The sequence below is a fragment of the Saccharopolyspora oryzae genome (assembly GCF_027853915.1).
Lineage (GTDB): Bacteria > Actinomycetota > Actinomycetes > Mycobacteriales > Pseudonocardiaceae > Saccharopolyspora > Saccharopolyspora oryzae.
In genome coordinates this window covers 1-56,729 of the sequence record NZ_JAQGLA010000029.1, presented here as the reverse complement: position 1 = coordinate 56,729, position 56,729 = coordinate 1, and the positions used below count along the sequence as shown (strand labels likewise).

Below are 56,729 nucleotides of genomic sequence, written 5' to 3'. Positions count from 1 at the left end.
CAGCATCGCGGGAATGGTGGTCACCAGCAGCAGCTCGATGACCCGGGGCTTGATCAGCCCCAGGTAGGCCTTCAGCAGCTCAGCGGGTCGCCGAGCGTGCCTCTCGCGGGTGGCGTCGACGGCGGTGGTCACGACGCTGCGCTCGCCGACGGCATGGCACTCCTTGGGGCAACTTCGACTGATCAGCCGTCTACGAATAGTAGGCGCGCTACTGAAGCGGGACGCGCGCGGGTGGCAAAGAACCGCCCAGTGGCCCTGGTCACGCGGTGTCACCGCTATCCTGGTGGCGCCTCCCAACCGCAATTCAGACGGGTCGGCACGTGGCTGATCGGACACGACTAGGCTGCCCGTCGGACGAGGGATAACCGCGGTTCGAATCGGTCCAGCGACCGCATTCACCCGGCAACCGGGAATACCGCCGATGGAAAAACTTGGAGCTGCGTCCGTGTCCGTCACCGACGACCTTGCCCGCTTGACCACCAAGCGACTGCCCGAAGACTGGAGCGAGCTGGACCAGCGCGCGGTGGACACCGCTCGCGTGCTGGCCGCCGATGCGGTGGAGAACTGCGGCAGCGGCCACCCCGGCACCGCGATGAGCCTGGCCCCGGCGGCCTACGCGCTGTTCCAGCGCGTCATGCGGCACGACCCGACCGACCCGGAGTGGATCGGCCGCGACCGGTTCGTGCTCTCCGCAGGCCACTCGAGCCTGACGCTGTACGTGCAGCTCTTCCTGTCCGGCTACGGCCTGGAGCTGGAGGACCTCAAGCAGCTGCGCAAGTGGGGTTCGAAGACCCCCGGCCACCCGGAGTACGGGCACACCGCCGGGGTCGAGACCACCACCGGCCCGCTCGGGCAGGGCCTGTCCACCGCGGTCGGCATGGCGATGGCCGCCCGCCGCGAGCGCGGCCTGTTCGACCCGGAGACCGCTGCCGGTGAGAGCCCGTTCGACCACCACATCTACGTGATCGCCTCCGACGGCGACATCGAGGAGGGCGTGACCTCCGAGGCGTCGTCGCTGGCCGGCACCCAGCAGCTGGGCAACCTCACGGTGATCTACGACTCGAACGAGATCTCCATCGAGGACAACACCGGCATCGCGCTGACCGAGGACACCGCCAAGCGCTACGAGTCCTACGGCTGGCAGGTCCTCACCGTGCACGGCGGCGAGGACGTCAAGGGCCTGCTGGAGGCCATCGAGACCGCCAAGGCCGAGACCTCCCGCCCGACGCTGATCGTGCTGCGCACGGTGATCGGCTACCCGGCGCCGACCAAGATGAACACCGGCAAGTCCCACGGCGCCGCGCTCGGCGCCGAGGAGGTCGCCGGGGTCAAGACCGCGCTGGGCCTGGACCCGGAGCAGTCCTTCCAGGTCGACGCCGACGTGCTGGCGCACGCCCGCGAGGTCGCCGCCCGCGGCAAGGCCGCGCACGCCGAGTGGCAGGTCGCCTTCGACAAGTGGGCCTCGGCCAACCCGGAGCGCAAGGCGCTGCTGGACCGGCTGGCCACCCGCGAGCTGCCGGCCGGTTGGCAGGAGAAGCTGCCGACCTGGGAGGCCGACGGCAAGTCCATCGCCACCCGCAAGGCCTCCGGTGAGGTCCTCAACGCGCTGGCCGACGTGCTGCCCGAGCTGTGGGGCGGTTCGGCCGACCTGGCGGAGAGCAACAACACCACGATGAAGGGCGTCGAGTCGTTCGGCCCCGAGTCGATCTCCACCGACGCCTGGACGGCCAGCCCGTACGGCCGCACGCTGCACTTCGGCATCCGCGAGCACGCGATGGGCGCGATCCTCAACGGCATCGCGCTGCACGGCGGCACCCGCCCCTACGGCGGCACCTTCCTGGTGTTCAGCGACTACATGCGCCCGGCGGTGCGGCTCGCCGCGCTGATGAAGGTCCCGTCGATCTTCGTCTGGACGCACGACTCGATCGGCCTGGGCGAGGACGGCCCGACGCACCAGCCGATCGAGCACGTGGCGGCGCTGCGCGCCATCCCCGGCTTCTCGATGGTCCGCCCGGCGGACGCCAACGAGACCGCGGCGGCGTGGAAGACCATCCTGGAGAACCCGAGCGGCCCGGCCGGTCTGGCGCTGACCCGCCAGGGCGTGCCGACGCTGGAGGGCGTGACCGCCGAGGGCGTCGCCAAGGGCGGCTACGTGCTGGCCGACGCCGGCAACGGCGAGCCCCAGCTGGTGCTGATCGCCACCGGTTCCGAGGTGCAGCTGGCCGTCGAAGCCAGGAAGATCCTGGAGGCCGACGGCGTTGCCACCCGCGTGGTCTCGATGCCGTGCGTCGAGTGGTTCGACGCGCAGGACGAGGCCTACCGCGAGCAGGTCCTGCCGAAGGCGGTCAAGGCCCGCGTCTCGGTCGAGGCCGGCATCGCGATGCCGTGGTACCGGTTCGTCAAGGACTCCGGCGAGTCGGTGTCCATCGAGCACTTCGGCGCCTCGGCGGACTACAAGACCCTGTACAACGAGTTCGGCATCACCGTCGACGCCGTTGTCGCGGCGGCCCGGCGCAGCCTGAGCAACGCCCAGCAGGCGTGAGCGGAGGAATTCCTGTGACCACCAACCCGAACCTCAAGGCGCTGAGCGAGGCCGGGGTTTCGATCTGGCTGGACGACCTGTCCCGCCAGCGGATCACCTCGGGCAACCTGGCCGAGCTGATCACCGACCAGGCGGTCGTCGGCGTCACGAGCAACCCGACGATCTTCGCCAACGCGCTGTCCAACGCGGCCGACTACAACGAGAAGGTCCGCGAGCTGGCCGCCCGCGGTGCCAGCGTGGACGACACCGTCCGCGAGCTGACCACCGCTGACGTGCGCGACGCGGCGGACATCTTCCGCAACGTCTTCGAGTCGACCGGTGGCGTCGACGGCCGGGTCTCCCTGGAGGTCGACCCGCGGCTGGCGCACGACACCGAGCGCACCGTCGCCGAGGCCGTGGACCTGTGGAAGGCCGTGGACCGGCCGAACCTGATGGTCAAGATCCCGGCGACCGTCGAGGGCCTGCCCGCGATCACTCGCGTGCTGGCCGAGGGCATCAGCGTCAACGTCACGCTGATCTTCTCGGTGCAGCGCTACCGCGACGTGATGGACGCCTTCATCGCCGGCCTGGAGCAGGCGAAGGCCAACGGTCACGACGTCAGCCAGATCGCTTCGGTCGCGTCGTTCTTCGTGTCCCGCGTGGACACCGAGATCGACAAGCGGCTGGAGAAGATCTCCGGTGGTGAGGCGCTGCGCGGCAAGGCCGCGATCGCCAACGCCCGCCTGGCCTACGCGGCCTACGAGGACGTCTTCGCCGGCGAGCGCTGGAAGGCCCTGCAGGCCGCCGGCGCCAAGGCGCAGCGTCCGCTGTGGGCGTCGACCGGTGTGAAGGACCCGTCCTACTCCGACACGCGCTACGTGGACGAGCTGGTCGCGCCGAACACGGTGAACACCATGCCGGAGGCGACGCTGAAGGCCACCGCCGACCACGCCGACGTTCGCGGCGACACGGTCAGCGGCACCGCCGCCGCCTCGCAGCAGGTCTTCGACGACCTGGCGGAGGCGGGCATCGACCTCGACGACGTGTTCGCGGTGCTGGAGCGCGAGGGCGTGGAGAAGTTCGAGAAGTCCTGGAACGAACTGCTGGAGACGGTCAACCAGCAGCTCGAGCAGGCCAAGTAAGCAGTGGCGGCGGGGTCGGTCCCGGACCGGCCCCGCCCCCGCTCTTTCCGGGCTGTTCGGCCCCATCCAGATCGAGCGCTGTTAAGGAAATACATGGCAACCGAAATTTCCGTCGACATTCCCGATGTGGCGCTAGCGGCCGAGGCCCGACCGCTGGTCGAGCGGTTGGCCACCGATGCGGTTGCCGGCAAGCTCGCCGTCCAGAACGCCACGCTGTGGGGCCCGGACGCCGAGCCCGAGGCATCCATCCGGCTGTCCTGGACGACGCTGCACGAGAGCTCCCGCCCGCTGCTGGCCGAGATCGACGCGCTGCGCGCCGAACTGCACGCCGAGGGCTTGGACCGCGTGGTGCTGGCCGGCATGGGTGGCTCGTCGCTGGCCCCCGAGGTGATCACCGCGACCGCCGGGGTTCCGCTGGTCGTGCTGGACACCACCGATCCCGGTCAGGTCGCCGACGCGCTGTCCGGTGATCTGGAGCGCACCGTGCTGGTGGTCTCCTCCAAGTCCGGCACCACCGTCGAGACCGACTCGCACCGCCGCATCTTCGAGCGGGCTTTCCAGCAAAACGGAATCGATCCTGTGACCCGCATCATCGTGGTCACCGATCCGGGTTCCCCGATGGAGTCGGCCGCGCGCGAGGCGGGCTACCGCAAGGTGTTCACCGCCGATCCGCACGTGGGCGGCCGCTACTCGGCGCTGACCGCCTTCGGCCTGGTGCCGGCGGGTCTGGCCGGCGCCGACGTGTCCGCGCTGCTCGACGACGCTGCCGCCGCGTTCCCGCGGTTGAGCGCCGACGGCGACGGCAACCCGGCCGTGCAGCTGGCCGCCGCTCTCGGCGCTGCGCACGCCGGTGGCGCGGAGAAGGTCGTCTTCGCCGACACCGGTTCCGGCATCAAGGGCTTCGGCGACTGGGTCGAGCAGCTGATCGCCGAGTCCACCGGCAAGAACGGCACCGGCCTGCTGCCGGTCGTCGTGGAGGGCACCGACGCGCCAGGTTTCGCCGACGCGGGCCCCGACGCCACCACGGTGGCGGTCGGTCCGGCCGTCGCGGGCGCGCGGATCAGCACCCAGGGCCCGCTGGGCGGGCAGTTCCTGCTGTGGGAGTTCGCCACCGCGCTGGCCGGCCGGCTGCTGGAGATCAACCCGTTCGACCAGCCGGACGTGGAGGCCGCCAAGAAGGCCGCGCGGGCGCTGCTGGACGGCCCGGCCGGTGGTCCGGCCGCGACGCCGGCGCTGGTGGACGGTTCGATCGAGGTGCACGCCTCCGGCGACTGGCTCTCGGCCGGAGTGGGCACCGTGGTCGAAGCGCTGCGCGCTTTCCTGGCCACCGCCCCGAAGAACGGCTACCTGGCGGTGCAGGCCTACCTGGACCGCCTCGACGACGCCTCGGCCGCGGTGCTGCGCCCGGAGCTGGCGCGCCGCACCGGTCTGCAGACCACCTTCGGCTGGGGTCCGCGATTCCTGCACTCCACCGGCCAGTACCACAAGGGCGGCCACCAGAACGGCGTGTTCCTGCAGATCACCGGGGACGCCGAGCAGGACCTGGAGGTGCCGGAGCGGCCGTACACGCTGGCCGGTCTGCAGCGCGCGCAGGCGCTCGGCGACGGTCAGGTGCTGGCCGAGCACAACCGGCCGGTGCTGCGACTGCACCTCACCGACCGGGTGACCGGTCTGGTCGAGCTGGTCAAGGCCGTGCAGGACCTGGCGCAGGGAGGTGCGCGGTGACCCCGCCCAACCAGCAGTGGCAGAACCCGCTGCGGGATCCGCGGGACAAGCGGCTGCCCCGGATCGCCGGACCGTGCGGTCTGACGATCTTCGGCGTGACCGGTGACCTGTCCCGCAAGAAGCTGATGCCGGCGATCTACGACCTGGCCAACCGGGGCCTGCTGCCGCCGGGCTTCGCGCTGACCGGCTTCGCCCGCCGCGACTGGGCCGACCAGGACTTCGGCCAGGTCGTCTACGACGCGGTCAAGGAGCACGCGCGGACGCCGTTCCACCAGAGCGTCTGGGACCGGCTGGCCGAGGGCATCCGGTTCGTGCCGGGTTCCTTCGACGACGACGAGGCGTTCGACCGGCTCGCCGACACCGTCAAGCACCTCGACGCCGAGCGCGGCACGGGCGGCAACCACGCGTTCTACCTGTCGGTGCCGCCGTCGGCGTTCCCGACGGTGCTCAAGCAGCTGTCCCGCTCCGGGCTGACCGACCACACCGACGACGCCTGGCGGCGGGTGGTCATCGAGAAGCCGTTCGGCCACGACCTGGACAGCGCGCAGCACCTCAACCGCATCGTCAACGAGGTGTTCCCCGAGGACTCGGTGTTCCGCATCGACCACTACCTCGGCAAGGAGACGGTGCAGAACATCCTGGCGCTGCGCTTCGCCAACCAGCTGTTCGAGCCGATCTGGAACTCGCACTACGTCGACCACGTGCAGATCACCATGGCCGAGGACATCGGCCTGGGCGGTCGCGCGGGCTACTACGACGGCATCGGCGCGGCCCGCGACGTCATCCAGAACCACCTGCTGCAGCTGATGGCGCTGACCGCGATGGAGGAGCCGGTCTCCTTCTCGCCGCAGGACCTGCGCGCGGAGAAGGTCAAGGTGCTGTCGGCGACCAAGCCGGTCGGCCCGTTCGACCAGACCACCGCGCGCGGCCAGTACACCGGTGGCTGGCAGGGCGGTTCGCTGGTGCCGGGGCTGCACGAGGAGGGCGGGTTCGCCGCCGACTCGATCACCGAGACCTACGCGGCGATCACCCTCGAGGTGGAGAGCCGCCGCTGGGCCGGGGTGCCGTTCTACCTGCGCACCGGCAAGCGGCTGGGCCGCCGGGTCACCGAGATCGCGGTGGTGTTCAAGCGCGCCCCGCACCTGCCGTTCGACAGCACGATGACCGAGGAGCTGGGGCAGAACGCCCTGGTGATCCGGGTGCAGCCGGACGAGGGCGTGACGATGCGCTTCGGCGCGAAGGTGCCGGGCACTTCGATGGAGGTGCGCGACGTGACCATGGACTTCGGTTACGGGCACGCCTTCACCGAGTCCTCGCCGGAGGCCTACGAGCGGCTGATCCTGGACGTGCTGCTGGGCGAGCCGTCGCTGTTCCCGGTCAACGAAGAAGTCGAACTGTCCTGGAAGATCCTCGACCCGGTGCTCGACCACTGGGCCGCGCGCGGCAAGCCCGAGCCCTACAAGGCGGGCACCTGGGGTCCGCCGTCGGCGGACGAAGTGCTGGCCCGCACCGGACGCGTCTGGAGGCGACCGTGATCATCGATCTGCCGTCCACCACGACCTCTCAGGTCAACAAGAAGCTGGTGGAGCTGCGCGAGACCGGTGGCGCGGTCGCGTTGGGCCGGGTGCTGACGCTGGTGGTCGTCACCGGCGACGGCACCGAGGTGGAGAAGGCCATCCAGGCCGCCAACGACGCCAGCCGGGAGCACCCGTGCCGGGTGATCGTGGTGGCCAGCGGGGCGCGGCAGGCCGCGCCGCGGCTGGACGCCCAGATCCGCATCGGCGGTGACGCGGGCGCGTCCGAGGTGGTCGTGCTGCGCCTGTACGGGCCGCTGGCCGACGAGGGCGCTGGTTCGGTCGTCCCGCTGCTGCTGCCGGACGCGCCGGTGGTGGCGTGGTGGCCGACCGACGCCCCGGACAACCCGGCGAAGGACCCGATCGGCGCGCTGTCGCACCGGCGCATCACCGATGCGGCCAACGAGGCGGACCCGATCGCGTCGCTGCAGAAGCGCTTGCGCTCCTACGCGGACGGGGACACCGATCTGGCCTGGACCCGGTTGACCTCGTGGCGCGCGATGCTGGCGGCGGCGATGGACCTGCCGCCGCACGAGGCCGTCACGTCGGCCACGGTGACCGGTGCGGCGGATTCCCCGTCGACGGATCTGCTGGCCGCGTGGCTGGCCAGCTACCTGGACATCCCGGTGCGCCGGCTGGAGCACCCGCGCGGGCCGGGCATCGTCTCGGCGGTGCTCGAGCGCCCGTCGGGCAACGTGGAGATCGTCCGCCCGGACGGCAAGGTGGGCACGCTGACCCAGCCGGGTCAGCCGGACCGCCGGGTGTCGTTGCACCGCCGCGAGGTCCGCGACTGCCTCACCGAGGAGCTGCGCCGCCTCGACCCGGACGAGATCTACGAGGCCACCCTCGAAGGCCTGGACAAGATCGTCCGCGACGAGGAGGCACCGGCGCAGGCGGAGGACTCATGAGCCAGGTCGTGGTGCACGGGTCGGGCGAGCTGCTGGCCGCGGCGGCGGCCGCGCGGTTGATCACCGCGCTGGTCGACGCCCAGGCCGCGCACGGGGTGGCGTCGGTGGTGCTCACCGGCGGCCGCACCGGCATCGGCGTGCTCGAGCAGGTCCGCCGCTCCCCCGCCCGCGACGCGGTGGACTGGTCCAACGTGGACTTCTACTGGGGCGACGAGCGGTTCCTGCCGGACGGCGACCCGGAGCGCAACGAGACCCAGGCCCGGCAGGCGCTGCTGGACCACGTCGCGGTGGACCCGGAGCGGGTGCACCCGATGGCCGCCTCGGACGGCAAGTTCGGCGCGGACGCGGATGCCGCCGCGGCGCACTACGCGGAGGTCCTGGCGACCACGGCGGCCTCGGCCACCGACATCGCGGTGCCCCACTTCGACGTCCTGCTGCTGGGCGTCGGCGAGGAGGGCCACACGGCGTCGCTGTTCCCGGACACGCCGTACGTCGAGGAGACCGAGCGGACGGTGGTGGGCGTGCACGACTGCCCGAAGCCGCCGCCGACGCGGATCTCCCTGACGCTGCCGGCGATCCAGGCGGCCTCGCAGGTCTGGCTGATGACCACCGGCGCGGCCAAGGCCGAAGCGGTGGCAGCGGCCCTGGGCGGAGCGAAGCCGGTGGACATCCCGGCAGCAGGAGCCCGGGGCAGAAACCGAACCCTCTGGCTCCTGGACACAACGGCAGCAACCCAGCTCCTCACCGGAAGCTGACCCAAAACCCGAGTGGCGCCCCGACTTTCCCGGGGCGCCACTCGGCGTTTTCAGCCTCCTCCGCGTCACTGACGCTCGGGAGGAGCCATTACGCCAGTCGGGCCAGGATGGTTGCGACTTCTTCGGCTCGGTTGAAGTAGCAGATGTGGCTGCCGTCGATCGAGTGGACGTCGAAGCGGTTGTCCGGGGTCAGGGCGTCCGCTTCGGCGATCATCCGGTCTTGCATGGCGATCGGGATGCACTGGTCTTCGGTGAAGCGGATGTAGGAGTGCGGGATTCGGCCCCAGGTTTCGGCTCGGAGCTGGGAGTCGGCCATCGCGGGGGCCATCGTCTCGTCCGGGTCGAGGGTGTTGAGGAGGGCTCGGAACTCCTCGTCGGTTCCGTCCGCCAGCATCGCCGCTTTCAGCTGGGCGAACAGGTCGCCGTCCACGCCGCGCCAGTTGATCCGGGGTGCTCCCAGCGTCTCCGGGTCGCCGATCATCGCTGGCAGCACCGCTTCGTCGAGCAGGTTCGTGGCGTGTTCGGGCGACATGCTGAGCTCGGCCATGGTGCGGATGTTGGCGCTGCACCACGCGGACAGGTAGACGATCCGGTCCAGCAGGCCGGGAATCTCGTTGCCGACGGCGCTGATCGTCACGCCACCCATGCTGGAACCGACGAGGACGACCGGACCGTGCTCAGCGACCCGGCGCACCGCGCCCACGACGTGCTCAACGTTGTCGGTGAGGTCGATTCCGGCCATCGGCGACGGGGCGGTGGCCAGTTCGGCGAGGTCCTGCGGATTCCGGTAGTAGGCGGCGGGCTGCCGCGTCGCGCCGTGGCCCGGCAGGTCGACGGCCAGCGAGCGGTGTCCCAGCAGCGCGAGCTCCTGCTGCAGCGGCACCCAGCTCTGGGCGTTGCTGGACGCGCCGTGGACTAGGACGAAAGTGGTGTTCATGGGTTGTCGTACTCCCGGTCGGACGCCGAAGCGTCAGGTGCGCGGTGCCATCAGCGGGCACCGGGAACGGAATCGGGGGCGCGCGGAAACCGCGGCCTCAGGCCGAAATCCGGACGCGGGCGTAGACGACTGGAAAACCCATGTGCAGAACACTAGCACCTGCGGTGGTCAAGAGAGTTCTGCGCAGAGATCGCGCTCCTCGCCGTCGGCTCGGCGGACCAGGCGGTAGTCGTCGGAGATGTCGACCGTGTACTCGCCGGTGAGCAGGTAGAGGCCCGCTTCGTGGTTGCTCTGGCCGGGGCCGAAGCCCATCAGGACCGGCCCGCTCCAGTCCCAGGTGACCACGCCATCGGGCTGGTAGGTCAGGAACGCGTGGGCGCTGGCGTTCGCCTCGACGCTCGCACCGGTGTCGACGTTGGTGACCCGGTCGATGAGCGCCCCCTTGTACTCCTCGCGCTTCACCAAGCCGTCCGGGTAGGTCTCGACGACCCGTTTGACGACCTCGTCCACCACCTGTTCGATGTGCACGCCGAAAGTGCACCTGGCCCCGGCCGGCACGGTGGACGGCTTGGACGGCGCGGGCACCCACTCCCCCGGCTCCTCGGCAGCGGCGCTGCCCGCGAACGCCACCAACGCGGCCGCGGACAACCCAGCGATCCTGATGTTCCGCATCGAACACCTCCTGGTGAGAAGCGCCCACGCTAGTGCCGGATTCCGGCCACCCGACCGGAATCCGCCGAACAGCACCCGAACGGCGGGCCGTCACGCGCGGTCGAACGCGAAGTCGGCGAGCACGGCGCGGTGGTCGCTCCCCCGGGTCTCGACCACCTCAGCACCGGTGGGCGTGATGCCCCGGTGGAGCACGTGGTCCAGGCGGACCAGCGGAACGGCCGCCGGCCAGGTGAAGCCGAAGCCCGCGGGTTCGGCTTCGCCGAAAGTCCGCAGCAGCGGCCCCATCTCGCGGTCGGTGCTCGCCGTGTTCAGATCCGCGAGCACGAGCACCCGGTCCGACCGGTCCGCGACGAGCGCGGTGCGCAGCTCGGCCAAGCCCCGGTTGCGCTCGGCGACCGAGTCCGGGCGCAGCGACGGCAGGTGCGCCACGTACACCTCGATCGGGCCGCTCGGGGTGCGGATCCGCGCCCGCAGTGCACGGGTCCACCCCATCCCCAGGTCCACCGGCTCGGCCTCCTCGATCGGATACCTGCTCCACACCCCGACCGTGCCCAGCACCTCGTGGTGCCGGTAGTCCGCGCCGAGGGCTTCCCGCACGGCCGAGCGCGCCGGCCCGGTCAGCTCCTGCACCCCGATCACGTCCGCGCCGGTCGCCGCCAGGTCCGCGGCCGTCGCCGCCGGGTTCTCGTTGGCCGCGAACATGTTCTGGCTGGCCACCCGGAGGTCGCCGGACGCCGATGCCTGCGGGAGCAGGGCGGCGCCGAACGCCGCGCACCACACCGCTGCCGGGACCAGCACGGCTGCAGTGGCGCGCGTCCTGCCGACCAGCCCCAGCACCACGAGAACCGGGATGAGCAGGCCGAGCCACGGCGCCGCGCTGTCGAGCAGGGTGCCTGCGCCGCTGATGTCGGGCACCAGCTCGTGCGCACCGAGCAGCAGGGTGAGCACCCCGCAACCGATCAGAACCGTCACCCGCATCGCCGGCTCGCAGTCTGCCGGGCAGCCGGCGGAATCATCTTGGTCACGTTCACACCGGCAGGTTCGACGCCCGAGATGAGAGTTGGATGAGAACTTGCATGCTGGTGCGGTGCGGATTCTGGTTGTCGAGGACGAGTCGTCGGTGCGGGACGCGGTGGTGCTCGGTCTGCGGAGCGAGGGCTACGAGACCAGCACCGCCGGTGACGGCGCGCAGGCATTGACCGAGATCGCCCGCTGGCGACCGGACGCGATCCTGCTCGACCTGCTGATGCCGTTCATGGACGGGTTGACGCTGTGCCGCCAGCTGCGCGCGAGCGGCGACCGGACGCCGGTCCTGGTGCTCACCGCGCGCGATGCCGTGACCGACCGGATCGCGGGGCTGGACGCGGGCGCGGACGACTACCTGGTCAAACCGTTCGACCTGGACGAGCTGCTCGCCCGCGTGCGAGCGCTGCTGCGGCGCAGCTACCCCGAGGACGACGCGGTGCTCCGCGTCGCCGACCTCACCGTGGACACCGCAGCGCACCTCGTGCTGCGCGGGGGCCGGGTGGTCGAGCTCAGCCGGACGGAGTTCGCGCTGCTGGAAGTGCTGGTCCGCAACGCCGAGCAGGTGCTGCCGCGCGAGGTGATCACCGAGCGGGTGTGGGGCACCGACTTCGGCCCGGCCTCGAACTCCCTGGAGGTCTACGTCCGCTACCTGCGCCGGAAGCTGGAGGCGGGTGGCGAATCCCGGCTCGTGCACACCGTGCGGGGCATCGGCTACCGGCTCGGTGCGCGGTGAAGCGCCGGTGGCCGCTGCGGCTGCGGATCGCCGTCGCCACCGCGCTGGCGGTGACCGCGGCGGTGGCCGGCATGGCGGTGGCCGGGTACGCGATCGTGGCGCACGAACTGGACCGCTCGCTGAACCTCGGGTTGACCCGGGAGGTCGCGCGCCTGGTCCGGCTGGAGCAGTCCTCGCCCGGGGCGTGGTCGCCCGCCGGACCCTGCGTGTTCCTGGCCGCCCCGGCGTGCGTGCAGAAGGTGGACGCGGACGGCCGTGTCGAGGGCGACAGCGCGTTGCCGGTGGATGAGCGCACCCTGGCTGTCGCCGCTGGGCGCGGCGGGGCGTTCTTCAACGACACGTCGCTGGAGGGTTTTCCGGTGCGGATGTTGACCGCACCGCTCGCTCCCGGCAAGGCCGTCGAGGTCGCGGTCCGCTCCGACCGCGCGGACGAGAGCCTGCAGCGCATCAGCCTCGCGCTGCTCGCGGCGGGCGCGGTCGGAGTGGTGCTGGCGGCGGTCGCCGGGTTCGCCGTCGCCCGAGCGGGGCTCAAACCGGTCGCCGCGCTGACGTCCACCGCCGAGCGGGTGGCCCGGACCCGAGACCCCGAGCAGCACCTAGCGGTCCGGGGTGACGACGAGATCGCCCGGCTGGCAACGGCTTTCAACACGATGCTCGGCGAACTCCAGCAAGCGCTGGGCGCGTTGCGGGAGTCCCTGACCGCGCAGCGGCAGCTCGTCGCCGACGCCTCGCACGAGTTGCGCACCCCGCTGACCGGTCTGCGCACCAACATCGACCTGCTCACCCGGGCGGACCGGTTGAGCCCCGAGCAGCGGGCCGCGACGATCGAGGCGCTGCGCACGCAGGCCGTCGAGCTGACCGGGCTCGTCACGGACCTGATCGACCTGGCGCGCGGCGACGAGGCACCCGCCGAGGAGACCGAAGACGTCCGGCTGGACCGGATCGTCGAGCAGTGCGCGGCCAGCGCCCGCCACCGCTACCCGGGCATCACCTTCGAAACCGACCTCGAACCGACCGTGCTCGACGGGGTGCCGCGCACGCTGTCCCGCGCGGTGACGAACCTGCTGGACAACGCGGCGAAGTTCAGCCCGGCCGGCGGATCCGTCCAGGTCCGGTTGCACGGCGGGGAACTCGTCGTGCGAGACCGCGGGCCGGGCATCGCGGCAACCGATCTCGACCGCGTCTTCGACCGGTTCTACCGCTCCGCCGCCGCTCGCGGGCTGCCCGGCTCCGGTCTCGGCCTGGCCATCGTCCACCAGGTGGCCACCGCGCACGGCGCCACCATCACCGCGGAGTCACCGCCCGGTGGTGGGGCGTTGTTCCGGCTGCGGTTCCCGACGACCTGATCCGCCGCCGCGGGTTCAGGTGCCGAACTGCCAGGAGGTGAGGTAGTCGTGCTGGCGGGGTGTGAGCTCGTCGATGGTGATGTCGTAGGCCGCCAGCTTGGCCACCGCCACCTCGTTCTCGATCTCCGCCGGGATCGGGTGCACCGCCGGTTCCAGCTCGCCCGCGTTCTCCACCAGGTAGCGGACCGCCAGCGCCTGGGTCGCGAACGTCATGTCCATGACCTCGGCCGGGTGGGCTTCGGCGGCGGCTTGGCCGAGCAGGCGGCCTTCGGCCAGCAGCAGGATCCGGTGCCCTTCGGGGAGGGTGTACTCGACGCAGTTCGGGCGCACGTAGCGGCGGCTGGTCGCCGTGCTGGTGAGGTCGTCGACCGCGATCTCCAGGTCGAAGTGCCCGGAGTTGCCGATGACGGTGCCGTCCTTCATCGACCGCATGTGCTCGACGGTGACCACGTCCCGGTTGCCGGTGGTGGTGATGACCAGGTCGGCTTCGGCGGCGGCGCGGTGCATCGGCAGCACCCGGAGGCCGTCGAGCTTGGCTTCCAGCGCCCGCACCGGGTTCACCTCGGTGACCACGACCTCCGCGCCCATGCCGCGGGCCCGGGCCGCCACCCCGCGCCCGCACCAGCCGTAGCCGGCCACCACCACGGTCGCACCGGCCAGCAGGATGTTGGTGGCGCGCAGGATTCCGTCGATGGTGTTCTGGCCGGTGCCGTAGCGGTTGTCGAACAGGTGCTTGGTGAGCGCGTCGTTGGTGGGCAGCACCGGGTAGCGCAGCGCCGCGGCGGCGGCCATGTTGCGCATCCGGATCACGCCGGTGGAGGTGATCTCGGTGCCGCCGATGATGGCGGGCAGCAGTTCCGGGCGCTGCTCGTGCACGGTGGCGGTCAGGTCGGCGCCGTCGTCGACGATCAGCGTCGGTTCGACGCCGAGCGCGCCTTCGACCTGCTGGTAGTAGGTTTCGCGGTCGCAGCCGTGGAGCGCGAAGACCTCGGCGCCCAGGTCGCGCTGGATCGCCGCGGCGACGTCGTCCTTGGTGGACAGCGGGTTCGACGCGCACAGCGCCACTTCCGCACCGCCAGCGACCAGCGCCCGGCACAGGTTGGCCGTCTCGGTGGTGACGTGCAGGCAGGCGGCGATGCGCTGTCCGCGCAGCGGTTTCTCCGCTGCCCAGCGCTCGGTCAGCCCGGCCAGGACGGGCATGCGGCGGTGGGCGAACTCGACCTTGCGGGCGCCGTCGTCGGCCAGCGCGGGGTCTCGCAGCAGCGGCATCGGCTGCTTCCTTTCCTCGGCGGGAGCGGGACGGACCGAGTTCACCGCGACGGCGCGGCGCGAACCAGAGCACGAACCGGGCAACAACCCGGCACCTGCTGGAACGCGCTGGAGGCGGGCGGATTCGGCGCGTAACGTCGGCCGGGTGGCACGCCAGTCCGACCTCGCGCAGAAGCGCCGCAGCCGCGGCCACACCCAGGAGACGCTGGCGCACCGGCTCGAGGTGGACGTCTCCACCGTGGCGCGGTGGGAACGCGGTGCCTCCACCCCCACTCCGCGGATGCGGGAGGCGCTGGCCCGCGAGCTGGGGCTGTCGCTGGACCAGCTCGCCGCGCTGCTCCCCGGCGCGCCCAGCCCGGTCCCCGCACCCGCCCGGGAACTCCCCGCGGTCGATCCCGTGGAGCTGATCAAGGACGTGTGGACCTCGGCGGAGCGCGACGGTCTCGTCTCCCGCCTCGCGGAGAACTCCCCCGCTCCCGCGCTGACCGGCGATCGCGCGGTGCGGGTGGCCCACCAGTGGCTGATCACCCCACCTCCGCCGGCGGTGGCGTGGACGAGCGGGACCGGTCCGCGGGTCGGGCGCGGCACGCTCGACCGGATCCAGGCCCGGTTGCGGTACCTGCACCACGCCGACGACGTCGTCGCCGGTGGGGACCTGCACACCACCATCCGCGGCGAGGTCGCCCGCACGGCGTCCCTGCTGCGGACCGCTAGCTATCCGGAGGAGGTCGGTCGCGGTCTGCTGCGGGCCGTCGCTGAGCTGTGCCAGCTGGCGGGCTGGTCGACGGCCGACGGCGGGCACATCGCGACCGCCGAGCACTACTACCTCAGCGGCATCCAGGCCGCGCACGCCGCCGACGATCCGGTGCTGGCCGCGCAGGTGGTGTCGGCGCTGGCCGGTCACCTGACCGAGTTCGGCCGGGCGCGCGACGCGGTGCTGGTGGCCCGGTCGGCGCTGGCGCGCATCGACGGACTCGACCGCGGTGCCACCACCCCCACCGTGCGGGCGCTGCTGCACGCGCGGGCTTCGTGGGCGCACGTGGAGGCCGGCGAGTTCAGCCAGGCGGCGACCGCGATCCAGCGCGCGCAGGACGAGTACGGCGACCGCCGCGACGACGACCCGGACCCGGCCTGGACCTACTGGCTGACCCCCGAGGAGATGGACATCATCGTCGGCCGGGTCGACACCGCGCTGGGGCGGCACCAGCGGGCCCAGCAGCGGTTGACCTCCGCGATCGGCAGCTGCGACCACCGCCGCGTCCGCGAGACGGCGCTGTACACGACCTGGCTCGCGGATGCGCACCTGCGCGCGCAGGACGTCGACCGCGCCGCGGCACTGGCCGATCGGGCCCGGCAGCTCAGCGAGACGATCCCCTCCGCTTACAGCGAGCGCGCCGTGCAGCACCTGACCAGGCGGCTCGCGACCGCGCGGTGAGCCAGCGGATCAGGTGGTAATTCCTCGCCATCGCAGCGAAAAGCGCGCTGCGGCCCGTAACCTGTGCCGCGCGGTCGACGACGAGCCGGAGGCGAGCTGGATGACTCGTGCACAGGGGTTGCGCCGGATCCGGGCCAACGCGCTGGTCCTGGCGCTGGGGTTGGTGGCGGTCCTGCTGGGCCTGTTCAGCGCCACCGGCGCGGCGGCCCAGGGGCCGAGCACGGCGATGCGCGGGATGTGGATCGCGTCGGTGACCAACATCGACTGGCCGAGCAAGCCGGGCCTGTCCGCCGAGCAGCAGCGAGCCGAGTACCGGAAGCTGCTCGACCAGGCCGTGAGCAACAAGCTCAACGCGGTGTTCGTGCAGGTCCGGCCGACCGCGGACGCGTTCTGGCCGTCGCCGCACGAGCCGTGGTCGCAGTGGCTGACCGGTGTGCAGGGCAAGGACCCCGGTTACGACCCGATGCGGTTCATGGTCGACGAGGCGCACCAGCGCGGTCTGCAGTTCCACGCCTGGTTCAACCCCTACCGGGTCAGCATGCAGGACGACCCGCAGAAGCTGGTGCCCGAGCACCCCGCCCGCAAGCACCCGGACTGGACCTTCGCCTACGACGGCAAGCTGTACTACGACCCCGGCGTCCCCGCGGCCCGCGAGTTCGTCACCGAGGCGATCATGGACGCGGTGCGCGAGTACGACGTCGACGGCGTGCACCTGGACGACTACTTCTACCCCTATCCCGCCGGCGGCCAGCAGATCCCGGACCAGAAGACCTTCGCCGAGCACGGGAAGGACTTCGCGAACGTCGAGGACTGGCGGCGGCACAACGTCGACCAGCTGGTGTCCGAACTGGACGCCCGGGTGCACGAGGTCAAGCCGGGGGCGAAGTTCGGCATCAGCCCGTTCGGCATCTGGCGCAACGCGTCCAGCGACCCGGCCGGTTCGGACACCAGCGGCCTGGAGTCGTACTCGGCGATCTACGCCGACACCCGCAAGTGGGTGCAGGAGGGCTGGGTCGACTACATCGCCCCGCAGGTCTACTGGCCGATCGGCCACCCCGCCGCCGACTACGCGAAACTGGTGCCCTGGTGGTCCGGGACGGTGGCGGGCACCGGCGTGGACCTCTACATCGGACAGGCGGCCTACCGGGTCGGCCAAGACGGCTGGACCGACCCGGCCGAGCTGTCGAAGCACCTGGCGCTCAACGCCGAGCAGTCCGGCGTCGACGGTGACATCTTCTTCAGCGCCAAGTCCCTGACCACCAACGCCGCCGAAGCCATGGCCCGGCTGGTCGCCGACCACTACGCCGGCTGATCAGTCGGCCGGCTCGTCGCAGTAGATCTGCAGGCGGAGTTCGCGGGCCTTCGTCATGTGGTCCCGGGCCAGGTCGTGCGCCCGGTCGGCGTCGCGCTGCTCGATCGCGTCGATGAGGGCGTGGTGCTCGACCAGCGCCTCGGACCAGCGTCCCGGGACCTTGAGGGTGGTGGCCGGGTACCGGGTGAGGTGGTTGTTCAGGCGGGTCAGCAGGTCGACGATGGTGCCGTTGTGGCTGGCCGCCCAGATCGCCTCGTGCACCGCGCGGTTCGCCGCCGCCATCGCGGGCGGATCATCGGTCGCGGTGCCGTCCATCGCCGCTTGCGCGCGCCGGATGCGGATCAGGTCGAAGTCGCTGCGCCGTTGGGCGGCGGCCGCTGCCGCGGTCGCTTCCAGGGAGATCCGGACCTCGTAGATCTCCAGGATCTCCTCGGGGCTGCGGCTGCGCACGCGCATGCCGCGATCGCCGCGCTCCACCAGCCCGTCCTGCTCCAGCCTGCGCAGGGCTTCGCGCACCGGTGTCCGGCTGGTGCCGTACTTCTCGGCCAGCACCAGCTCGACCAGTTGAGCTCCCGCCTCGAACGTGCCGTCGACGATCTCGCCGCGCAGCCGTTCGTACAGTTCGGACAGCGCCGACGCCCCCTTCCGCTGAGCCGCTCGTGAGCGGTTCCCGACAGCATACCCAGGTATGCATCGGCCTCTCAGGCGATGCGGACGGCCAGGCCCTCCAGGCCCGGTACCGCCGGGAACCGTTGCAGCACCTGGGGATCGTGGCCGGGCACGATCCCCTCCGGGTGGTCCGCCAACGCGTGCAGTGCGTCGAACGCGTCGTACATCGTCGGCAGGTGGGTGACGATTCCGTAGGGCTTCGCGCGCTCCACGTTCTCGTAGAAGTGGGACGCGTCGGCCGCGAGCACGACGTTGCCTGCGGCGGTGCGGACCTGCACGACTTGCAGGCCCGGGGTGTGCCCGCCGACGTGGTGCGCGGTCACGCCCGGCACCACCTCGTGCGTCCCGTCGACCAGGCGGACCCGGCCAGCGAAGTTCTGCTCCACCAGGTACGCGACGTCCGGGGGTTCCACGAAGTGCGCCAGCTGTCCGCGGCCCGCGTGGCGGGAGGTCCAGAACGCCATCTCCGATTCCTGGAGCACGACCTCGGCCTGCGGGAAGTCCGCCACGTGACCGGAGTGGTCGTAGTGCAGGTGGCTGATCACCAGGTGTCCGATGCGGTCCGGGTCCACGCCCAGCGCGCGGATGGTGTCCATCGGCGACTGCAGGTAGTCGCGGTCACCCCGCCGTGCCGCGGTTTCCGGGGTGAAACCGGCGTCGACGAGCACGGCGCGGGATTCCGAGACGGCCAGCCACACGTAGTACGAGATCGGCCAGGCGTCCAGCGCGCACGGGTCGTGGCCGTAGAAGTGCTCGCCGCGCACCGACGCTTCGCGGTGCGCGAACCTGATCGCGTAGACCTGGAACTCCTCAGCCATCGCTGACCTCGCTCCCCGTTCCGGTCATGGGACGGCCGGTCCACCGCTCCCAGAGCGTGGCGATCGAGGCGTAGTCGAGCCGACCGAGCCCTTCGGCGACGCCGAGCTCGTAGACGGTGTGCGCGCCCTGGATCCCGAACAGCGGCACCCCGCTGTCCTGGGCCATGGCCAGCGCCAGGGTGGAGTCCTTGCGAGCGGCCTCGGTGGGCATGCCGCCGTCGTAGTCGCCGTGCAGGACGCGCTCGGCGAAGCGGTGCGTCAACGGGCGGGTGAGCCCTGCCTCCGGGCCGGACAGCAGTGCCGCCAGCGCGGAACCGGAGACCCCGGTGGCCGCGGCGAGCGCACCGGCCTCGGCAAGCACCACCATCACGGCGTGCGCCACCGCGTTGTTGATCACCTTCGCGGCCATGCCGCTGCCCACGGGCCCGAACCTGGTGACACCCGCGCTGATCGCCGCGAGCACGTCAGCCACCTTGTCCACATCGGACTCGGCGCCGCCCACCAGCAGAGTCGCGGTACCACCAGCCATCTGGGACACGCCGGAGAGGATCGCCGCGTCCACCACACCGATGCCGTGCTCCGCGCAGATCTCCTGCTCTTCAGCCATGTCCGCGGGGTTGACGGTGCTGGTCTCCACGATCACACCACCAGCGCGCATCCGCGGCGCGAGCTCGGCGATCACCTGCAGCGAGATCTTCGGTGCAGGCAGGGAAAGCAGCACGACGTCGGCCTCCGCCAGCTCCGCCACCGAAGCGGCGGCGGTGACCTGCGGGTGTTCGACGGCCTGCGCGACCCGATCCGGATCCAGGTCGAACACGCGCAGCGGGCCGTGCGCGGCGAGGCGGCCGGCGACGACGCCGCCCATGTTCCCCAGCCCGCACAACGAAACGGTGTCACTCACCGATGTTCCCCTTCCCAGTCTGGATTTCGGCGCTCAGAGGCGGATCGAGAACGGATCGGGGGTCCGGCCGGTGAGGTCGACCATCACGTTCTTCGTGGTCAAGTACTCATGGAGCGCTTCCTCGCCGCGCTCGCGGCCGTACCCGGACTTCCTGGTGCCGCCGAACGGTGCTTGCGCGGCGCTGGCGCGGTAGGTGTTCACCCAGACCGTCCCGGCCCGCAGCCGCTTGGCGACCCGGTGGGCGCGGGTCAGGTCATTGGTCCAGATCCCCGACGCCAGGCCGAAGTCGCTGTCGTTGGCGATCGAGACCGCTTCGTCGTCGTCGGCGAACGGGATCGCGGACAGCACCGGGCCGAAGATCTCCTCGCGGGCCAGCACCGAGTCGTTGTCGACGTCGGCGAACACCGTCGGTCGCACGAACAGGCCCTCCCCCAGTGCCGGGTCGTCGACCGGCTCGGCACCGACCAGCGCGCGGGCCCCGGACTCGACACCCGCGTCGATGGCGCGCTGGATGCGGTCGCGCTGCGGCTTGTTGGCGACCGGTCCCATCTGGGTACGCGAGTCCATCGGGTCGCCGAGGCGGATCTCCGCGGCCCGTGCCGCGACCGCCGCCACCACCTTCTCGTACACCGACTCGTGCACCAGCAGCCGACTGCCCGCGATGCAGGTCTGCCCGCCAGCGGCGAAGATCCCCGCGACCGCGCCGGTGACCGCGCGGTCCAGATCGGCGTCGGCGAAGACGATGTTCGGCGACTTCCCGCCTAGCTCCAGCGTGACCGGGACGAGGTTGCGCGCAGCTGCGGCCGCGATCGCGCTGCCGGTCGGCACGCTGCCGGTGAAGCTGATCCGGTCCAGTCCGGGGTGTTCGGTCAGCGCGATCCCGGCCTGCGGGCCGCCGGTCACGATGTTGATGACGCCCGGCGGGAACCCGGCTTCCTCGACCAGGTCCGCCATCCGCAGCGTGGTCGCCGAGGCGTGCTCGGAGGGTTTGACCACCACGCAGCACCCGGCGGCCAGCGCCGGGGCGAGCTTGTTGGCCAGCAGTTGCATCGGCGAGTTCCACGCGGTGATCAGCGCGGCGACGCCGATGGGCTCGGCCAGCGTGTAGTCCAACGTGTCCGGGTCGTCCAGCGGGATGGTGCGCCCGTAGAGCTTGTCGGCGTAGCCGGCGAAGAACCGGTAGTTGCGGGCGGCGAAGCGCGCCTGGCCGGTGGTCTCGCGGACCAGCTTGCCGTTGTCGGTGGACTCCAAGCGGCCCAGCTCGTCGGCGTGCTCCTCCACCAGCCCGGCGAGCCGGTTCATCAGCTCCGCGCGGCGGACTCCGGGAGTCGTCGACCAGCCCCCGTCGAACGCGGCGCGGGCCGCGGCCACGGCGGCGTCCACGTCCCGCGGTCCGGCGTCCGGGACGGTGGCGAACTCGGCAGACGTGAAGGGGTTGATCGCGGGCAGCTCCTGCCCGGTGGACGCCCCCACCCGCTGTCCCCCGATGAGCATCCGGTAGCTGACTCTGGTCATGCGGCGCACTCCACAGCACTGTTGGTCTTCGACGTCGGCGCGCGGGACCGAACACACCGTGCGGCCCGTTGGATCATTTTGTATACAGCAGGATACTAAGATCGAAGCTCCGCTTGTCAAGCGCGAACTCGCTGATTATCAGCTCCGAAAGCCCGTCCTCCGGACAAATACTTGACGATGGCATCAATGAACGTATTCTGCTGCATACGCTAGTGCACAGAGCTGTCCGCGCTCTTCTGCGGCGCGATGCCGATCTCCGGCCCGGGTCGTTCCCCCGCTCTTGCTGCACCCCCGCGAGGAGGTTCGATGCCGAACACGATCCGAGCAAGACCGGCGGAAGCGGGCTCGATGACGCGGAAGGTCGTCGCCGCCAGCTTCATCGGCACCACCGTGGAGTGGTACGACTTCTTCCTCTACGGGACCGCGTCCGCGCTGGTCTTCAACAAGCTGTTCTTCCCGCAGTTCTCCGCTCTCGCGGGCACGATCGCCGCCTTCGGCGCGTTCGCCGCGGGCTTCATCGCCCGCCCCCTCGGAGGTGTCCTCTTCGGACACTTCGGCGACCGGGTCGGCCGCAAGTCCATGCTCATCTACAGCCTCGTCGGCATGGGCGCCTCCACCATCGCCATCGGCCTGCTGCCGACCTACGCGCAGATCGGTGTGCTGGCCCCGATCCTGCTCGTGCTGTGCCGCGTCGTGCAGGGGTTCGCCGTCGGGGGCGAATGGGGTGGCGCAGTGCTCATGTCCGTCGAGCACTCCCCGGAGTACAAGCGCGGATTGGCCGGGAGCTGGACCCAAGCCGGCTCTCCCGCCGGTCTGATCCTCGCGACGGTGGCGTTCGGGGGCTTTTCGATGCTCCCGGACGAGGCGTTCATGAGCTGGGGCTGGCGAGTGCCGTTCCTGCTCAGCGCCGCGCTGGTCGTGGTGGGCACGTTCATCCGGCTCAACGTCGTCGAATCACCCGAGTTCCAGGACGTGAAGGAAGCGGGCTCGCGCTCCGAGCTGCCGATCCTCGACGCCGTGAAGAACCACCCGCTCAACATCGTGCTCGCGATCGGCAGCTGCCTGGCGCCGTTCGTCAACTTCTACCTCTTCGCGACGTTCGTCCTCACCTACGGCACGTCGTCGTTGGGCCTGGAGCGCTCGGCCGTGCTGATCATCGTCGCGATCGCCGCGGGCCTGGAAGTGCTCACCATCCCGCTGGCGGCAGCCCTGTCCGACCGCATCGGCCGGCGCAAGGTCTTCCTCACCGGGGCGGTGCTGTTCGCCGCGTTCGCCTACCCGTTCTTCGCCATCAACGAGTCCGCCACCTCCACCTGGGTCCTCGGCGTCACCTCCGTCATCGGGCTCTCGTTGATCCACCCGCTGATGTACGGGCCGATGGCCACCCTGTTCGCGGAGATGTTCTCGCCCGAAGTCCGGTACAGCGCGGCCTCGCTCGGGTACCAGATCGGCGCGATCTTCGGCGGCGGCTTCGCACCGCTGATCCTGACCGCGCTGCTGGCCACCGGCGTCGGCGCCGCAGCAGCCCTGCCCCCGTACCTGATCACCGTCAGCGTTCTGACCTTCATCTCGGTCTTCTTCGCCACGCAGCCGGGCCGCAGGTACTCGACCGAGCCGGAACGGACCACGAAGGGAACGCTGAAGTGAGCACGGCATGGAACGACGCCGACCTCGAACGGTGGATGGACGCCTGCCGGGAAGACCGGGAGTTGTCCGCCCTCGCGACCGCCACCACGGTCACCTTCGGGATCCGCGCCGGGGAGCAGAACGCGCTGTTCGGCTTCAGCAGCGGACAGCTCGTCGAGCCGACCAGCGCCGCCGACTTCGAGCTGGTCGCGGCACCTGCCGACTGGAGCCGGTTCTTCCAGGCAGTGCCACCGCCCGCGTACCAGAACTTCTTCGGCATGCTCATGCGCGTTCCCGGCGCGCACGTCGAGGGCAGCGAACTGGCGATGGTGCAGCACGCACACCTCGTGCGCCGGGTGCTGGAGCTGGGCAGGGCGGCGATCTCAGGTCGACCGGCCACTCCTGCCGCCGCACATCCGGTCCGGAGCAAGGCCGACCTCGAACCGGGCTACGTGCGCATCAGCGTTCGCGGTGAACCTGTGGAGATCTTCTACGAGGCGGCCGGCGAGGGCCAGGACGTCCTGCTCCTCCACACCGCGGGCGCCGACAGCCGCCAGTACCACGACCTCATGGCGGATACCTCGTTGACGTCCCGCTGCCGGCTGATCGCTTTCGACCTGCCCGGCCATGGTCGTTCCGACCTGCTGCCCGGAGTCCCGCCCGGCGGCTACGCCCTGACGACCGACCAGTACGCCACGACCGTCCTCGCCGTCATCGACGCGCTCGGACTGACCGCGCCCATCGTCAGCGGATCCTCGATGGGCGGCGAGATCTGCCTGGAACTGGCGCACCGAGCCCCGGACGTCGTCGGCGGGGTGATCGCGTGCGAGGCCAGCGACCGGGTTCCCGGCCGGAAGGTGTCGTGGGCGAAGCACCCCTTGGTCAACGAGTCGGTCTTCGTCCCCGAGTGGGTCTACGGGCTCATGGCACCGCAGAGCCCCGAGCACTACCGCCGCAAGGTGTGGTGGGGCTACTCCCAGGGCGGGTTCGGCACCTTCGCCGGTGACATCGACTTCTACAGCGGCGACTGGGACGGCCGCGACCGGGTCGGCGAGATCGACACCGCGCGGTGCCCGGTGGTCATGATGACCGGCGAGTACGACTACTCGTGCACGCCCGAGATGTCGGAGGCAACGGCGCGGAAGATCTCCGGGGCCGTCTTCTGGACGATGCCGGACCTCGGGCACTTCCCCATGGCGGAGAACCCACCGCTGTTCGCCGACCACTTCGCCAAGGCGCTGGACCACCTCGGACGTGCAGCGCCGGGCCCCGGGGAGTGAGTCAGGTCAGCTCGGCGAAGCGCTCCAGCTGTTCGCTGGTGCCCGCGACGACGAGGATGTCGCCGTCCCGCACCACCGTTTCCGCTGTCGCGTAGGTGAAGGGCTCCCCCGGACGCTTGATGGCCACGACGGTCACGCCGTACTTCGAGCGGAGGCGCGCGTCGCCGAGCGGCCGGCCCACCGCCTCGGCCGGGGCTCGGGTCTTCGCCAGCGCGTAGTGGTCCTCCTCCAGCTCGATGTAGTCGAGCATCCGGCCGATCACCAGGTGCGCCGTCTCCTTGCCCATCTCGTGCTCCGGCAGCACGACGTGGTGCGCGCCCACCCGTTCCAGGATCCGGCCGTGCTGGCGGCTGGTGGCCTTGGCCCAGATGTTGGGGATGCCGAAGTCCGCCAGCAACGAGGTGGTCAGGATGCTGGCCTCCAGCTCGGTGCCGATGGCCACCACGGCCCGGTTGAACTGGTGCACGCCGAGCTGCCGCAGGCTCTCCGGGTCGGTGGTGTCGGCGACCGCGGTGTGCGTCAGCTCGTCGGCGAACCGCTGCACCACGGTCGGCCGCGAGTCGATGGCCAGCACCTCCGAACCGTGGCGCACCAGTTCGCTGGCCAGCGAGCTGCCGAACCGGCCCAGGCCGATCACCACGATCTGGTTCGCTGCGTCGTTCCTAGCCAACGATGGGTCGCTCCTCGGGTAGTTCGTAACGACGGGCCCGCTCGCGCAGGGCCAGTGCCGAGGCGAGCGTGACCGGGCCGAGCCGGCCGATGAACATCAGGGCCACCAGCAGCAGTTGCCCCGATTCTGGCAGGTCTGCGGTGATGCCGGTCGAGAGGCCGACGGTAGCGAAGGCCGAAACCGCCTCGAACAGCACCTGGTCCAAGCTGAACTGCGTGATCGCCAGCAGCGCCAGCACGACCGCCATGACCACTCCGACGGCGATCAGCACGATGGTCAGCGCCTGCCGCTGCACGCCTTCGGACAGTCGGCGCCCCATCACGTGCACGCTCGGCTCGCCGCGGACCTCGGCCAGGATCACGAACGCCAGCAGCGCGAAGGTGGTGACCTTGATGCCGCCGGCGGTCCCCGCGCTGCCACCGCCGATGAACATCATGATGTCCTGCACCAGCAGCGTGCCCGAGTGCATCTCACCGATGTCGAGGCTGTTGAAGCCCGCGGTGCGGGTCATCACGGCGGCGAAGAACCCGGCCAGCAGCTTGCCCGGCCAGGACAGCGGTCCCAGCGTGCCGGGGTTGGTCCACTCGGCGATGGTGATCACCGCGGTTCCACCGACCAGCAGCACCGCCGTCGCCAGCAGGGTGATCTTCACGTGCAGCTTCCAGCGCCGCGGCTGGCGGAACCGGCGGAACAGCTCGATCCACACCGGGAACCCGAGCCCGCCGGCGATCACCGCGGCCGCGATCGGCAGGCAGATCCAGGGGTCGGTGACGAAACCCATCAGGTTGTCGGGGTAGAGCGCGAACCCGGCGTTGTTGAACGCCGAGATCGCGTGGAACACGCCTTCGTACGCGGCGCGGCCGAATCCGAGGTCGTAGCCGGCGGACAGCCGAGCCGTCAGCAGCACCGCGGCGACCAGCTCGAAGGCCACGGTGAGCAGCAGGACGTTGCCCACCAGGCGGCGGACGTCGCCGAGCCCGATCGCCTTGGTCTCCGCCTGCGCGGTCAACCGCATGCGCAGCCCGAAGCGGCGGAACACCAGCAGGCTCAGCAGCGAGGCCAGGGTCATGATGCCCAGGCCGCCGATCTGGATCAGCGCCACGATGATCACTTCTCCGGCGGTGGACCAGTGGGTCGCGGTGTCGACGACGACCAACCCGGTCACGCACACCGCGGAGGTCGCGGTGAACAGCGCGGCGACGAACCCGGTGGCCTGCCCGGACTCGGCGGCGAAGGGCATCATGAGCAGCACGGTGCCGAGCAGGATGATCACCGCGAAACCGAGCACGACCGGCACGGCCGGCCGGGTGCGTACCGCAGGGAACCGCGGAAACCTGCGCAGGAGAGCTAGCACGGATCCACACAGTACTTCCCGCTGCGCCCGCGGCGGGCGCAGCGGCGCTGGTCACGGCTCGATGATCACCACGACGCCGTCGCGGTCGGCGACCACGTACTCGCCGGGCACGAACTGGACGCCGCCGAGCTCGACCACCTCGTCGGCGACGCCTTCACCGGTCTTGGTGCTCTTGCGCGGGTTGGTGCCCAGCGCCTTGACGCCGAAGTCCATCTCGGCCAGCACCGCGGAGTCGCGCACCGCGCCGTTGATGATCGCGCCGCTCCAGCCGTTGGACCGGCCGAGCTCGGCGATGAGGTCGCCCATCAGCGCGGTGTGCAGCGAACCCCGGCCGTCGATCACCAGCACCTGGCCCTCGCCCGGCGTGGAGAGGATCTCCTTGAGCAGGGCGTTGTCCTGGAAGCACTTGACGGTGCGGATGCGGCCTTCGAACGCCGCGCGCCCGCCGATGTCGCGGAACTGCACGTCGCAGCTGCGCACCTCCGGGCCTTCCCGGTCCGCGAGGTCAGCCGTCGCCAGAGTCATGCGCGCGAGCGTACCCAGCGGTGGCCGGGACCCGCGCGGCAGCGCGATCAACACCACACCAGCCGATCAGCCGCAGGTGCGGGCGCGCTCCAGGAGGAGGTCGCGTTCGCGGGTGTTGGCCGTCAGCTCGGCGGCTCGTTCGAACTCGGCGCGGGCTTCGGCCGGCCGGTCGAGCTTGACCAGCAGGTCGCCGCGGACGCTGGGCAGCAGGTGGTAGTCGCGCAGGGAACCTTCGGCCACCAGCTGGTCGACCAGGTGCAGGCCGTGCTCGGGGCCGAACGCCATCGACACCGCCACCGCGCGGTTGAGCTCCACCACCGGCGACGGCGTGACTTCCGAGAGCTGCTCGTAGGTCCGGGCGATCCGCGCCCAGTCGGTCTCCTCCGGCGTGCGCGCCCGCGCGTGGCAGGCCGCGATCGCCGCCTGCAGCTGGTACGGGCCGGGTGGTGCGTCGATCTGCTCCGCCCGCTCGAGCGCGGCGAGGCCGCGGCGGATCAGCAGCTGGTCCCAGCGGGCCCGGTCCTGCTCCAGCAGCAGCACCGGCTCCCCCGTCGGGCCGGTGCGCGCGGCGGAGCGGGAGGCCTGGATCTCCAGCAGTGCCACCAAGCCGTGCACCTCGGGTTCGCCGGGCACCAGTCCGGCCAGGATCCGGCCGAGCCGCAGGGCGTCGTCGCACAGCTCGGTGCGCATCCAGTCCGCACCGGACGTGGCCGTGTACCCCTCGTTGAAGATGAGGTAGACGACTTCCAGCACCGCGGGCAGCCGCGCCGGGAGCTCGTCGGCGCTCGGCGCTTCGAACGGGATCTGCTTGCGCGCCAACGTCTTCTTCGCCCGCACGATGCGCTGGGCGATGGTCGGCTCGGGCACCAGGAACGCGCGGGCGATCTCCTTGGTCGTCAACCCGCACAGGACTCGCAGCGCCAGCGCCACCCTCGCCTCGGCGGACAGCACCGGGTGGCAGGCGGTGAACACCAGGCGCAGCAGGTCGTCGCCGAAGTCCGGGCCGAAGTCCACCTCGATCTCGGTGTGCTGCTGGTGCTCCAGGTCCCGGCCGATCTCCTGCTGCTTGCGCACCAGCCGCTCGTTGCGGCGCAGCTGGTCGATCGCCCGGTGCTTGGCGGTGGCGGTCAACCAGGCGCCCGGGTTCGGCGGCACGCCGGTCTCCGGCCACTTCTCCAGCGCGATGACCAGCGCGTCCTGCGCCAGCTCCTCGGCCAGGCCGACGTCCTGCACCATCCGGGCCAGTCCGGCGATGACGCGGGGCGCTTCGATGCGCCAGACCGCCTCGATGGCGCGGTGGGTTTCGGAAACCGTCACCACGCCATCTCAGCACAGCCGTCGTGCCGGCTCAGGCGATTCCGCCCGCTTCGCGCACTTCCTCGCGCAGCTTCGCCTCGCGCTCGGCCTCCTCCGCGGACATCTCGAAGTCCTCGGCGTCGAAGACCCGCCGCACCTCGACCGGTTCCGGGCACCGCTTGGCCCACTCCAGGGCCTCCTCGCGGGAACGCACCTGCAGCAGCCAGAACCCGGCGATCAGCTCCTTGGCCTCGGTGAACGGGCCGTCCACCACGGACCGCCCGCCGCCGGTGGCGATCTCGGTGCGGAAGCCCTCCGAGCTGGGGTGCAGCCCTTCGCCCGCGAGCAGCACGCCGGCCTTGACCAGCTGCTCGTTGTAGTCGCCCATCGCCTTGAGCAACTCCTCGCTCGGCATCTCGCCGGCCTCGGTCTCGGCGGTGGCCTTCACGATCATCATGTAGCGCATCGGGGGTCACTTCCTGGTCGTAGGTGCTTGATTCCTACCAGTTCCACGGCGGTTCCAGCCGGTGAAACCCGGTGGCGGCCGGGCGTCCCGGCCGCTCACCAACGCATCGAACGGCGTCCGCCGAGATCGACATGTCCCCCGAGGTTCTTCGCGCTCAGCCGGCGAGGTGCCGCCGGATGAGGTCGTTGGCGCGCTGCGGGTCCTCCATGTTCGTCATGTGCCCGCAGCCGGCGAACTCGAGCAGTTCCGCGTTCGGCATCCGCCGCGCCGCTTCTCCGGCGATCCGGTGCAGGTCGGTGGATTCGAGCTCGCCGACCACCAGCGCGGTCGGCGCGGCGATCTGCTCCAGCCGGCTGCGCACGTCCAGCTCGAGGAGGCCTCCGGTGGCGGTGTGGTGGTTCATGATCGTCGTCATCGCCATGTCCCGGCACCGCCGCCGGATCTCCGGATCGACCTGGTCCGGCTCGCGGTGCGGACCGTCCACCGCGAGCTGCAGGAGGGCTTCGACGTACCCGTCGGCGTCCATCGCCTGCTTGGCGACCTCCTGCGCGCGGTGGTGCTCCAGGACGAACGGGTCCTGGAACTCCACCGGCGGCGCCCCCGGCCCGAACAGCACCATCCGCTCGACCCGGTCCGGGTGCTCGAGCGCGAAGGTGAGCGAGGTGGCCCCGCCCATCGAATTGCCGACCAGCGAGGCGGTTTCGAGCTGGAAGTGGTCGAGCACCGCCAGCAGGTCCTGGTACGGGTGGTGGTCGCACGTCGCGGTGCTGGAGCGCCCGTGCGAGCGCGCCTCGTAGCGGATCAGCTGGTGGTCCTCGGCGAGTTCGAGCTGTTCGTCCCACATCCCCACGCCGAGGTAACCGGCGTGCAGCAGCACGATCGGCGGGCCCGAGCCCACCACCTCGGCGTAGAGCTCGCCGTCGGGAACCTGGATCTTCGTGGATTCGATGGCGTCCATGACAACCAAAGTGTCATAATGACACCGTGGTTGACAACTCCCCGCTTCCGCCGGAACAGCTCGGACCGCGACTCGCCGAGGTCTACGCCGTCCTCGGCCCCCTGTACCGCCGCGTGGCGCGGCTGGTCGAGCACGACAGCCCGCGCAACGGCCTGTCCATCGGCGTCCGCGCGGTCCTCGAACGGCTCGAGCTGACCGGCGCCGCCGAAACGGTCCCCCAGATCGCGCGCGCCCTGGAACTGAGCCGGCAGTTCGTGCAGCGCATGGTCAACGACGCGCTGGAGCAGGACTTCGTCGCGCTGAAACCGAACCCCGCGCACCGCCGCTCATCGCTGGTGGAGCTCACCGAGGAGGGCCGCGCCGCCATCAACGCGCTGCAGAGGCGCGAGCACGAGGCGATGGGCCGGGTCGGCGGCGACCTCACCGACGCGGAGATCGAGACGACGCTGCACGTCCTGCGGCACATGCTCGCCGCCGTTCCCGAAACCGAAGGGGAAAATTCCCGTTGACGCGGAAAACCGGGCCAGGTGATCGCTCACCTGACCCGGTTCTGCTGAGCTCAGCGCCCCTTGCGCTCGCGGAGCTTGGTCAACGCCTCTTCCAGGATGGCCATGCCGTCCTCGTCGCTGCGCCGCTCCTTGACGTACGCCAGGTGGCTCTTGTACGGCTCGTTGCGCCGCGCCGAAGGCGGGTTCTCCTGGTCCAGGCCCGCCGGCAATCCGCAGCGCGGGCAGTCCCATTCCTCCGGAACATCGGCGTCCATCGCGAACGACGGCCGACTGTGGTGCCCGTTGCTGCACCAGTAGTCGACGCGCTTGCGCGGTGCGGCTTCCCCCCGTTCCGCCTCGCTCGCCGCCGGGCCGGAGCCCACGCGCGTGCCGCGGATGGCGTTACCACCAGTCATCCAATCCTCACCCACCAAGCGGCCCTGGGTCGTCGACCGGCTGGGTGCCGACCGATCAACCGATCTTGATCAACAGGCCGACTCCGACGATGGAGATCACCCACAGCGCCATGACGAACAACGTCATCCGGTCGAGGTTCTTCTCCGCCACGCTGGAACCGGCCAGGTTGGACTGCATACCGCCGCCGAACAGCGAGGAGAGGCCACCACCCTTGGCCCGGTGCAGCAGCACCAGCAGCACCAGCAGCACACTCGTCACGATCAACATGATCTGCAGGAAAAGAGTCATCACGTCCTCGTTCGCACAGCGGTTCGCCACCAAGCGTACCGGGCCGCCAACAGCGAGTTGACCACTGTCCACCGTTTGCCAGGATGACGCTCTCACACCGCCCCACCAGGGGCATCCCCCAGGGTGGGAAAACCGCACGAGGGGCGCCCTTCACCAGTTTTCCCCGGTGGGAAGGCGCCCCTCGGGCTTCACGAGCTCCGGGTCACGGGAGCGGGCCGCCGGCCGCCATCGCGGAGAGCTTGGCGAACTCGTCGCCGTTGAGGCTCGCACCGCCGACCAGGGCGCCGTCCACGTCCGCCTGCCCGACCAGGTCGCCGATGTTGCTCGACTTCACCGAGCCGCCGTAGAGCACCCGCACCTCGTCGGCGATCTCCTTGCCGTACTTCTCGGCCAGGGCCGCGCGGATCGCGCCGCAGACCTCCTGCGCGTCCTGCGCGGTGGCCACCTTGCCGGTGCCGATCGCCCAGACCGGCTCGTAGGCCACGACGACCTTGCTGATCTGCTCGGCCTTGAGGCCCTTGAGCGCGTTGATCAGCTGCGTCGTGCAGTGCTCGACGTGGTTGCCCGCCTCGCGGACGTCCAGCTGCTCGCCGACGCACAGGATCGGCGACATGTCGTTCTTCAGGACCGCGCGGACCTTCTTGCCGACCAGCTCGTCGGTCTCGCCGTGGTACTCGCGGCGCTCCGAGTGGCCGACCACCACGTAGGTGCAGCCCAGCTTGGCCAGCATCGGGCCGGACACCTCACCGGTGTAGGCACCGGACTCGTGCACCGAGATGTCCTGCGCGCCGTACTTGAGCTTCAGCCGGTCCCCGTCGACGAGGGTCTGCACGCTGCGGATGTCGGTGAACGGCGGCAGCACCGCCACCTCCACCTTGGCGAAGTACTTCTCGGGCAGCGAGAAGGCGACCTTCTGCACCAGGGCGATGGCCTCGAGGTGGTTGAGGTTCATCTTCCAGTTGCCCGCGATCAGCGGCGTCCTGGCCATGTTCAGCGCTCACCTTCCAGGACGGCCACACCGGGCAGGTCCTTGCCTTCCAAGTACTCCAACGAGGCCCCGCCACCGGTGGAGATGTGCGAGAAGCCGTCCTCCGGCAGCCCCAGGGTCCGCACCGCGGCGGCCGAGTCACCGCCACCGACGACGCTGAACGAGTCGGAGTCGACGATGGCCTGCGCGACACCGCGGGTGCCCTCGGCGAACGCCGGGAACTCGAACACGCCGGCCGGGCCGTTCCAGAACACCGTGCCCGCCCCGCGCAGGATGCCGGCGAACAGCTCGACGCTGCGCGGGCCGATGTCCAGGCCCATCCAGCCGGCCGGGATCGCGTCGGCGGCCACGACCTGGGTGTCGGCGTCGGCGGCGAAGCGGTCGGCGACCACCACGTCCACCGGCAGCACCAGCTTGTCGCCGTGCTCGGCCAGCAGCTGCTTGGTGGACTCGATCTGGTCCTCCTGCAGCAGCGAGGCGCCGACCTCGTGGCCCTGCGCGGCCAGGAAGGTGTAGGCCATGCCGCCGCCGATGAGCAGCTTGTCGACCTTTGGCAGCAGCGCCTTGATGACGCCGAGCTTGTCCGAGACCTTCGAGCCGCCCAGCACCACCGCGTAGGGGTGCTTCGGGTCGCCGGTCAGGGTGCGCAGCACCTCGACCTCGGCGAGCACCAGCCCACCGGCGTAGGGCGAGAGCCGCTTGGCGACGTCGTAGACCGAGGCCTGCTTGCGGTGCACGACGCCGAAGCCGTCGGACACGAACGCCGCGTCCGGGCCGACCAGCGCGGCCAGCTCGTCGGCCAGCGCGCCGCGCTCGGCGTCGTCCTTGCTGGTCTCGCGGGCGTCGAAGCGCACGTTCTCCAGCAGCGCCACCGAGCCGTCGGTCAGCCCGGCCACCACGGACTTCGCCGAGTCGCCGACCAGGTCGGCGGCCAGCGGCACGTCGGTGCCGAGCAGCTCGCCGAGGCGGCGGGCCACCGGGGCCAGGGAGAACTTCGGGTTCGGCTCGCCCTTCGGGCGACCGAGGTGCGCGGTGAGCACCACCTGGGCACCGGCCTCGGTCAGCTTCCGGATGGTCGGCAGGGAGGCGCGCACCCGGCCGTCATCGGTGATCTTCTCGCCGTCCAGCGGCACGTTGAGGTCGGCACGCACCAGGACACGCCGACCCCGAACGCCCTCGGACAGCAGATCGTCGAGGTTCTTCACGCTCTGCTCCTCAGCTACGGGAAGACCCGCACGAGCCGAGGCTCTGCCAACGGCTCATGCGGGTCTCCGGATCAGATGTCAGGCCAGCTTCTTGCCGACCAGGTCGACGAGGTCGGCCAGGCGGTTGGAGTAGCCCCACTCGTTGTCGTACCAGCCGACGATCTTGACCTGGTTGCCGATGACCTTGGTCAGCGGCGCGTCGAAGATCGTCGAGTGCGGGTCGGTGACGATGTCGCTGGAGACGATCGGGTCCTCGTTGTACTTGAGGATGCCCTTGAACCGGCCCTCGGCGGCGGCGGCCTTGAAGGCCTCGTTGACCGACTCGACGCTGGCGTCCCCGCGGACGGTCGCGGTCAGGTCGGTGGTGGAGCCGGTCGGCACCGGGACGCGCAGCGCGTAGCCGTCCAGCTTGCCGTTGAGCTCCGGCAGCACCAGGCCGATGGCCTTGGCCGCACCGGTGCCGGTCGGCACCACGTTGACCGCGGCGGCGCGGGCGCGGCGCAGGTCCTTGTGCGGGCCGTCCTGCAGGTTCTGGTCCGCGGTGTAGGCGTGGATGGTGGTCATCAGGCCCTGCTCGATGCCGAAGGCGTCGTCGAGGACCTTGACCATCGGCGCCAGGCAGTTGGTGGTGCACGAGGCGTTGGAGATGATGGTCTGCGAGCCGTCGTACTTGTCGTCGTTGACGCCCAGCACGACCGTCAGGTCCTCGCCCTTGGCCGGGGCGGAGATGATGACCTTCTTCGCGCCGCCCTCGTCCACGTGCTTGCGGGCGTCTGCGGCGTTGGTGAAGAAGCCGGTGGACTCCACGACGACGTCGACGCCCAGGTCGCCCCACGGCAGCTTGCCCGGGTCGCGCTCGGCGAGGATCTTGATGAGCTTGCCGCCCACCTCGATGCCCTCACCGGTGACCTTGACCTCCTGGTCGAGGCGACCGAGGATGCTGTCGTACTTCAGCAGGTGGGCCATGGTCGCGACATCGCCCAGGTCGTTGGCGGCCACGATCTCGATGTCGTGATCGCTGGCGGTAGCTGCACGCCAGAAGTTCCGCCCGATCCGACCGAAGCCGTTGATGCCTACGCGAACGGTCACGCCGATCTCTCCTCGTGACTGACCCGGCCGACGACGCGGCGGGTGAGGTTGATGGTCTCGACTTCACCCTATCTGCCATCGGGGCCACCGCACGCGGGCGGGCGAGGCGGCTCACGCCGCGAATCGGCAATACCCGCCAGCTGGCGCGCGCGGATCTGGGAAAACCCGCATCACCGCTGGTCATCGGCACCTTTTCGGACCGGCTCGCCGTGATCGGAATCTCTGCACCGGTTCTGGCCGACCCCGGGAAATCCACAGTTCCAATTGGAACTGTGGATTTCCCGCGAGCCGATCGCAGTTCTCGCCGAATCCGCGGTCGACGGCCGGATCAGGCGTCGGCTTCGAGCATCTCCGCGGTGACCGCGGATTCGGTGTCCGGAAGGCCCAGTTCGCGGGCGCGCTTGTCGGCCATCGCCAGCAGCCGCCGGATCCGGCCGGCCACCGCGTCCTTGGTCATCGGCGGGTCGGCCAGCTGACCGAGCTCCTCCAGCGAGGCCTGCCGGTGCGCCAGCCGCAGCCGGCCCGCGACCAGCAGGTGGTCCGGCGCCGTCGGGCCGAGCAGCTCCAGCGCCCGCTCCACCCGGGCCGCCGCCGCGACCGCCGCGCGGGCCGAGCGGCGCAGGTTCGCGTCGTCGAAGTTGGCCAGCCGGTTCGCGGTGGCCCGGACCTCGCGGCGCATCCGCCGCTCCTCCCAGGACAGCACGCTGGAGTGCGCACCGAGCCGGGTCAGCAGCGCGCCGATCGCGTCGCCGTCGCGGACCACCACCCGGTCCGCGCCGCGCACCTCGCGGGACTTGGCCGCCACGCCGATCCGCCGCGCCGCGCCGACCAGCGCCAACGCCGCCTCCGGGCCGGGGCAGGTGACCTCCATCGACGAGGAGCGCCCCGGTTCGGTCAGCGACCCGTGCGCCAGGAACGCGCCGCGCCAGGCCGCTTCCGAATCGCAGGCACCGCCCGAGACGACGTGCGCGGGCAGGCCCCGCACCGGACGTCCGCGCGGGTCCAGCAGGCCGGTCTGGCGGGCCAGCCCCTCGCCGTCGCGCACCACGCGCACCACGTAGCGGGTGCCCTTGCGCAGCCCGCCGGAGGTGATCACGTGCACGTCGGAGTGGTGCCCGAACAGCTCGTGGATCTCCTTGCGCAGCCTGCGCGCCGTGGAACCGCTGTCCAGCTCGGCCTCGACCACCACCCGGCCGGCAACGATGTGCAGGCCACCGGCGAAGCGCAGCAACGAGGAAACCTCAGCTCGTCGGCAGCACGTCTTCGTCACCGACAACCGGCTCAACTCGTCCTTGACCGCCGCGGTCATCGCCACCGGTCCGTCCTCCTCTCCAGTGCGGCACGCAAACACGCCGCGAGCGCCTCCGGGTCGTGCCGTCCCGGTACGGCGGGTGCGGCGATCTCGTCCAGCAGAGTCCGCGCACCCAGTTCGGTCGCCGCTGCGCGCAGCCGGTCCGGCGTGGGGACCGAGTTCGCGTCGGCCAGCACTGCGTCGACCCGCAGCCGCGGCGCGTGCTGCGAGAGTACGTCCAGGTGCTGCTCGGGTGAGAAACCCGCCGTCTCACCGGGCTGCGGCACCAGGTTTAGCACCACGAACCGGCGCGCCGACGTGCGCACCAGGGCTTCGTGCAGCTCCGGGACCAGCAGGTGGGGCAGCACGCTGGTGAACCACGAACCCGGTCCGAGCAGCACCAAGTCCGCCGACAGCACCGCTTCGACCGCTTCCGGACAGGCTGCCGGGCGGGTCCCGCCGTTCGCCTGCAGGCTGACCTGTTTCACCCGACCGGGCGTACTGGCGATGGCGACCTGGCCGCGGATGGTCCGCACCGCGTCCGGGTCGGCGTCCAGCCCGACGACGTCGGCGGACATGTCCAGCGGCTCGGTGGACATCGGCAGCACGCGGCCCTGCACGCCGAGCAGCCGGCAGGCGTGGTCGAGCACCTGCACCGGGTCGTCGAGCACCTCCAGCAGCCCGGCCAGCACGAGGTTGCCCACCGCGTGCCCGGCCAGCGCGCCGCTGCCGCCGAAGCGGTGCTCGAACACCGTCGACCACAGCTTCCCGTCGGGGTCGCCGTCGGACAGCGCGGCCAGCGCCTTGCGCAGGTCACCGGGCGGCAGCATGCCGAGCTCGCGGCGCAGCCGACCGGACGAGCCCCCGTCGTCGGCCACCGTCACCACGGCCGTGACGTCCGTGGTGATCTGCCGCAGCGCCGACAGCGTCGCCTGCAGCCCGTGCCCGCCGCCGAGGGCGACCGCGCGCAGCTCCCCGCTCACTCGCGCCCCAGGTCCCGGTGCACCGTCTTGACCATCATCCCGTCGTCCTCGGCCAGGCGGCGGGCCAGTTCCTCGGTCAGCGCGACGCTGCGGTGCTTGCCGCCGGTGCAGCCCAGCGCCAGCGTCAAGTACCGCTTGCCCTCGCGGTGGTAGCCGGCACCGACCAGGCGCAGCAGCTGCTGGTAGCTCTGCAGGAACTCCTCGGCGCCCTCCTGGCCGAGCACGTAGTTGCGGACCTCGTCGTCGAGGCCGTTGAACTCGCGCAGCTCCGGGATCCAGAACGGGTTGGGCAGGAAGCGGCAGTCCATCACCAGGTCGGCGTCCATCGGCAGGCCGTACTTGTAGCCGAAGGACAGCACGGTGACCCGGGTGCGGGTGCTGGCCTCGGTGCCGAAGGCGTCCTCGATCTTGGACCGCAGCTGGTGCACCGACAGGTTCGAGGTGTCCAGCACCAGGTCGGCCTCGGAGCGCAGCCGGGACAGCAGCGAGCGCTCGGCGGCGATGCCGTCGGCCAGTCGTCCCTCGCCCTGCAGCGGGTGGCTGCGCCGCACCCCCTCGAAGCGGCGGATCAGCACCTCGTCGGTGGCCTCCAGGAACACCACCTTCGGCTTGTAGCCGCGGGCGTCCAGGTCCTTGATCACCGCGCCCAGGTCTTCGGTGAAGGCGCGGCTGCGCACGTCCATCACCACCGCGACGCGGGTGACCGCGCCGCTGGAGCGCGCCCCCAGCTCCACCATGGTGGCGATCAGCTCGGGCGGCAGGTTGTCCACCACGAACCAGCCCAAGTCCTCCAGGCACTTGGCCGCGGTGCTGCGGCCCGCCCCGGACAGGCCGCTGACCACGGCGACCTCGATGCCCGACTCCTCAGTCACTGCACTCCCCTTCAGCGTTCTCCGTCGCCGGGCCGGGCCCGGCTCCCCCGTCCGCCGCCAGCGCCGAATGCACGGTCTCGGCGGTGCGGCGGCCGATCCCGGGGACTTCGGCGATCTCGTCCACCCCGGCCTGGCGCAGCTTGCGCACCGAACCGAAGTGCTTGAGCAGCGCCGTGCGGCGCGTTTCGCCGAGTCCCGGAATCGCGTCCAATGTGGAGCTTGTCATGCGCTTGCCGCGCTTCTTGCGGTGGTAGCTGATGGCGAAGCGGTGCGCCTCGTCGCGGACCCGTTGCAGCAGGTAGAGCGCTTCGCTGGTGCGCGGCAGGATGACCGGGTCCGGGTCGGCGGGCAGCCAGACCTCCTCCAGCCGCTTGGCCAGGCCGATCACCGCGACGTCGGTGATGCCCATCTCGGTGAGCGCGTCGGCGGCGGCGTTGGCCTGCGGGGCGCCACCGTCGATGACCAGCAGGTTCGGCGGGTAGGCGAACTTGCGCGGACGGCCGGTCTCCGGGTCGACGCCCGCCCCGACCTGCGGCTCCTCGGGTTTCTCGGCCTTGCCGGTCTCGCTGAGGTAGCGGTGGAAGCGGCGGCGCACCACCTCGTCGATGGAGCCCACGTCGCCGCCCTCGGCGCCTTCGCGGACCTCGAAGCGGCGGTACTCGGACTTGCGCGGCACGCCGTCCTCGAACACCACCAGCGAGGCGACCACGTCGCTGCCCTGCACGTGGCTGACGTCGATGCACTCGATCCGCAGCGGCGCGGTGTCCAGCGCCAGCGTCTCCTGGAGCTCCTGCAGCGCTGCGGAGCGCGCGGTCAGGTCACCGGCGCGGCGGAGCTTGTACTGCTGGAAGGCCTCCTTGGCATTGCGCTCGACGGTTTCCATCAGCGCCCGCTTGTCGCCGCGCTGCGGCACCCGCAGGCTCACCCGGCTGCCGCGCAGCTCGCCGAGCCAGCCGGCGATCGTCTCGGCGTCCTCGGGCAGCTGCGGCACCAGCACCTCGCGCGGCACCGGGCTGCCACCGGCGTCGGCCTGATCGGCCAGCGAAGCCTGCTCGCCGTAGAACTGGGTGAGGAACTGCGAGGTCAGGGCCTCGGTGTCCATCTCCTCGACCTTGTCGATCACCCAGCCCCGCTGACCCCGCACCCGGCCGCCGCGGATGTGGAAGACCTGCACGGCGGCGGCCAGCTCGTCCTCGGCGAAGGCGACCACGTCGGCGTCGGTGCCGTCGCCGAGCACCACCGCCTGCTTCTCCATCGCACGCCGCAGCGCCTCCAGGTCGTCGCGCAGCCGGGCGGCGCGCTCGAACTCCAGCTCGGCGGAGGCGGCCTGCATCTCCTTGTCGAGCTTGCGCATCAGCTGGTCGGTGTGGCCGGCCAGGAAGTCGCAGAAGTCCTCGACGATGCCGCGGTGCTCATCGGCGTCGACCCGGCCCACGCAGGGCGCCGAGCACTTGCCGATGTAGCCGAGCAAGCAGGGGCGGCCGATCTGGGAGTGCCGCTTGAACACCCCGGCGGAGCAGGTGCGCGCCGGGAAGACGCGCAGCAGCAGGTCGAGCGTCTCGCGGATGGCCCACGCGTGCGCGTAGGGACCGAAGTAGCGCACGCCCTTGCGCCGCGGGCCGCGGTAGACGAACAGCCTCGGGTACTCCTCGTGCAGCGTCACCGCCAGCACCGGGTAGGACTTGTCGTCGCGGTAGCGGACGTTGAACCTCGGGTCGTACTCCTTGATCCAGGAGTACTCCAGCTGCAGCGCCTCGACCTCGGTGCCGACGACGGTCCACTTCACCCCGGTGGCGGTGGTGACCATCTGGCGGGTGCGCGGGTGCAGCCCGGCCAGGTCGGCGAAGTACGACGACAGCCTGCTGCGCAGGCTCTTCGCCTTGCCGACGTAGATCACGCGGCCACCGGCGTCGTGGAACCGGTAGACGCCGGGGGCGTCCGGGATCGTGCCGGGTGCGGGTCGGTAGGTGGACGGATCGGCCACACCACCACCCTACGTGCGAGGTCCGACCGCGCGGATCTCGGTGCGCGGCGCTCCACCCGGTCGCGCGGCGAGGCACACTGGTGATCCACGACGATGATCGGCCCGGGAGGCCGCGCGCCTCCCGCAGCAGCTGGGAGGTCAGCCGTGAGAACCGATCCCGATCGCGCGGCGCTGTCCGAGGTCGCCCCCGGAGTGCACGCCTGGGTCCAGCCGGACGGCAGCTGGTGGATCAACAACGCCGGTGCGGTGTTCGGCGACGACGCAGCAGTGCTGATCGACACCTGCGCGACGGCGCAACGCACGCAGCGCTTCCTCGACGCCGTGCAGGCTGCCGGTGGGGACCTGCCGATCCGGTTCGCGGTGAACACCCACCTGCACGGCGATCACACGCACGGCAACGCCCTGCTCCCGGAGTCCACCGTCCTCATCGGACACCCGGCGACCCGCGACGGCATCCTCGACGACACGATGCTCCAGAACCCGCCTCCGGTCTGGAGCCCGACGCCGCAGTGGGGCATCGTCGAGCACCGCGCTCCGACGGTGACGCTGGAGGAATCGCTCACCCTGCACGCGGGCGGCCGCCGGGTCGAGCTGCACCACCCCGGCCATCCCGCGCACACCCGCGGCGACGTCGTGGCCTGGGTCCCGGACGCCGAGATCCTGTTCACCGGCGACCTGATCTTCCACGGCGTGACCCCGCTGGTGTTCATGGGATCCCTGGAAGGCGCGCTGAAATCCCTCGACTGGCTGGCCGGGTTCCGCGCGAGGACCGTGGTCCCGGGCCACGGCCCGGTCTTCCCCGGTCTGTCGCTCCCCCGCATCCTCGAGAACCACGCCCGCTACTACAGGTTCGTCCTCGACACGGCCCGCCAAGCCCGCACCGACGGCCTGACCCCGCTGGAAGCGGCGAAGCGCTGCAACCTCGGCGAGTTCGCGACCTGGCCGGACCCCGAGCGGATCGTCCTCAACCTCCACCGCGCCTACGCCGAAGCCGACGGCACCGACCTGGACCTGGCCGCAGCCTTCACCGACGCGGTCACCTACAACGGAGGCCCCCTCCGCTGCGCCGTCTGACCCCGCCGGGCTACAGCGGGCGCGGGATGCGCTCTTCGACCGGGGCGAGGGTGATCGGGAGCGCGGGGACGGTTTGGTACCAGTAGGCGACCGAGGAGACGTCGTCGGAGCGCTTGTTGGCGTGGCCGTGCTCGATGCTGACCACGATGGACTCGTCGAACACCACCGGATCTTCGACGTGGAACCGGTAGTAGGAGACCTGGCCGCTCCAGTTCTCCCCGCCCGGCATGGTCAGGCCGTGGTAGGGCGCGTGGTAGGTCTGGGCCGGGCACCACGCGGTGTTGAAGTAGTCCTCGGTGCCGGTGCCGTGCAGGCGCGGCGGCCACGGTTCGCCGTCGATGAAGAACATGTCGTCGCCCTCGCCGTACCAGTTCCAGTCGGTGGTGTGGCGGAGGTTGTGCACGTTGAGCACGGTGCCGACGTAGTGCCCGCGCCCCTGGGCCTCCAGGATCTTGTAGTTGCCCTCGCCGCCGATGTTGGTGCCGCCGAAGAGGAACTCCTCGTTGGTCTGGTCGCCCTGCTCGACGCCGTCGGTCGGGTTCTGCCGCCGCCACTGCGCGTGGAAGTAGCCCAGTTCCGGGTCGGCCTCGGTGTAGGTCTCGTAGTCGACGTAGTAGTAGAACGTCACCGGTTTGACGCTGAGCTCGCTGATCAGCTCGATGCGGGCGCGCCCGGCGAAGGGCATCGCGAACCAGCAGTTGAAGCCCTTGCCGTCCTGCGGGCTCATCTGCAGCGGCGCGGACACGAAGTTGGCGCTGCGCCCGTGGCCCATGCCGAAGAAGTCCCCCAGCGGCACCAGCACGGACGGCTGCGACTGGTCGTCCCAGGTGATCTTGAGGACGAGCCGCCGCAGGTAGTCGCCCTCCAGCTCGGCGGGCTTGCCCACGTGGTCCAGCGCCACCGTGCACCAGATGTGCGTGATCACGCCGGGGCCGCGGATGTCGGCCAGCTCGCGGGTCTGCCCCGGCTCGACGCGGACGTTGTCGGTGTTGCCCCCGGTGCGGTCCCAGCTCGACACCCGGCCGCGCCGCGTCGCCCGCAACCGGGGCAGGTCCCGCAGACTGCTGCCGTGATCGCCGTAACCAGCCAAGGCTTCCTCCCCAGAAGTGATGTGTGCCCCTGATCACTTCTTACCACGGGGAAAGGTCCGCCCGCGTTCATCCGAACCAGTGCTGTGGAACGCGAAGACGCCCCCGGCCGGGGGCGTCGTTCACCTGGTCCTCAGCGGGTCGGCGGCTGGTAGTTCTCGATGCGGCGCAGCACGTTCCGGATGCGAGCCCCGTAGAACGGCGAGAGCGCGTAGCCCGGGTAGCTGGCGAACCAGCTGGCGCTGCCAAGGCTCACCGCGTCGGCGCCCGCCCAGAAGTACTCGCGGCAGTCGTCGAAGCTGCGGATGCCGCCGGTGGCGATGATCGGCAGGGTCACGCCCGAGTCGCGCAGCTCCTTGACCACCCGCAGGCCGATCGGCTTGATCGCGCGCCCGGACAGGCCGCCGAAGCCGTTCTTCAGCAGCGGCTGCCCGGTGTTCGGGTCCAGCCGCAGGCCCTTGACGGTGTTGATCGCGGTCAGCGCGGACACGCCGTGCTTGGCCGCCAGCTTGGCGTGGGCGGTGTAGCCGTAGTCCGGCGAGAGCTTCAGGATCACCGGGTGGTTGCTGCGCGGCACCGCCTCGGCCAGCACCGACTCGATGATCTGGTCGAAGTCGAAGTTGACGTTGTGGCAGGAGACGTTGAACTCGACCGCGGCGATGTCGCCGGCAGGCACCGCGGCGTTGACCTTGTCCACCAGGGTCACGAACTCCTCGGCGGAGAACCCGCCGACGGAGATGATGGTGTTCTGCTCGCGGGTGCGCGGGTAGTAGTCGCGCAGGTAGGCGTCGATGCCGACGTTGCACCAGCCGAAGGCGTTGAGCCAGCCGCCGTCGACCTGCCGCAGCGCCTGCCCGTAGCGCTTGAGCAGCGCGGGCAGCTCGTTGAGCGCCCAGTCGTCCTTGGTGGTGAAGTGCCCTTCGCGGGGTTCGACGGTGACCGTGCGGGTGGTGATCGCGCCGAACCGCTCCAGCGGGACGAAGTGCGAGATCGGGCTCATGCCGTAGGCCATCACCTTGGCGTTGGCCACGCCGTAGCCGAGCAGGCTGGACGAGGTCACCAGGCGGTTGCGCAGTCTGATGTCGCCGAGCCGAACGCCGGCTTCGGCCGGGACGTCTCGCACCAATCGAAGGTTGCGCTCCTGGGCCACGCTCACGATCTTCCTCCTACGGCGTCGACGACCTGCGCGTCGCAGCGTCGACGTCCATTGTCCCCCATTCACCGCCACCCACCCCAGCGGGCTCGATCACATGCTCTGTTCGTTGTCTTGCATTTCGCACATGTCTGATGTTCGATCGAAACCGTGGAAAGTTCGGAACGCACATCGACCATCGTCGAACGGCTGCGGCTGGCCGAGCGCGTCACGGTCGCCGAGCTGGCCGAGGCGACCGGCTGCTCGGAGATGACCATCCGCCGCGACCTCGACCAGCTCGCCGAGCAGGGCGTCCTGCGCCGGGTGCGCGGCGGCGCGGTGAGCTTCCTGCGCGGCCACTCGGCGCCGTTCCCGCTGCGCGAGCGCGACGAGCTGGCGACCAAGCAGCGGTTGGCCGCCGCGGTCGACGAGCTGATCACCGACTGCGAATCGGTGATCCTCGACTCCGGCACCACGACGCTGGAGGTCGCCAAGCGGCTCGCGCACCGCCGCCTGACCGCGATCCCGCTGGACATGCACGCGGCGAACGCGCTGAGCAACGTCCCGCAGGTCGACCTGCTGCTGCCGGGCGGGCGCGCGAAGCCGGGCGAGCTGTCGTTCACCGGCCACCTCGCGGAGGCCTCGCTGCGCGCGCTGCGGGTGGACACCACGGTCCTCGGCGTGTGCGGGCTGTCCGCCAAGCACGGCCTGACCGCGCACGACCTGGAGGAGGTGCCGGTGAAGCAGGCCGCGGTGGAGGCCGCGCAGCGCGTCGTCGCGGTCTGCCACGGGGCGAAGTTCGCCCGCACCGGTCTAGGACTGGTCTGCCCGGTCACCGATCTCGACGTGGTCGTCACCGACTCCTCCGCGCCGGAGGAAGCACGCGCTGAACTGGCGGCGGCCGGAGTGGAGGTCCGCGTTGTCTGAGGCGATCGTGGTCCCGCAGCGGGCGCGGTGGGCCGTCACGGCGTACTTCACGATCACCGGCGCGGCGCTGGGCACCTGGACCGCGCGGATCCCGGCGATCAAGCAGGACCTCGGGCTGGACGACTGGCAGGTGACGCTGGCGCTGTTCGCGGTCGCGGCCGGTTCGGTGCTGGCGATGCAGGCGGTCGGGCACCTCGTCGACCGGTTCGGCAGCGCGCGGGTGCTGGGTCCGGCCGGGCTGGTGATGTCGGCGAGCCTGCTGCTGCCGGGTTTCGCCACCGACCTGCCGGTCCTGCTGATCGGCCTGCTGGCGTTCGGCGCCGGGCACGGCACCGTCGACGTCGCCATGAACACCCACGCGATGCAGGTGCAGCGCAGCTACGGGCAGCCGATCGTGAGCACCTTCCACGCGATGTTCAGCGTCGGCGGACTGCTCGGCGCCGGCGTCGGAGCGCTGGCCGCGCACGCCTCGATCGGGGTCGGCACGCACTTCGCGCTCGTCGCCGCAGCGCTCGCCGCGGTGTCGCTGCTGGCCCGGCGCGAGCTCCTCCCCCGCGAAATCCCCGTGCAGAGCAGCACTTCGCCGCAGCGGCGCGGGATTTCGCCGGGCATCGTGTTCCTCGGCGTCCTGGCGTTCTTCTGCTCGGTCGGCGAGGGGTCGATGGCCGACTGGTCGCCGCTGTACCTGCACGACGTGCTGGAGACGACCCCGGCGGTCGCCGCGATCGGTTACGCGGTGTTCTCCGCGATGATGGCCGTCTTCCGCTTCCTGGGCGATTTCCTGGTCGCCCGCCTCGGCCCGGTGGCGCTGGTCCGCTGCTGCGGCGCGATCGCCGGAACCGGCCTGGGGATCGGGCTGCTGCTGCACCACCCGGTGGCGGCGATCATCGGCTTCGCGCTGTTCGGCATCGGGCTGTCGTGCATCATCCCGCAGGTCTTCAACGCGGCGGGCAACCGCGACCCCAGCCGCAGCGGCCGGGACCTGGCGCAGGTCAGCACCCTCGGCTACGGCGGTCTGCTGGCCGGACCGGTGGTGATCGGCATGATCTCCAGCTGGACCGACCTGAGCATCGGCCTCGCGGTCCCAGCCGCCCTGGCCCTGCTGGTCGCGCTCTCCGCCCCGGCGGTCCGCCCCCGCTGATCCGGTCGTGAGTGCGTAACAGTGTTCGAACACTGTTACGCACTCACGACCTCAGGCCACCAGCAGCCCGACGCCCAGCGTCACCACACCACCGGCCAGCGACAGCGCGCCGAGCCAGACCAGCGCGATCAGCCGGTTCGGCCGGTGCACGTCCCGCCCCAGCGAGGACAGGAAGAACCCGGCCGACATCAGCGCCGCCGCAGCAGGCACCCCGAGCCGGGCCAGCCACCCGAGCGCACCGGTCAGCGCGGTGGCGTCGGCGAGCACCAGGCAGACCAGCCCGAGCGTGACGAGCACCCCGGCGTGCGCGTGCCCGGCGCGGGCGAAGTTGCGCTGGAACTCGGTCATCGGCACCTGCCCCCGGACGACCTTGGTCAGGAACCAACCGCCGAACTCGATCGTGACGATGGTCAACAGCGTGGCTCCCGCGACGTACTGGCTCGCCGCGCTCAACGACAACTCCGACATGCAGCCCCCTCAGATCACGTAACATCGTTATAAAACACTGTTACGCAACTGCGGTCAAGAGCCGGTGACGCCCGGACGAAAGCGCCCCCGCGCCCGTCAACCGGGCACGGGGACGCCTTTTCCGACGGGCGCCCGGCCCGCTGGGGGTTCCGGCCGGGCGCCTCATTGCCACGGAGGGGGGAGCCGTGACGACGGTGACTCTAGCCGATCTCTCACCCGAAAGAGATTCACATTGCGATCGGGGCTCCAGTCCCTGCTCACAGCGCCGAAGCCCGTTTCAGGCCAGGCGCTCCCGGCCACCGATTCCGCACAACGCGCGCGCCTCGTCGACCGCCGCGACCAACGAGTCCGGCGACAGGCCTGCGATCACCTCGTCCACCGCGCGCAGGCCCGCCTTGGCGAGCAGGCGCTTCTCGTTGGTCACCCACTCCCCTCGCGCCGCCAGGACCGCGTGCGCCGATTGGCAGGCCGCTTGGGCGATCGCTCCGGCCGTCTCGGCCAGACGGCCGTGGGGCGCGTGGTTCGCACGTGCGTAGGTCAGGACGAGCGAGGCTTGCTGCCACCAGACCGCCGGCGCGGCTTCCCGCAACGCCTGCGGGTACTCCGGGCGCGGCAGTTCGCCGTGCAGCACCCGGTTGATCGCCAGCTCGGCCAGCACCAGGTAGCTCGGGATGCCCGCCAGGTGGAACATCAGCGGCTGCCACTCGAACCGCCCGGCGCGGGCCTCGTCGAGCACGTGCTCGACGACGTCGAGGTCGCGGTAGTGGACGTCCACCGGTCGATCGTCGATCCGCAGCCAGGCACCGCCGTTGAACACACCACCGCCCCAGGCGCCGAGCTCGGACACCTCGCCCGCCCAGCCGACGTCTCGCAGGTCCTGCGGCTCGAACCGGCCGCGGTAGTAGATCGCGAAGTCCCAGTCGCTGTCGTCGCGGTGCGTCCCCTGGGCGCGAGATCCGCCGAGGCTCACCGCACGCACACCCGGCAGCCCGGCGAGCCGATCGGCGACCTGGACCTGAAATTCGGCATCTTCCAGCACGAAAAGCTCCTCCAACGCGTGAAAAACCAGCACGACCGGCGGGTTTCGCCTTGTCGTGCGCGGAGAACCCGCCGGTTCGGCGGGTGGAGATCACTGCGCGGAGCCCATGCGGCGGAGGTTACCAGCCGCGCTCGTCGACGAACGTCAGCCAGTGGCGGTAGCGCTCGTCCGCACCGGTCACAGCGGCATTGAACGCGTCGCGGATCTTGCTGGTCACCGGGCCGGGCGCGCCGATCTCCCGGTTGTCGACCGACTGCACTGGCGTCACCTCGGCCGCGGTGCCGCACAGGAACATCTCGTCGGCGGCGTAGAGGTCGGACCGCAGAAGGTTCTCGCGCCGCACGGTGATTCCCAGGTCCGCGGCCAACGTCCCGACCGTGTCCTGCGTGATGCCTTCCAGCGCACCGGCACTGGACGGCGGGGTGTAAAGCACGTCGCCGCGCCGGACGAAGACGTTCTCGCCGGAGCACTCGCTCACGTACCCGTCGGCGCTCAGCAGCACTGCTTCGTCGAAGCCGGCCTCGCGTGCTTCGAGCTTGGCCAGGGCGGAGTTCAGATAAGGACCGGTGGCCTTGGCCGCGGTCGGCACCACGGTCGGATCGTTGCGGCGCCAGGAACTCGTCATCAGCCGGACGCCCTGCTCGGCGGCGTCGCCGAGGTAGGCGCCCCACTCCCAGCTGCTGATCGACATCTGCACCTCAGCACCGGTTGGGTCGACGCCCATCGCGCCGTAGCCGAGGTGGGCGAGCTGGCGCACGTAGCAGGAGCGGTGACCGTTGGCGCGCACCAGTTCCACCGTCGCCGCGCGCAGTTCCGCCTTGTCGTACGGCAGGGCCATGCGCAGCATCTTGGCGCTGCGGAACAGCCGGTCCAGGTGCTCGTCGAGCCGGAACAGCGCCGGTCCATCCGATGTGGAGTACGCGCGGACTCCTTCGAACACGCCGGTGCCGTAGTGCAGTCCGTGGCTGAGCACGTGGATCCGGGCGTCCTGCCACGGAACGAGCTCGCCGTCCATCCAGATGTGGTCCGCCTCGGTCAGCGCCATCGCTGCTCCTCCCACCAAAGTGGCCGATCTCGCGATGTGGAACAAGCCACTTCACGATCAAGTGACACGTTAGCAAGTGGATCGCTCGACCACTAGAAGTACAGCCTCCCTGCGGCAGAATGGCGCGCATGCCTTCCCCCGATGTGGACCAGTTCGCCGCGCTGATCCGCGACCGGCTCCGCCACGGGAACGGACCGCTGAGCCGCCGGCTCGCCGCTGCGCTCACCGACCTCGCGCGCACCGGCGCGCTCAGCCCCGGCACCCGCCTGCCCTCCGAGCGCGACCTGGCCCGCGTGCTGGAGTGCAGCCGCGGCGCGGTCGCCGCCGCGTTCAACGCGCTCTTCGAGGACGGGATCTGCGAGCGCAAGCACGGCAGCGGCACCTACCTCGCCGCATCCGGTGCCGCCTCGGCGATGGACCGCTTGCTGAGCCCCGGCGCGGTGTTCGCCGATCTGTCCACATCTGTCGTGCCCGACCCCGCGCACCTGCAGCTGCCCAAACTGGATCCCGCCGCGCTCCTGCACACCCCGAGCAGGCACGGCTACGACCGGCTCGGCGAGCCGGGCCTGCTGGAACTGCTCGGCGACGTGCTGATCACCAGCGGCGGGCAGCAGGGCATCGACCTGAGCACCCGCTGCCTGGCCCGCCCCGGCGAAGCGGTGCTGGTCGAGGAACCCACCTACCCCGGCGCGCTGGCCGCCATCTCCAGCTGCGGAGCGCGGCCGGTCGCGGTGCCCACCGATCAGCGCGGCATGCTCCCCGAAGCGCTGGGCGAGGCGCTGACCAGGCACCGGCCCGCTTTCGCCTACGTGCAAGCCGTCCGCAACCCCACCGGCGCGGTCTCCGACGCCGAGCGCGTGCGGGAGCTGGCCGAGATCGCGCGGGCCGCCGACCTGCCGGTCGTCGCCGACCACACGCTGGCCGAGGTGGTGCACGAAGGCGCGCCGCCCGGCCGGTTCGCCGACACCCACCCGCACGGCACGATCGAGGTCCACTCGCTGTCGAAGGCGTTGTGGGGCGGGCTGCGGGTGGGCTGGCTGGTCGCCCCGGAACCGCTGCGCGCCCAGCTCACCGAGCTGAAGCAGACCGGCGACCTGGCGACCAGCACGGTCAGCCAGCGGCTGGCCGCAGAACTGCTGCGGCACAACGACTTCGCGACCTGGCGCGGCGAACTGGCCCGCCGCCGCGACCACCTGGCCACCGCCCTGCGCCAGGCGCTCCCGGAGTGGACCTGGACCCGCCCCGCAGGCGGCTTGTCGCTGTGGGTGCGCCTGCCCGGCACCGACGCGGACGCCTTCGCCGAACTGGCCCGCGAGAACGGGGTCGCGGTGGCCCCGGGCTCGATGTTCTCCGCCGACCGCCGCCACCGCGACCACCTGCGGCTCAGCTTCGCCCTGCCCCCGGAGCTCCTCGACCAGGCCGTCCCCGCCCTGGCCCTGGCCTGGGCCGGCTGACCGTCACCGCAGCTCGCGAACAGATAGCAGCACCGATCCCGCACCGGCAGGCGCCTGCGCTCCACATCGGATCGTCCGGGAGAATTCCCCAGCAGCGACGCAACCGCGAATCGAGGGAGAACGCCCGTGAACATCGAGAAGCCGAAGATCGCCAAGCCCACCGGTGAGCCGCCGGCCGAACTGGTGATCAAGGACATCACCGTCGGCGACGGCAAGGAGGCCACCGCGGGCACCGCGGTCGCCGTCCACTACGTGGGCGTCTCGCACAGCACCGGCAAGGAGTTCGACGCCAGCTGGAACCGCGGCGAGCCGCTGCGGATCCAGCTCGGGGCCGGTCAGGTCATCGAGGGCTGGGACCAGGGCCTGCAGGGCATGCGGGTGGGCGGCCGCCGCCAGCTCGTCATCCCGCCGCACATGGCCTACGGCGAGCGCGGCGCGGGCGGCGTCATCGCCCCCAACGAGACCCTGGTCTTCGTCTGCGACCTCGTGGACGCCCGCTGACCAGCGCCTCGGCTGCGGGTGCCGTGGGCCCACGGCACCCGCAGGGCTAGCCCAGGCGCAACCGCCGCACCGGGGGCAGCAGGAAGGCGTAGACCGCGGCACCGGTCAGCGCCACTCCCCCGGCGATCAGCAGCGGCAGGGCGAACGAGCTGGTCAACCCGGTGATCACGCCGATCAGGATCGGCGACACGATCCCGGCGATGTTCGCCGCGGTGTTCTGGATGCCGCCCAGCGAGCCGACGTGGCCGGGGGTCGGGGCGAAGTCCGCCGGGAGCGCCCAGACGCTCGCCGCGGCGAACGTGCTGCAGAAGTAGGAGGCGGACAGCGCGGTCAGCGCCACGCCCATCGACGGCGAGATCACCGCCAGGGCGATCACCGAGGTGCCCAGCAGTCCGCCGACCAGCGGGATCTTGCGGGCCACCGTCAGCGACACGCCGCGCCGGACGAGGTGGTCGGAGAGCAGTCCGCCGCACCAACCGCCGATCATCGACGCGATGCCGGGGATCATCCCGTAGAAGCCGAACTTCAGCAGGCTCAGGCCGTAGGTCTTGACCAGGAAGGTCGGGAACCAGGTGATGAAGAAGTAGGCGACGAAGTTGACGCAGAAGAAGCCGATCATCATCGCCCACACCGCGCGGAACCGGAACAGCTGGCCCCAGCTGACCACCTCGCCCGGCGGGACCTCCGCCTCCTGGTCGTGCTCGATGTGCGCCAGTTCGGCAGCGCCGATCCTCGGGTGCTCGCGCGGTTCGCGGTAGAACTTCCACCACACCAGCGCCCACACCACGCCGAGCGCCCCGGCCAGCACGAACGCCCACCGCCAGCCGAGGGTGGCGATCGCCAGCGCCACCAGCGGCACCGAAAGCGTTGCGCCCACCGGGTTTCCGTTGTTGAACGTCGCCGACGCGAAGCTGCGCTCGGAGCGCGGGAACCAGCGCGACACCACCTGCGCGCTCGCCGGGAACGCGGGCGACTCGCCGATGCCCAGCACCAACCGCAGCACGATCAGCGACGCCACGCCCCAGGCCAGGCCCATGGCCATCGTGGACAGTCCCCAGAGCAGGCTGGCGATCAGCAGCATCTTGCGGGGTCCCAGCCGGTCGGCGAGGAACCCGCCGGGCATCTGCCCGGCCGCGTAGGTCCAGAAGAACGCTGAGAGGACGACACCGCCGACGGCGTCGGACAACCCCAGCTCGTCGCTCATGAACGGCATGGCGACGCTGATCGTCGCGCGGTCGACGTAGTTGATCGCGATGCCGGTGAACAGCACCGCGAGGATCGCGTACCGGACCTTGCCGGTCCCGCCGCGCGCGGACCCGGTTCCGGTCGGCGTTGACCGGGGCGAGGTGACCATCAGTCCTCCTGAGGTGGAACCGCCGCGGGCCGCGGCGGGGTGGGGTTCAGCGCGGGCGGACGCCGTTGACGACGTCCACCGGCGGCCGACCGGCGAGCACCGCGGCGAGCTTCTCGAACAGCCGGTTGCGCAGGTTGTGGTAGGCCTCCCAGGTCACGCCGGCCGTGTGCGGGTTGAGCAGCACGTCGTCGCGGCCGCGCAGCGGGGAGCCGGTCGGCAGCGGCTCTTCGGCGAAGACGTCCAGCGCGGCGCCGGCGAGGCGCCCGGCGTCCAGGGCGCGGACCAGCGCGAACTCGTCGATCACCCCGCCGCGGCCGGCGTTGATCACGTAGGCGCCGTCGGGGAGGGTGGCGAGCAGGTCGTCGTCGAGCAGGTTCCGCGTCGCGTCGTTGAGCGGCAGGTGCAGGCTCAGGACGTCCGACCGCGCCACGACTTCGCCCAGTTCGAGGTATTCGCGGCCGGGTTCTGACGGCACCGGGTCGTGCACCACGACGGCTGCGCCGAAGCCGTCCAGGCGGCGGGCGACGGCGCGCCCGATGTTGCCGAAACCCAGGATTCCCACGGTGAGCGCGGAGAGATCCCGCCCGCGCAGTCCTTCCGGGCCCCAGCCGCCGCGCTCGACCTTGCGGTGGCCTCGCGAGTAGTGGCGCAGCAGGTGCAGCATCGCGCCGACGGTCCAGTCGGCGACCGCATCGGCGTTGAAGCCGGGCAGGTTCGCCACCGGGATGCCGCGCTCGGCGGCGGCGAGGTGGTCGACACCGTCGAAGCCGACCGCGACGGCCTGCACCAGCCGGCAGTTCGGCATCGCGTCCAGCAGCGCCGCGTCGATGCGCCGTTCCTTCTCCAGCGGGGCCAGCACGATCGTCGCGGTGGCCAGCTCGGCGCGGTGCGCTGCGAGGTCGGCGTCCGGCCCGATCTCGGTGATCCGCAGGTCGTCGTGCGGGGGCAGGTTCTCGCGAAGCTCCGCCTCGGTGATGTTGTTCAAGTCGTAGAAGCTGACGATGTGCTCGCCCATGCCGGGCTGCGCTCCTCTCCGGGACCGAGGCGCCGGTGAACTCGCGGCGCCGCACGGGACAGTGACACCCCGGACCAATTCCCGTCAACCGTTAACGAAACTTCGTTAACGGTTTACGATGTCGGGGAGCACCTCCGACGAAAGGAAGCCGACATGAGCGGCCAGCGCACCGTCATCACGGCGGTGACCACGCCCTTCCACCCCAGCGGTGACCTCGATCTGGCGGCCACCAGGGAGCTCTACGGCTTCGTGCGGAGCACCACCGGCCAGCTGCTCGTCGGCGGCACCACCGGCGAGTTCCCCGCGCTGAGCACCGGCGAACGGCTGCACCTGCTGGAGATCGCACTGGAACTCCTCGGCGAGCAGAACGTCATCAACCACGTCGGCGCAGCTGACGCGCGAACGGCGGCGCTGCTGACGCGTGCTTCGGTGCGCGCGGGCGCGCGGCGGCTGGCCGCGCTCACGCCGTACTACCTGCCGGCGACGCCGGACGAGCTGCACGCCTACTTCGGCAGCATCCGGGAAGCCGCCGGCGACGCCCAGCTCTACGCCTACCTGTTCCCCGAGCGCAGCGGCATCGACGTCCCGCCCGAGCTGTGCGCCGAGCTCGCCCGCGCGCACGGGATCGCGGGCGTGAAGCTCAGCGGCTCCGCCTCCCAGCAGGTCCGCGAGCACGTCGACGCCGGGCCGGACGGTTTCGAGGTGTACAGCGGCAACGACCGGGAGCTGGCCGCCGTGCTGGCCGCCGGGGGCGCGGGCGTCGTGTCCGGCTGCGCGGCCGGGCTGCCCGAAGCGTTCCTGGACCTGCTGGAAGCCGTGCGCACCGGCAACTCCGAGGCCGGACCGGTGCAGGACCGCGTCGACCGCGTCGTGGCGGCGCTCGGACCGAGCATCGGGCGGATCAAGTGCGCCCAGCGATTGCGCGGTCTGCCGGCCGGCGGTTCCCGCATGGCCGTCGCGGAACCGGACGCCGCGACGGAGGCGATCATCGCGGCGCTGGTCGGCGAGAGCGCAAGCTAACCTGGTAGCCGCCCCGTCGGCGAATCACCGGGCGGGGCGGTTCCGACTTGCTGAGGAGTGGTTTTGAGCTTCCCGTCCCTGGTGCAGCAGTCGCTCGGCGACCGGGTCGCGCAGGAGCTGCGGGTCCGCATCATCGGTGGGGAGCTGGCGCGCGGCACCCGGCTCATCGAGGACGTGCTGGCCGAGCAGTTCGACGTCAGCCGCGGCCCGATCCGGGACGCCTTCCGGCAGCTGGAGGCCGAGGGGCTGCTGGAAGCGCGTCGGCGCGGTGTGTTCGTCATCGGTCTCACCGAGGACGACGTCGACGAGCTCTACACGCTGCGGGGATCGCTGGAGGAGCTGGCGCTGTCGCTGGCCATGCGGCGGGCGGCGCCCGGCGACTGGGCGCAGGCCGAGGAGTGCCTGCGAGCCATGGAATCCGCTGCGCAGCGCCGTGACGCCCCCGCGTTCGCCCGCGCCGACCTGGAGTTCCACTCGCAGCTCTACCAGTTGTCCGGGCACCGGCGGCTGCGGTCGGTGTGGGAGCAGTACCGACCGACCTTCGGCGTGATGCTGGACGTGACCAACGCGCAGGACATCGACCTGCACCCGGCCGCCGAGGCCCACGCCGAACTCCTCCGCCTGGCCCGCGCCGGCGGCGAGGACGAAGCCGTGACCAACCTCCGGGGGCACCTGCTCGGCGCCCAGAACCGGCTCCGCTCCGCCCTCCGGGCCACCCAGGAACCGGCTGCCGGGAATTGACGCGAACGGAAACGAGGCCCGCGACCACATCCGGTCGCGGGCCTCGTCGCTGTTCAGGTCCGGGTCAGGCGTCCTGGGCCTGGCGCCGGAGTTCGCGCAGGTCGCGCATCGCCTTGATGGCCTGCTCGCCGTCGGAGGCCTGGATGGCCATGATCGGCACGTACTCGTCCTCCGGGAGCTCCAGGCGGGCCCACGAGGAACCGTCCGGGAAGGTCACCGCCTGCACCACCGGCCACGAGTAGCGGTGGGTGCCGATGATGTTGCGGATCTCCAGCCCTTCGGCGTCGGCGCGCAGCCTCGGCCGCGCCAGCAGCATCACCCCGGCCGCCAGCAGCAGGCCCAGCACGCCCATCGAGATCTGGTCGGACACCGAGAAGATCGCCCCGGTGGGGCTGTCCCTCAGCAGCACACCGACCACCGCGAACACGACGACCAGCACCACCGCGATCGGGATCGCCACCCGCCGCACCTTGCGCGGTCGGACCTCCAAGCTCACAGGAACCCCCGCTCGCCGTTCCAGCCCCGCAGCTCCCGCAGCACCAGCGCGGTCTCCAGAGCCGCCGCGGTGGCCTCGAAGCCCTTGTCCTCCACCGAGTCCTCGAACCCGGCCCGCGCCTCGACCTGCTCCACGGTGTCGCAGGTCAGCACGCCGTTGCCGACGGCCGTGGACTCGTCCAGCGCCACCCGGGTCAGGCCCTGGGTGACCGAGTCGCAGACGTACTCGAAGTGCGGGGTGCCGCCGCGGACGACCACGCCGAGCGCCACCACCGCGTCGTGCTGGTGCGCCAGCTGCTGGCAGACCACCGGCAGCTCCACGGAACCGGGCACCCGCACCACCGTCGGCTCGGCGATGCCCGCCTCCTCGGCCGCTGCCAGCGCGCGGGTGAGCATCTGCTCCACGAACCGCTCGTGCCAGCGGATGGCCGCGATGCCCAGCCGGAGCTCACCGGCCTTCGGCACGCTCACCCGCGGCCGCCCCTCGCCACTCATGCCGTCACTCCAGTCTCGCCGTTGATCGAGGCATCCTCGCCGTCGTCGAGATTGTCCAGCACGTGGCCCATGCGGTCGCGCTTGGTCCGCAGGTAGCGGATGTTCTCCGGGTTGGGGCGGATCGGCAGCGGCACCCGGTCCACGATCCGCAGCCCGTAGCCCTCCAGGCCGACCCGCTTGGCCGGGTTGTTGGTGAGCAGCCGCATCGACTTCACGCCCAGGTCGCACAGGATCTGCGCGCCCTGCCCGTAGTCGCGGCTGTCCACCGGCATGCCCAGCTCGACGTTGGCGTCCACGGTGTCGGCGCCGTTGTCCTGCAGCTGGTAGGCCTGCAGCTTGTGGATCAGCCCGATGCCCCGGCCCTCGTGCCCGCGCATGTAGAGCACGACGCCGCGGCCGGCTTCGGCGACCTTCTCCATGGCCGCGTCCAGCTGCGGGCCGCAGTCGCAGCGCAGCGAACCGAGGACGTCACCGGTCAGGCACTCGGAGTGCACCCGCACCAGGATGTCCTCGCCGTCGCCGATCTCGCCGTAGACCAGCGCCAGGTGCTCGATGCCGTCGAGGGTGCTGTCGTAGCCGAAGGTGCGGAAGGTGCCGTGCGCGGTGGGGATCCGGGCCTCGGCGACCCGCACGACCTGCTTCTCGAAGCGCCGCCGGTAGGAGATCAGGTCGGCGATGGTGATCAGCGCCAGGTCGTGCTCCTCGGCGAAGACCTCCAGCTCGTCGCGGCGGGCCATGTCGCCCTCGGACTTCTGGCTGACGATCTCGCACAGCGCACCGGCCGGCCGCAGACCGGCCAGGCGGGAGAGGTCGACCGCGGCTTCGGTGTGGCCGGGGCGGCGCAGCACGCCGCCGTCGCGGGCGCGCAACGGGACCACGTGGCCGGGGCGGGTGAGGTCCTTGGCCGTGGACTCCTCGCCGGCCAGCACCCGCAGCGTCTTGGCGCGGTCGGAGGCCGAGATGCCGGTGCTCACGCCTTCGGCGGCGTCCACGGTGACGGTGTACGCGGTGCCCTTGCGGTCCTGGTTCCAGTAGTACATCGGCGGCAGGTCGAGGCGGTCGCAGTCCTCGCCGGGCATGCCGACGCAGATGTAGCCGGAGGTGTAGCGGACCATGAACGCCACGAGCTCGGGCGTCGCCTTCTCCGCGGCGAAGATCAGATCGCCTTCGTTCTCGCGGTCCTCGTCATCCACCACCACGACCGGACGTCCGGCCGCGATGTCGGCCAACGCGCGTTCGATGCTGTCGAACTTGTTCGTGCTCACCGTGCCGCCAACCTCGGGGTTCATCACTGCGCCTCCCTGACGCCGCCATTGTCCCCCGAACGGACCTGCGCACCACGGGCCTGGTGGGCCAGCTGCGCCTCGGAGAGCCGTTCGAGGTGCTTGGCCAGCACATCCACCTCGATGTTCACTTCGTCACCCGGCGCCCGCAGGCCGAGCGTGGTCAGCTCCTTGGTGGTGGGGATGAGCGCGACGCTGAACGTCGACTCCCCCGCCTCGACCACGGTCAGCGAGACGCCGTCGACGGTGATCGAGCCCTTCTCCACCAGGTAGCGGGACAGCCGCGGCGGCAGGTCGAAGCTGGTGAGCCCGTCGGCAGCGGTGCCGCGCAGGACCGCGGTGCCGTCTACGTGGCCCTGCACGATGTGCCCGCCGAGCCGCTCCCCGAGCGCCATGGCGCGCTCCAGGTTGACCCGGTCACCGGCGGCGATGCCCTTGAGCGAGGAACGCCGAAGCGTCTCGGACACCACGTCGACCGTGAACAGCCCGTCCTCGACGGTCACCACGGTCAGGCACACGCCGTTGACCGCGATGGAGTCGCCGTGCTTGGCGTCCGCGGTCACCACGGGACCTCGGACGGTGAGCCGACAGCCGTCGGCCAGCGGTTGGACCGCCTCGATGGTGCCGAGTTCCTCGACGATCCCGGTGAACACTGCTGCCTCCCTGCGCACTGCCGGACCTGCTCAGCGCTCCTGGGGAACAGCGCTGATGCGGACGTCCGGGCCACTCATCGTCGTCTCTTCGATCTGCAACCGCCATGCCTGCGAGATGCTTCCCACTCCGGCATCTCCGAGGGCCGCCGGTCCGGCGCCGAGCAGCGCCGGGGCCACGTAGGCCAGCACCCGGTCCACGCAGCCGGCCTGCAGGAACGCCCCGGCCAGCCGCGGTCCGCCTTCCAGCAGCACGTCGACCACTCCGCACTGGGCCAACGAGGCGAGCGCGGCCCGGGGATCGCCGCCGGGCAGCTGGATCGTTTCGGCCGCGTCGTCGAGCACCTTCGCCGTCGGCGGGATCTCGCTGTCGCCGATCACGACCCGCAGCGGCTGCCGGTCCAGCAGCGCGCCGTCGGGGGCGCGGGCGGTCAGGTGCGGGTCGTCGGCGCGGACCGTGCCGGTGCCCGCGATGATCGCGTCCATCCGGGCGCGGATCCGGTGCACCTCGGCGCGGGACTCGGCGGAGCTGATCCACTTGCTGGTGCCGTCCGCGGCTGCCGAACGCCCGTCGAGGGTGGCCGCGTACTTCCAGGTCACGTGCGGTCGTCCGGTGCGGGCGAAGTGCAGCCAGGCGCGCAGCGGCCCGGCTTCGACCTCGTCGGCCAGCAGTCCGCTGAGGACGTCGACTCCGGCCGCGCGCAGGGTTTCCGCGCCACCGCTGGCGAGCGGGTTGGGGTCGGAGGCGGCGTGCACGACGCGCGCGACA

Annotated in this window: 56 protein-coding genes (1 of these 56 running past the window's edge); 20 read left to right on the top strand and 36 right to left on the bottom strand. The window is 71.1% G+C overall.

Translation table 11 applies throughout. The features are described 5' to 3' along the window. Positions 1 to 183, bottom strand: partial view of a heme o synthase gene (locus OU415_RS18915; RefSeq protein WP_408641869.1) — the 5' end (the start) only. The gene continues 804 nt to the left of window position 1, outside the view; 183 of the gene's 987 nt are visible here — the first part of the coding sequence; its start codon is at positions 181 to 183; its stop codon lies beyond the left edge, outside the window. A 238-nt stretch (positions 184 to 421) separates the two neighbouring features. Between OU415_RS18915 and tkt the strand changes: the two genes are divergently transcribed. The 6 genes from tkt to pgl all read left to right on the top strand — a co-directional run bounded on the left by tkt (position 422) and on the right by pgl (position 8,625). After that, positions 422 to 2,542, top strand: a complete 2,121-nt coding sequence (tkt, locus tag OU415_RS18910; RefSeq protein WP_270950198.1) for a transketolase — start codon at positions 422 to 424, stop codon at positions 2,540 to 2,542. Positions 2,543 to 2,556: 14 nt separating this feature from the next. Next, positions 2,557 to 3,663 carry a transaldolase gene (gene tal / locus OU415_RS18905; RefSeq protein ID WP_270950197.1) on the top strand — a complete coding sequence of 369 codons (1,107 nt, stop codon included), beginning with the start codon at positions 2,557 to 2,559 and terminating at the stop codon, positions 3,661 to 3,663. A 93-nt stretch (positions 3,664 to 3,756) separates the two neighbouring features. Then, positions 3,757 to 5,388, top strand: a complete 1,632-nt coding sequence (locus tag OU415_RS18900; protein ID WP_270950196.1) for a glucose-6-phosphate isomerase — start codon at positions 3,757 to 3,759, stop codon at positions 5,386 to 5,388. Next, on the top strand, positions 5,385 to 6,923 hold the full coding sequence (gene zwf, locus OU415_RS18895; protein WP_270950195.1) for a glucose-6-phosphate dehydrogenase: 1,539 nt from the start codon (positions 5,385 to 5,387) through the stop codon (positions 6,921 to 6,923). Before OU415_RS18900 ends, zwf begins: the two co-directional genes overlap by 4 nt. After that, complete coding sequence (opcA, locus tag OU415_RS18890) at positions 6,920 to 7,870, top strand: glucose-6-phosphate dehydrogenase assembly protein OpcA (protein ID WP_270950194.1); 951 nt, start codon at positions 6,920 to 6,922, stop codon at positions 7,868 to 7,870. Before zwf ends, opcA begins: the two co-directional genes overlap by 4 nt. Further along, positions 7,867 to 8,625 (top strand): 6-phosphogluconolactonase, encoded by a 759-nt coding sequence (gene pgl, locus OU415_RS18885; protein ID WP_270950193.1) that lies wholly within the window; start codon positions 7,867 to 7,869, stop codon positions 8,623 to 8,625. Before opcA ends, pgl begins: the two co-directional genes overlap by 4 nt. Before the next feature lie 88 nt (positions 8,626 to 8,713). On the opposite strand, the gene OU415_RS18880 is transcribed toward pgl, so the two are convergent. The 3 genes from OU415_RS18880 to OU415_RS18870 all read right to left on the bottom strand — a co-directional run bounded on the left by OU415_RS18880 (position 8,714) and on the right by OU415_RS18870 (position 11,212). Further along, complete coding sequence (locus OU415_RS18880) at positions 8,714 to 9,562, bottom strand: alpha/beta fold hydrolase (protein WP_270950192.1); 849 nt, start codon at positions 9,560 to 9,562, stop codon at positions 8,714 to 8,716. Positions 9,563 to 9,730: 168 nt separating this feature from the next. Next, a complete protein-coding gene (locus tag OU415_RS18875; RefSeq protein WP_270950191.1) occupies positions 9,731 to 10,234 on the bottom strand; it encodes a hypothetical protein in 504 nt (167 codons plus the stop codon). Positions 10,235 to 10,324: 90 nt separating this feature from the next. Next, positions 10,325 to 11,212: an endonuclease/exonuclease/phosphatase family protein gene (locus OU415_RS18870; protein WP_270950190.1), complete on the bottom strand. Its 888-nt coding sequence runs from the start codon at positions 11,210 to 11,212 to the stop codon at positions 10,325 to 10,327. Positions 11,213 to 11,321: 109 nt separating this feature from the next. On the opposite strand from OU415_RS18870, the gene OU415_RS18865 reads away from it, so the two are divergent. Together OU415_RS18865 and OU415_RS18860 are read left to right on the top strand one after the other, a co-directional pair. After that, positions 11,322 to 11,993, top strand: coding sequence for a response regulator transcription factor (locus OU415_RS18865; protein ID WP_270950189.1), 672 nt, complete (start codon positions 11,322 to 11,324; stop codon positions 11,991 to 11,993). Then, positions 11,990 to 13,339, top strand: coding sequence for a HAMP domain-containing sensor histidine kinase (locus OU415_RS18860; RefSeq protein WP_270950188.1), 1,350 nt, complete (start codon positions 11,990 to 11,992; stop codon positions 13,337 to 13,339). Before OU415_RS18865 ends, OU415_RS18860 begins: the two co-directional genes overlap by 4 nt. Before the next feature lie 15 nt (positions 13,340 to 13,354). Here OU415_RS18860 and OU415_RS18855 read toward each other — a convergent pair whose 3' ends face one another. Beyond that, on the bottom strand, positions 13,355 to 14,608 hold the full coding sequence (locus tag OU415_RS18855) for an adenosylhomocysteinase (RefSeq protein ID WP_270950187.1): 1,254 nt from the start codon (positions 14,606 to 14,608) through the stop codon (positions 13,355 to 13,357). A 145-nt stretch (positions 14,609 to 14,753) separates the two neighbouring features. On the opposite strand from OU415_RS18855, the gene OU415_RS18850 reads away from it, so the two are divergent. Both OU415_RS18850 and OU415_RS18845 read left to right on the top strand, forming a co-directional pair. Beyond that, positions 14,754 to 16,043 (top strand): helix-turn-helix domain-containing protein, encoded by a 1,290-nt coding sequence (locus OU415_RS18850; RefSeq protein WP_270950186.1) that lies wholly within the window; start codon positions 14,754 to 14,756, stop codon positions 16,041 to 16,043. Between the two features lie 100 nt (positions 16,044 to 16,143). Then, positions 16,144 to 17,355 (top strand): glycoside hydrolase family 10 protein, encoded by a 1,212-nt coding sequence (locus OU415_RS18845; RefSeq protein WP_270950185.1) that lies wholly within the window; start codon positions 16,144 to 16,146, stop codon positions 17,353 to 17,355. On the opposite strand, the gene OU415_RS18840 is transcribed toward OU415_RS18845, so the two are convergent. The 4 genes from OU415_RS18840 to OU415_RS18825 form a co-directional block, all read right to left on the bottom strand. Then, complete coding sequence (locus OU415_RS18840) at positions 17,356 to 17,976, bottom strand: GntR family transcriptional regulator (protein ID WP_270950220.1); 621 nt, start codon at positions 17,974 to 17,976, stop codon at positions 17,356 to 17,358. Positions 17,977 to 18,056: 80 nt separating this feature from the next. Beyond that, the gene (locus tag OU415_RS18835; RefSeq protein ID WP_270950184.1) at positions 18,057 to 18,842 is read right to left on the bottom strand and encodes an N-acyl homoserine lactonase family protein; all 786 of its coding nucleotides are present in this window, start codon (positions 18,840 to 18,842) and stop codon (positions 18,057 to 18,059) included. Beyond that, a complete protein-coding gene (locus OU415_RS18830) occupies positions 18,835 to 19,743 on the bottom strand; it encodes an NAD(P)-dependent oxidoreductase (RefSeq protein ID WP_270950183.1) in 909 nt (302 codons plus the stop codon). The genes OU415_RS18835 and OU415_RS18830 overlap by 8 nt, the downstream gene beginning before the upstream one ends. A 33-nt stretch (positions 19,744 to 19,776) precedes the next feature. Further along, positions 19,777 to 21,258: an aldehyde dehydrogenase gene (locus OU415_RS18825; protein ID WP_270950182.1), complete on the bottom strand. Its 1,482-nt coding sequence runs from the start codon at positions 21,256 to 21,258 to the stop codon at positions 19,777 to 19,779. Between the two features lie 306 nt (positions 21,259 to 21,564). Here OU415_RS18825 and OU415_RS18820 point away from each other — a divergent pair, with 306 nt between their 5' ends. Then, on the top strand, positions 21,565 to 22,905 hold the full coding sequence (locus OU415_RS18820) for an MFS transporter (protein ID WP_270950181.1): 1,341 nt from the start codon (positions 21,565 to 21,567) through the stop codon (positions 22,903 to 22,905). Further along, positions 22,902 to 24,164 carry an alpha/beta fold hydrolase gene (locus tag OU415_RS18815; RefSeq protein ID WP_270950180.1) on the top strand — a complete coding sequence of 421 codons (1,263 nt, stop codon included), beginning with the start codon at positions 22,902 to 22,904 and terminating at the stop codon, positions 24,162 to 24,164. The genes OU415_RS18820 and OU415_RS18815 overlap by 4 nt, the downstream gene beginning before the upstream one ends. Position 24,165: 1 nt before the next feature. On the opposite strand, the gene OU415_RS18810 is transcribed toward OU415_RS18815, so the two are convergent. The 6 genes from OU415_RS18810 to OU415_RS18785 all read right to left on the bottom strand — a co-directional run bounded on the left by OU415_RS18810 (position 24,166) and on the right by OU415_RS18785 (position 29,433). Then, positions 24,166 to 24,834 carry a potassium channel family protein gene (locus tag OU415_RS18810; RefSeq protein WP_270950179.1) on the bottom strand — a complete coding sequence of 223 codons (669 nt, stop codon included), beginning with the start codon at positions 24,832 to 24,834 and terminating at the stop codon, positions 24,166 to 24,168. Further along, entirely contained in the window at positions 24,827 to 26,122 is a 1,296-nt protein-coding gene (locus OU415_RS18805) for a TrkH family potassium uptake protein (protein WP_270950219.1), read from the bottom strand. The genes OU415_RS18810 and OU415_RS18805 overlap by 8 nt, the downstream gene beginning before the upstream one ends. 117 nt (positions 26,123 to 26,239) lie before the next feature. After that, positions 26,240 to 26,713 carry a ribonuclease E activity regulator RraA gene (gene rraA, locus OU415_RS18800; protein WP_270950178.1) on the bottom strand — a complete coding sequence of 158 codons (474 nt, stop codon included), beginning with the start codon at positions 26,711 to 26,713 and terminating at the stop codon, positions 26,240 to 26,242. Between the two features lie 66 nt (positions 26,714 to 26,779). After that, positions 26,780 to 28,030, bottom strand: coding sequence for an RNA polymerase sigma factor (locus OU415_RS18795; protein WP_270950177.1), 1,251 nt, complete (start codon positions 28,028 to 28,030; stop codon positions 26,780 to 26,782). A gap of 31 nt (positions 28,031 to 28,061) precedes the next feature. Further along, entirely contained in the window at positions 28,062 to 28,475 is a 414-nt protein-coding gene (locus tag OU415_RS18790; RefSeq protein WP_270950176.1) for a YciI family protein, read from the bottom strand. Between the two features lie 154 nt (positions 28,476 to 28,629). Next, positions 28,630 to 29,433, bottom strand: a complete 804-nt coding sequence (locus tag OU415_RS18785) for an alpha/beta fold hydrolase (protein WP_270950175.1) — start codon at positions 29,431 to 29,433, stop codon at positions 28,630 to 28,632. Between the two features lie 26 nt (positions 29,434 to 29,459). Between OU415_RS18785 and OU415_RS18780 the strand changes: the two genes are divergently transcribed. After that, positions 29,460 to 29,942, top strand: a complete 483-nt coding sequence (locus tag OU415_RS18780; RefSeq protein WP_270950174.1) for a MarR family winged helix-turn-helix transcriptional regulator — start codon at positions 29,460 to 29,462, stop codon at positions 29,940 to 29,942. Between the two features lie 50 nt (positions 29,943 to 29,992). Here the strand turns inward: OU415_RS18780 and OU415_RS18775 are convergent, their stop codons facing one another. The 9 genes from OU415_RS18775 to uvrC form a co-directional block, all read right to left on the bottom strand. Continuing rightward, positions 29,993 to 30,337 (bottom strand): RNA polymerase-binding protein RbpA, encoded by a 345-nt coding sequence (locus tag OU415_RS18775; protein WP_270950173.1) that lies wholly within the window; start codon positions 30,335 to 30,337, stop codon positions 29,993 to 29,995. Positions 30,338 to 30,392: 55 nt separating this feature from the next. Continuing rightward, positions 30,393 to 30,626, bottom strand: coding sequence for a preprotein translocase subunit SecG (secG, locus tag OU415_RS18770; RefSeq protein WP_093155681.1), 234 nt, complete (start codon positions 30,624 to 30,626; stop codon positions 30,393 to 30,395). A gap of 202 nt (positions 30,627 to 30,828) precedes the next feature. Continuing rightward, a complete protein-coding gene (tpiA, locus tag OU415_RS18765; RefSeq protein WP_270950172.1) occupies positions 30,829 to 31,614 on the bottom strand; it encodes a triose-phosphate isomerase in 786 nt (261 codons plus the stop codon). Between the two features lie 2 nt (positions 31,615 to 31,616). Continuing rightward, positions 31,617 to 32,819, bottom strand: coding sequence for a phosphoglycerate kinase (locus OU415_RS18760; protein ID WP_270950171.1), 1,203 nt, complete (start codon positions 32,817 to 32,819; stop codon positions 31,617 to 31,619). A 78-nt stretch (positions 32,820 to 32,897) separates the two neighbouring features. Continuing rightward, positions 32,898 to 33,908 carry a type I glyceraldehyde-3-phosphate dehydrogenase gene (gene gap, locus OU415_RS18755; RefSeq protein ID WP_270950170.1) on the bottom strand — a complete coding sequence of 337 codons (1,011 nt, stop codon included), beginning with the start codon at positions 33,906 to 33,908 and terminating at the stop codon, positions 32,898 to 32,900. A gap of 328 nt (positions 33,909 to 34,236) precedes the next feature. Then, positions 34,237 to 35,223: a DNA-binding protein WhiA gene (gene whiA, locus OU415_RS18750; protein ID WP_270950169.1), complete on the bottom strand. Its 987-nt coding sequence runs from the start codon at positions 35,221 to 35,223 to the stop codon at positions 34,237 to 34,239. Then, entirely contained in the window at positions 35,214 to 36,182 is a 969-nt protein-coding gene (locus OU415_RS18745; protein ID WP_270950168.1) for a gluconeogenesis factor YvcK family protein, read from the bottom strand. Before OU415_RS18745 ends, whiA begins: the two co-directional genes overlap by 10 nt. Further along, complete coding sequence (gene rapZ, locus OU415_RS18740) at positions 36,179 to 37,054, bottom strand: RNase adapter RapZ (protein ID WP_270950167.1); 876 nt, start codon at positions 37,052 to 37,054, stop codon at positions 36,179 to 36,181. Before rapZ ends, OU415_RS18745 begins: the two co-directional genes overlap by 4 nt. Next, the gene (uvrC, locus tag OU415_RS18735) at positions 37,047 to 39,038 is read right to left on the bottom strand and encodes an excinuclease ABC subunit UvrC (RefSeq protein ID WP_270950166.1); all 1,992 of its coding nucleotides are present in this window, start codon (positions 39,036 to 39,038) and stop codon (positions 37,047 to 37,049) included. The genes rapZ and uvrC overlap by 8 nt, the downstream gene beginning before the upstream one ends. Positions 39,039 to 39,182: 144 nt before the next feature. Here uvrC and OU415_RS18730 point away from each other — a divergent pair, with 144 nt between their 5' ends. Then, entirely contained in the window at positions 39,183 to 40,112 is a 930-nt protein-coding gene (locus OU415_RS18730; RefSeq protein WP_270950165.1) for an MBL fold metallo-hydrolase, read from the top strand. Positions 40,113 to 40,122: 10 nt separating this feature from the next. On the opposite strand, the gene OU415_RS18725 is transcribed toward OU415_RS18730, so the two are convergent. Together OU415_RS18725 and OU415_RS18720 are read right to left on the bottom strand one after the other, a co-directional pair. Beyond that, complete coding sequence (locus OU415_RS18725; protein ID WP_270950164.1) at positions 40,123 to 41,202, bottom strand: glycoside hydrolase family 172 protein; 1,080 nt, start codon at positions 41,200 to 41,202, stop codon at positions 40,123 to 40,125. Between the two features lie 131 nt (positions 41,203 to 41,333). Continuing rightward, positions 41,334 to 42,356, bottom strand: coding sequence for a beta/alpha barrel domain-containing protein (locus OU415_RS18720; RefSeq protein ID WP_270950163.1), 1,023 nt, complete (start codon positions 42,354 to 42,356; stop codon positions 41,334 to 41,336). A gap of 147 nt (positions 42,357 to 42,503) precedes the next feature. Between OU415_RS18720 and OU415_RS18715 the strand changes: the two genes are divergently transcribed. Next, positions 42,504 to 43,259, top strand: a complete 756-nt coding sequence (locus OU415_RS18715) for a DeoR/GlpR family DNA-binding transcription regulator (protein ID WP_270950162.1) — start codon at positions 42,504 to 42,506, stop codon at positions 43,257 to 43,259. Beyond that, the gene (locus OU415_RS18710; RefSeq protein ID WP_270950161.1) at positions 43,252 to 44,400 is read left to right on the top strand and encodes an MFS transporter; all 1,149 of its coding nucleotides are present in this window, start codon (positions 43,252 to 43,254) and stop codon (positions 44,398 to 44,400) included. Before OU415_RS18715 ends, OU415_RS18710 begins: the two co-directional genes overlap by 8 nt. A gap of 51 nt (positions 44,401 to 44,451) precedes the next feature. On the opposite strand, the gene OU415_RS18705 is transcribed toward OU415_RS18710, so the two are convergent. From OU415_RS18705 to OU415_RS18695, 3 genes are all read right to left on the bottom strand, one after another. Further along, positions 44,452 to 44,868, bottom strand: a complete 417-nt coding sequence (locus OU415_RS18705; protein WP_270950160.1) for a hypothetical protein — start codon at positions 44,866 to 44,868, stop codon at positions 44,452 to 44,454. Positions 44,869 to 45,145: 277 nt separating this feature from the next. Then, positions 45,146 to 45,904 (bottom strand): nucleotidyltransferase family protein, encoded by a 759-nt coding sequence (locus OU415_RS18700; protein WP_408641868.1) that lies wholly within the window; start codon positions 45,902 to 45,904, stop codon positions 45,146 to 45,148. 121 nt (positions 45,905 to 46,025) lie between these two features. Next, positions 46,026 to 46,952 (bottom strand): branched-chain amino acid transaminase, encoded by a 927-nt coding sequence (locus OU415_RS18695; protein ID WP_270950158.1) that lies wholly within the window; start codon positions 46,950 to 46,952, stop codon positions 46,026 to 46,028. A 128-nt stretch (positions 46,953 to 47,080) separates the two neighbouring features. Here OU415_RS18695 and OU415_RS18690 point away from each other — a divergent pair, with 128 nt between their 5' ends. Next, on the top strand, positions 47,081 to 48,406 hold the full coding sequence (locus OU415_RS18690) for an aminotransferase-like domain-containing protein (RefSeq protein WP_270950157.1): 1,326 nt from the start codon (positions 47,081 to 47,083) through the stop codon (positions 48,404 to 48,406). 126 nt (positions 48,407 to 48,532) lie between these two features. Then, complete coding sequence (locus OU415_RS18685; RefSeq protein WP_270950156.1) at positions 48,533 to 48,907, top strand: FKBP-type peptidyl-prolyl cis-trans isomerase; 375 nt, start codon at positions 48,533 to 48,535, stop codon at positions 48,905 to 48,907. 46 nt (positions 48,908 to 48,953) lie between these two features. Here the strand turns inward: OU415_RS18685 and OU415_RS18680 are convergent, their stop codons facing one another. Next, the gene (locus tag OU415_RS18680; RefSeq protein ID WP_270950155.1) at positions 48,954 to 50,261 is read right to left on the bottom strand and encodes an MFS transporter; all 1,308 of its coding nucleotides are present in this window, start codon (positions 50,259 to 50,261) and stop codon (positions 48,954 to 48,956) included. A gap of 46 nt (positions 50,262 to 50,307) precedes the next feature. Further along, positions 50,308 to 51,276 (bottom strand): 2-hydroxyacid dehydrogenase, encoded by a 969-nt coding sequence (locus tag OU415_RS18675; protein WP_270950154.1) that lies wholly within the window; start codon positions 51,274 to 51,276, stop codon positions 50,308 to 50,310. A gap of 153 nt (positions 51,277 to 51,429) precedes the next feature. Between OU415_RS18675 and OU415_RS18670 the strand changes: the two genes are divergently transcribed. Further along, entirely contained in the window at positions 51,430 to 52,296 is an 867-nt protein-coding gene (locus OU415_RS18670; RefSeq protein ID WP_270950153.1) for a dihydrodipicolinate synthase family protein, read from the top strand. 63 nt (positions 52,297 to 52,359) lie between these two features. Beyond that, positions 52,360 to 53,037 (top strand): GntR family transcriptional regulator, encoded by a 678-nt coding sequence (locus OU415_RS18665; RefSeq protein WP_270950152.1) that lies wholly within the window; start codon positions 52,360 to 52,362, stop codon positions 53,035 to 53,037. A gap of 64 nt (positions 53,038 to 53,101) precedes the next feature. On the opposite strand, the gene OU415_RS18660 is transcribed toward OU415_RS18665, so the two are convergent. The 5 genes from OU415_RS18660 to ribD all read right to left on the bottom strand — a co-directional run. Further along, entirely contained in the window at positions 53,102 to 53,497 is a 396-nt protein-coding gene (locus OU415_RS18660; protein WP_270950151.1) for a PH domain-containing protein, read from the bottom strand. Between the two features lie 32 nt (positions 53,498 to 53,529). Further along, complete coding sequence (gene ribH, locus OU415_RS18655) at positions 53,530 to 54,027, bottom strand: 6,7-dimethyl-8-ribityllumazine synthase (RefSeq protein WP_270950150.1); 498 nt, start codon at positions 54,025 to 54,027, stop codon at positions 53,530 to 53,532. Then, positions 54,024 to 55,316 carry a bifunctional 3,4-dihydroxy-2-butanone-4-phosphate synthase/GTP cyclohydrolase II gene (locus tag OU415_RS18650; RefSeq protein ID WP_270950149.1) on the bottom strand — a complete coding sequence of 431 codons (1,293 nt, stop codon included), beginning with the start codon at positions 55,314 to 55,316 and terminating at the stop codon, positions 54,024 to 54,026. Before OU415_RS18650 ends, ribH begins: the two co-directional genes overlap by 4 nt. After that, positions 55,316 to 55,963 (bottom strand): riboflavin synthase, encoded by a 648-nt coding sequence (locus OU415_RS18645; protein WP_270950148.1) that lies wholly within the window; start codon positions 55,961 to 55,963, stop codon positions 55,316 to 55,318. The genes OU415_RS18650 and OU415_RS18645 overlap by 1 nt, the downstream gene beginning before the upstream one ends. A 30-nt stretch (positions 55,964 to 55,993) precedes the next feature. Next, positions 55,994 to 56,729: bifunctional diaminohydroxyphosphoribosylaminopyrimidine deaminase/5-amino-6-(5-phosphoribosylamino)uracil reductase RibD (gene ribD, locus OU415_RS18640; protein ID WP_270950147.1), on the bottom strand; the 736-nt coding region annotated here is incomplete at its 5' end.

What these genes read in the sequence shown, in the direction of transcription:
- tkt (WP_270950198.1), top strand. Translation starts at nt 422, where the DNA reads ATGGAAAAACTTGGAGCTGCGTCCGTGTCCGTCACCGACGACCTTGCC.
- OU415_RS18900 (WP_270950196.1), top strand. Translation starts at nt 3,757, where the DNA reads ATGGCAACCGAAATTTCCGTCGACATTCCCGATGTGGCGCTAGCGGCC.
- pgl (WP_270950193.1), top strand. Translation starts at nt 7,867, where the DNA reads ATGAGCCAGGTCGTGGTGCACGGGTCGGGCGAGCTGCTGGCCGCGGCG.
- OU415_RS18880 (WP_270950192.1), bottom strand. Translation starts at nt 9,562, where the DNA reads ATGAACACCACTTTCGTCCTAGTCCACGGCGCGTCCAGCAACGCCCAG.
- OU415_RS18875 (WP_270950191.1), bottom strand. Translation starts at nt 10,234, where the DNA reads ATGCGGAACATCAGGATCGCTGGGTTGTCCGCGGCCGCGTTGGTGGCG.
- OU415_RS18870 (WP_270950190.1), bottom strand. Translation starts at nt 11,212, where the DNA reads ATGCGGGTGACGGTTCTGATCGGTTGCGGGGTGCTCACCCTGCTGCTC.
- OU415_RS18855 (WP_270950187.1), bottom strand. Translation starts at nt 14,608, where the DNA reads ATGCCGCTGCTGCGAGACCCCGCGCTGGCCGACGACGGCGCCCGCAAG.
- OU415_RS18845 (WP_270950185.1), top strand. Translation starts at nt 16,144, where the DNA reads ATGACTCGTGCACAGGGGTTGCGCCGGATCCGGGCCAACGCGCTGGTC.
- OU415_RS18835 (WP_270950184.1), bottom strand. Translation starts at nt 18,842, where the DNA reads ATGGCTGAGGAGTTCCAGGTCTACGCGATCAGGTTCGCGCACCGCGAA.
- OU415_RS18825 (WP_270950182.1), bottom strand. Translation starts at nt 21,258, where the DNA reads ATGACCAGAGTCAGCTACCGGATGCTCATCGGGGGACAGCGGGTGGGG.
- OU415_RS18820 (WP_270950181.1), top strand. Translation starts at nt 21,565, where the DNA reads ATGCCGAACACGATCCGAGCAAGACCGGCGGAAGCGGGCTCGATGACG.
- rraA (WP_270950178.1), bottom strand. Translation starts at nt 26,713, where the DNA reads ATGACTCTGGCGACGGCTGACCTCGCGGACCGGGAAGGCCCGGAGGTG.
- OU415_RS18790 (WP_270950176.1), bottom strand. Translation starts at nt 28,475, where the DNA reads ATGCGCTACATGATGATCGTGAAGGCCACCGCCGAGACCGAGGCCGGC.
- OU415_RS18785 (WP_270950175.1), bottom strand. Translation starts at nt 29,433, where the DNA reads ATGGACGCCATCGAATCCACGAAGATCCAGGTTCCCGACGGCGAGCTC.
- OU415_RS18775 (WP_270950173.1), bottom strand. Translation starts at nt 30,337, where the DNA reads ATGACTGGTGGTAACGCCATCCGCGGCACGCGCGTGGGCTCCGGCCCG.
- secG (WP_093155681.1), bottom strand. Translation starts at nt 30,626, where the DNA reads ATGACTCTTTTCCTGCAGATCATGTTGATCGTGACGAGTGTGCTGCTG.
- tpiA (WP_270950172.1), bottom strand. Translation starts at nt 31,614, where the DNA reads ATGGCCAGGACGCCGCTGATCGCGGGCAACTGGAAGATGAACCTCAAC.
- OU415_RS18705 (WP_270950160.1), bottom strand. Translation starts at nt 44,868, where the DNA reads ATGTCGGAGTTGTCGTTGAGCGCGGCGAGCCAGTACGTCGCGGGAGCC.
- OU415_RS18695 (WP_270950158.1), bottom strand. Translation starts at nt 46,952, where the DNA reads ATGGCGCTGACCGAGGCGGACCACATCTGGATGGACGGCGAGCTCGTT.
- OU415_RS18690 (WP_270950157.1), top strand. Translation starts at nt 47,081, where the DNA reads ATGCCTTCCCCCGATGTGGACCAGTTCGCCGCGCTGATCCGCGACCGG.
- OU415_RS18680 (WP_270950155.1), bottom strand. Translation starts at nt 50,261, where the DNA reads ATGGTCACCTCGCCCCGGTCAACGCCGACCGGAACCGGGTCCGCGCGC.
- OU415_RS18675 (WP_270950154.1), bottom strand. Translation starts at nt 51,276, where the DNA reads ATGGGCGAGCACATCGTCAGCTTCTACGACTTGAACAACATCACCGAG.
- OU415_RS18670 (WP_270950153.1), top strand. Translation starts at nt 51,430, where the DNA reads ATGAGCGGCCAGCGCACCGTCATCACGGCGGTGACCACGCCCTTCCAC.
- ribH (WP_270950150.1), bottom strand. Translation starts at nt 54,027, where the DNA reads ATGAGTGGCGAGGGGCGGCCGCGGGTGAGCGTGCCGAAGGCCGGTGAG.
- OU415_RS18650 (WP_270950149.1), bottom strand. Translation starts at nt 55,316, where the DNA reads ATGAACCCCGAGGTTGGCGGCACGGTGAGCACGAACAAGTTCGACAGC.